Source organism: Paenibacillus sp. sgz302115, assembly GCF_056120445.1.
The window spans coordinates 287031-342034 of record NZ_JBVYOK010000005.1; the positions used below are offsets into that span (position 1 = coordinate 287031).

35 protein-coding genes (1 of these 35 only partly in view) are annotated in these 55004 nt (G+C 51.0%); 13 read left to right on the forward strand and 22 right to left on the reverse strand.

The genetic code is table 11. From position 1 onward, the window contains the following. Positions 1–441 carry the final stretch of an erythromycin esterase family protein gene (locus AC0LWN_RS13310; RefSeq protein WP_474665995.1) on the forward strand. It extends 927 nt beyond the left edge of the window, so only the last 441 of its 1368 coding nucleotides appear in the window; its start codon lies beyond the left edge, outside the window; the stop codon is at positions 439–441. Positions 442–534: 93 nt separating this feature from the next. Here AC0LWN_RS13310 and AC0LWN_RS13315 read toward each other — a convergent pair whose 3' ends face one another. From AC0LWN_RS13315 to hprK, 6 genes are all read right to left on the reverse strand, one after another. Continuing rightward, positions 535–10212, reverse strand: coding sequence for an S-layer homology domain-containing protein (locus tag AC0LWN_RS13315; protein ID WP_474665997.1), 9678 nt, complete (start codon positions 10210–10212; stop codon positions 535–537). Between the two features lie 46 nt (positions 10213–10258). After that, the gene (locus tag AC0LWN_RS13320) at positions 10259–17953 is read right to left on the reverse strand and encodes an S-layer homology domain-containing protein (RefSeq protein ID WP_474665999.1); all 7695 of its coding nucleotides are present in this window, start codon (positions 17951–17953) and stop codon (positions 10259–10261) included. A gap of 115 nt (positions 17954–18068) precedes the next feature. Beyond that, entirely contained in the window at positions 18069–23339 is a 5271-nt protein-coding gene (locus AC0LWN_RS13325) for a hypothetical protein (protein ID WP_474666001.1), read from the reverse strand. 105 nt (positions 23340–23444) lie between these two features. Then, positions 23445–24119 (reverse strand): S1 family peptidase, encoded by a 675-nt coding sequence (locus tag AC0LWN_RS13330; protein WP_474666003.1) that lies wholly within the window; start codon positions 24117–24119, stop codon positions 23445–23447. Positions 24120–24496: 377 nt separating this feature from the next. Then, complete coding sequence (locus AC0LWN_RS13335) at positions 24497–27829, reverse strand: glycosyl hydrolase 53 family protein (protein ID WP_474666005.1); 3333 nt, start codon at positions 27827–27829, stop codon at positions 24497–24499. A gap of 366 nt (positions 27830–28195) precedes the next feature. Next, positions 28196–29125, reverse strand: a complete 930-nt coding sequence (hprK, locus tag AC0LWN_RS13340; RefSeq protein ID WP_474666007.1) for an HPr(Ser) kinase/phosphatase — start codon at positions 29123–29125, stop codon at positions 28196–28198. Between the two features lie 257 nt (positions 29126–29382). Between hprK and AC0LWN_RS13345 the strand changes: the two genes are divergently transcribed. Continuing rightward, a complete protein-coding gene (locus tag AC0LWN_RS13345) occupies positions 29383–29880 on the forward strand; it encodes a DinB family protein (protein ID WP_474666009.1) in 498 nt (165 codons plus the stop codon). 39 nt (positions 29881–29919) lie between these two features. After that, entirely contained in the window at positions 29920–30288 is a 369-nt protein-coding gene (locus AC0LWN_RS13350; protein WP_474666011.1) for a DUF1304 domain-containing protein, read from the forward strand. Positions 30289–30467: 179 nt separating this feature from the next. Here the strand turns inward: AC0LWN_RS13350 and AC0LWN_RS13355 are convergent, their stop codons facing one another. The 4 genes from AC0LWN_RS13355 to AC0LWN_RS13370 form a co-directional block, all read right to left on the reverse strand. Next, a complete protein-coding gene (locus AC0LWN_RS13355) occupies positions 30468–30905 on the reverse strand; it encodes an SRPBCC family protein (RefSeq protein WP_474666013.1) in 438 nt (145 codons plus the stop codon). Between the two features lie 13 nt (positions 30906–30918). Beyond that, on the reverse strand, positions 30919–31350 hold the full coding sequence (locus AC0LWN_RS13360) for an SRPBCC family protein (RefSeq protein WP_474666015.1): 432 nt from the start codon (positions 31348–31350) through the stop codon (positions 30919–30921). Further along, positions 31347–31853 carry a MerR family transcriptional regulator gene (locus AC0LWN_RS13365; protein ID WP_474666017.1) on the reverse strand — a complete coding sequence of 169 codons (507 nt, stop codon included), beginning with the start codon at positions 31851–31853 and terminating at the stop codon, positions 31347–31349. The genes AC0LWN_RS13360 and AC0LWN_RS13365 overlap by 4 nt, the downstream gene beginning before the upstream one ends. A 110-nt stretch (positions 31854–31963) precedes the next feature. Continuing rightward, positions 31964–33721 (reverse strand): response regulator, encoded by a 1758-nt coding sequence (locus tag AC0LWN_RS13370; RefSeq protein WP_474666019.1) that lies wholly within the window; start codon positions 33719–33721, stop codon positions 31964–31966. Between the two features lie 194 nt (positions 33722–33915). Between AC0LWN_RS13370 and AC0LWN_RS13375 the strand changes: the two genes are divergently transcribed. From AC0LWN_RS13375 to AC0LWN_RS13390, 4 genes are all read left to right on the forward strand, one after another. Then, complete coding sequence (locus AC0LWN_RS13375) at positions 33916–34827, forward strand: ABC transporter ATP-binding protein (RefSeq protein ID WP_474666021.1); 912 nt, start codon at positions 33916–33918, stop codon at positions 34825–34827. After that, the gene (locus tag AC0LWN_RS13380) at positions 34824–35762 is read left to right on the forward strand and encodes an ABC transporter permease (protein WP_474666023.1); all 939 of its coding nucleotides are present in this window, start codon (positions 34824–34826) and stop codon (positions 35760–35762) included. Before AC0LWN_RS13375 ends, AC0LWN_RS13380 begins: the two co-directional genes overlap by 4 nt. A 34-nt stretch (positions 35763–35796) precedes the next feature. Continuing rightward, a complete protein-coding gene (locus AC0LWN_RS13385) occupies positions 35797–36396 on the forward strand; it encodes a DUF4097 family beta strand repeat-containing protein (RefSeq protein ID WP_474666025.1) in 600 nt (199 codons plus the stop codon). An 84-nt stretch (positions 36397–36480) separates the two neighbouring features. Continuing rightward, positions 36481–37200: a DUF4386 domain-containing protein gene (locus AC0LWN_RS13390; protein ID WP_474666027.1), complete on the forward strand. Its 720-nt coding sequence runs from the start codon at positions 36481–36483 to the stop codon at positions 37198–37200. Here AC0LWN_RS13390 and AC0LWN_RS13395 read toward each other — a convergent pair. The 5 genes from AC0LWN_RS13395 to AC0LWN_RS13415 all read right to left on the reverse strand — a co-directional run bounded on the left by AC0LWN_RS13395 (position 37181) and on the right by AC0LWN_RS13415 (position 42460). Next, the gene (locus tag AC0LWN_RS13395) at positions 37181–37765 is read right to left on the reverse strand and encodes a Crp/Fnr family transcriptional regulator (protein WP_474666029.1); all 585 of its coding nucleotides are present in this window, start codon (positions 37763–37765) and stop codon (positions 37181–37183) included. The genes AC0LWN_RS13390 and AC0LWN_RS13395 overlap by 20 nt on opposite strands. A gap of 391 nt (positions 37766–38156) precedes the next feature. After that, positions 38157–38810 carry a helix-turn-helix domain-containing protein gene (locus AC0LWN_RS13400; protein WP_474666031.1) on the reverse strand — a complete coding sequence of 218 codons (654 nt, stop codon included), beginning with the start codon at positions 38808–38810 and terminating at the stop codon, positions 38157–38159. Between the two features lie 180 nt (positions 38811–38990). Next, positions 38991–40520, reverse strand: a complete 1530-nt coding sequence (locus AC0LWN_RS13405; RefSeq protein WP_474666033.1) for a malate:quinone oxidoreductase — start codon at positions 40518–40520, stop codon at positions 38991–38993. 217 nt (positions 40521–40737) lie between these two features. After that, a complete protein-coding gene (locus AC0LWN_RS13410) occupies positions 40738–42129 on the reverse strand; it encodes an aldehyde dehydrogenase (RefSeq protein WP_474666035.1) in 1392 nt (463 codons plus the stop codon). 28 nt (positions 42130–42157) lie between these two features. Further along, positions 42158–42460 (reverse strand): ArsR/SmtB family transcription factor, encoded by a 303-nt coding sequence (locus AC0LWN_RS13415; protein WP_458964990.1) that lies wholly within the window; start codon positions 42458–42460, stop codon positions 42158–42160. 246 nt (positions 42461–42706) lie between these two features. Here AC0LWN_RS13415 and AC0LWN_RS13420 point away from each other — a divergent pair, with 246 nt between their 5' ends. Then, entirely contained in the window at positions 42707–43588 is an 882-nt protein-coding gene (locus AC0LWN_RS13420) for an alpha/beta fold hydrolase (protein ID WP_474666038.1), read from the forward strand. A gap of 73 nt (positions 43589–43661) precedes the next feature. Here the strand turns inward: AC0LWN_RS13420 and AC0LWN_RS13425 are convergent, their stop codons facing one another. Continuing rightward, positions 43662–44267: a TetR/AcrR family transcriptional regulator gene (locus AC0LWN_RS13425; RefSeq protein WP_474666040.1), complete on the reverse strand. Its 606-nt coding sequence runs from the start codon at positions 44265–44267 to the stop codon at positions 43662–43664. Positions 44268–44427: 160 nt separating this feature from the next. Between AC0LWN_RS13425 and AC0LWN_RS13430 the strand changes: the two genes are divergently transcribed. Beyond that, a complete protein-coding gene (locus tag AC0LWN_RS13430; protein WP_474666042.1) occupies positions 44428–44997 on the forward strand; it encodes a hypothetical protein in 570 nt (189 codons plus the stop codon). 59 nt (positions 44998–45056) lie between these two features. Then, complete coding sequence (locus AC0LWN_RS13435) at positions 45057–45623, forward strand: GNAT family N-acetyltransferase (RefSeq protein WP_474666044.1); 567 nt, start codon at positions 45057–45059, stop codon at positions 45621–45623. Between the two features lie 70 nt (positions 45624–45693). On the opposite strand, the gene AC0LWN_RS13440 is transcribed toward AC0LWN_RS13435, so the two are convergent. Further along, the gene (locus AC0LWN_RS13440; protein ID WP_474666046.1) at positions 45694–46452 is read right to left on the reverse strand and encodes a leucine-rich repeat domain-containing protein; all 759 of its coding nucleotides are present in this window, start codon (positions 46450–46452) and stop codon (positions 45694–45696) included. Between the two features lie 145 nt (positions 46453–46597). Here AC0LWN_RS13440 and AC0LWN_RS13445 point away from each other — a divergent pair, with 145 nt between their 5' ends. The 3 genes from AC0LWN_RS13445 to AC0LWN_RS13455 all read left to right on the forward strand — a co-directional run bounded on the left by AC0LWN_RS13445 (position 46598) and on the right by AC0LWN_RS13455 (position 49464). After that, positions 46598–46837 carry a hypothetical protein gene (locus AC0LWN_RS13445; protein WP_474666048.1) on the forward strand — a complete coding sequence of 80 codons (240 nt, stop codon included), beginning with the start codon at positions 46598–46600 and terminating at the stop codon, positions 46835–46837. 295 nt (positions 46838–47132) lie between these two features. Beyond that, on the forward strand, positions 47133–48563 hold the full coding sequence (locus AC0LWN_RS13450; protein WP_474666050.1) for an MDR family MFS transporter: 1431 nt from the start codon (positions 47133–47135) through the stop codon (positions 48561–48563). A 160-nt stretch (positions 48564–48723) separates the two neighbouring features. Further along, the gene (locus AC0LWN_RS13455) at positions 48724–49464 is read left to right on the forward strand and encodes a YwqG family protein (protein ID WP_474666052.1); all 741 of its coding nucleotides are present in this window, start codon (positions 48724–48726) and stop codon (positions 49462–49464) included. A gap of 152 nt (positions 49465–49616) precedes the next feature. On the opposite strand, the gene AC0LWN_RS13460 is transcribed toward AC0LWN_RS13455, so the two are convergent. From AC0LWN_RS13460 to AC0LWN_RS13480, 5 genes are all read right to left on the reverse strand, one after another. Next, positions 49617–49946, reverse strand: a complete 330-nt coding sequence (locus tag AC0LWN_RS13460; RefSeq protein ID WP_474666054.1) for a hypothetical protein — start codon at positions 49944–49946, stop codon at positions 49617–49619. 413 nt (positions 49947–50359) lie between these two features. Further along, positions 50360–51454, reverse strand: coding sequence for a phosphotransferase enzyme family protein (locus AC0LWN_RS13465; RefSeq protein ID WP_474666082.1), 1095 nt, complete (start codon positions 51452–51454; stop codon positions 50360–50362). A gap of 163 nt (positions 51455–51617) precedes the next feature. After that, positions 51618–52493 (reverse strand): SDR family oxidoreductase, encoded by an 876-nt coding sequence (locus tag AC0LWN_RS13470; RefSeq protein ID WP_474666056.1) that lies wholly within the window; start codon positions 52491–52493, stop codon positions 51618–51620. A 681-nt stretch (positions 52494–53174) separates the two neighbouring features. Beyond that, a complete protein-coding gene (locus tag AC0LWN_RS13475; RefSeq protein WP_474666058.1) occupies positions 53175–53732 on the reverse strand; it encodes a MarR family winged helix-turn-helix transcriptional regulator in 558 nt (185 codons plus the stop codon). Positions 53733–53949: 217 nt separating this feature from the next. After that, complete coding sequence (locus AC0LWN_RS13480; RefSeq protein WP_474666060.1) at positions 53950–54786, reverse strand: hypothetical protein; 837 nt, start codon at positions 54784–54786, stop codon at positions 53950–53952. Positions 54787–55004 lie beyond the last annotated feature (218 nt).

Sequence of the window (55004 nt, forward strand, 5' to 3'; positions counted from 1 at the left end):
TGGGCACATAACGATCACCTTGCCAAGAACACCTCGGACATCCGGGTGCTGGAGAACGGCAAATGGGTGGGCAGCTTCAAGAGCATGGGAGAGCTGCTGCACCAGAAGCTCAAGGATAAAATGTATGTCGTCGGCTTCTTTATGAACAGAGGCAAGACAATTTCGCTCACAAGCATGAAGCCATTTTCAATTAACCCGATGCCAAAGGGCAGCCTGGAGCAGACCGTTATGCAGTCCGGTTACAAAAATACGTTCGTCGATCTATCCGGCCACAATAAGGCAAAAGCGGCTAATAGCTGGATGTTCAAGCCGATCTATGCCGCTGAAGACGGGATGACCAGCGAGATCATTGCTCCGATGTCGATGAAGTTTGTCCCGAAGGAGCAGTTCGACGGCCTGATGGTTATCGACCGGATCAGCACTCCGACTCCTGCGTATTAGAAGCTGGAATGGATCATTAAAAATAACAGCCGCGCCATATACCCTACGGTACATGACGCGGCTGTTTTGTCTGCCTATGGCAGATGTCAGATGTTAGATCAAGCCTGCCTGCTTCAACAGCTTCTCTATAATTGAGGCTGCTTCAGCTCTGGTTGTAAGACCGGTTGGCGCGAGCAGCTTGGCGCTTCTTCCAGATATTAAGCCCGCGCTGATGCCTGCGGCAAAGCCGCTCTTGGCATATTCCGCAATGCTGCCGGTATCGGCAAAAGGCTTCAGCAGCCGCTGCTTCTCGGCTTCCGCCAGCTCAGTCTGCAAGCCTGCGAGCTTCATTGCTCTTGAGAGAATCGCCATCATCTGCTGGCGGCTGATCGGCTCCTGCGCTCCAAAGCTGCCATCCGGGTAACCGGACACCAGACCGTATGCAGATGCAGTCCGGACAGAAGAAGCATACCAGGCTCCGGTACTTACATCGCGGAAGGTGGTGCTCTCTGCCGCAGCAGTTCCTCCGAGACCAAGCGCCTTCACGATCATAGCCGAAAATTCCGCCCGGGTAACCTTGCGCTCCGGCTCAAAGCTGCCTTCACCATTGCCGCCCACAATCCACCGGCCTGCAAGGTCCGCGATGGCTTCCCGGGCCCAATGGGTCTGGACATCACGGAAAGAGGTTTCCGTCCGGGCCGCGACTACGGCGAACATGCCGTTGCCGGACAAGCTTTTGATCACTGCCGTCAAGCTGCCGGCGTTCTCGGCGATCCGGGTTGGCAGCGGGCTCACACTTCCGTCCGCCGCAACTCTGACGCCAATTGCACTCAAGCCATTGGCAGATTTAGGTAAAGTGATCGTCCGTTCCACATAAGCGTTAAAACGTTCGATCTCCTTCGTCTGGTCTCCAGCCGTGTACACGGCCCGGAATACAGACGGCTTCACCAGGAAGGAATACGGTCCCGCTGCCGCCGCTTGCTCCAGCAGCTTCGCCTTTGCCTCATCCGGCGATGCGATCTCAAGCTGCACCGCAGCCTGATCACCCGCCGGCACTTCCAGCAATGCGGCTGGAACGCGGAAGGCTTCGGCGCCGGTATCCACCCGGATCACAGCTTTGCGTTCAGCCATCAGCTTGACCAGCTTGCCGCTCAGCTCTACTTTATTCACATCGGTCTTTTTACTGAAGACGATGGAAATATCGGCTTGGCTGCCTGTGTCCTGCAGCAGCTTCATCAGAGCCGCTTCATCGACATGAATAGTGGTCGTTGCTCTGCCGCTCTCGGTTGTATTCTTCTCCTGCGCAACCGCCTGGGATTTGCCGTTCACCAGGATTTCGAACGCGGTATTCGCCGCTGGCAGAATACCGCCACCGCCGGCAGTTCCACCCGCTCCGCCACCCGGGCTTCCTCCACCGCCAGTGCCTCCGTTGCCTCCATTACCACCATTACCTCCATTGCCGTTCCCGCCGTTATCGCCAGGCTCCGGCAATTTCTTGAACTCTCCAGTGAACAGTTCACTGTCGTTCTTGCCGTCAACTACCGTCACCGCTTTGATTACAGCGGAATTGCTTAACGGAACAGGCTTGGTATACACCGGCGAGTCCTCGGAAGGAATCGAGCCATCGACCGTGTAGTGAATTACCCCGGCAGCTTCACTGCTCTTAAGCACCACTTCGGTTTTGTCCTTGAACTCAAGAGCGGTGGTGCTTGTAGGCGCAGCCGCAGTTTCATTGTAAGCGAACGGCTTTTTGTTGATCACGATCAGACGGCTCTGGCTGCTCTTCGATGCTGTCAAATAAATGAGGCCTGCTTCTGTCTTAACCTTCCAATCCATTGCTGCGTCAGGTGTAGGCGTATAGCCGCTTCTCACCTTGTAGGCCGTATCGCCATCCGCCAGCACAACCGCCACAGTGGACAGGTCACTGTCCAGCGATCCTGAGAAATGGGCAAGCTGCGGATAAAATCCCGGAACAGCCGTCCACTCGGAAGCCTTCAGCCCTTCAGGCAGCAAGCCCCCTGTTAGCCGTGTGGTTTTCAACCCTTCGGCTTGTCCTGCCGCTCCTTTGGTTTTGCTTCCCTGGAAGGTGTAGTACGCTACCGGGAACTGAAGCATCTGAACGTCAAAGAAGTTATTGGCCAGATCCGTGTCTTTGCCTGTCTGTCCGGCAATGCCGCCGGCAAAGGTTCTGTCTTTGACCAACTGTCCATTAACACTGGCTACAGCCTGTCCGCCGTTCACATTGGCAGAGAGTGTTCCCGCCGCAGCTGTACCTGCGATTCCGCCCGCCCAGGCATGCTCCTTGCCGACGGCCTCTATGCTTCCTGTGTTATAGCTGGCGGCAATGGTCCCCGTGCTTGTTCCGGCGATGCCGCCGGCACGTGAATCCTTAGCCGTCGCGGTAACATCGGAGTAAGAGAAGCTTCCGCTGATGGAGCCTTCATCTCCGTTCTGTCCGGCAATGCCGCCGGCTGCGCCGCTTCCGTCAGCAGTTGATGCCGTGACCACAGCTTTTGTGAAGGAGGTCTCAATGCTTCCTCCATTGAGCCCCGCAATACCTCCCGCCGTGGCCGGGGAACTGATGGTCAGACCCTTCACAGCGATTTTTTCCATCTGGCCGGTATTGCTGCCTGCTGCTCCCCCGGCAGTCTCTTTGCCGGCAAGCTTCAGGTTCTCTACAATAATCCCGCTCATCCGGCCCTGATTGTCACCGGCAACGCCGCCAGCCGTCGTGCCTGACACACTGCCGCTGCTCACGGTCACATTCTCGATAATCCCCTTAGAATGGTTCACCCCGGCAACCGCGCCGGTGTTAACTCCTCCGGGTACCATCGCATCTTGCAGCTTCACGTTGGTGATAGTACCGTTATTGTCGGCAATCAGTCCATACCGCTCAAATTGCTCATAAGGATGATTCAATCCCGAGATCATATGCTGTTTGCCATCCAGCACACCGTTGAAGCTTTGTACAGGTATCCAATTTTTGCCGGCCAGTGAAATATCGGCGGTCAGCACGATGCTGTCTATATTCAGTGGTGCAGTTGCAGCCGGATCGAACAATGCATGCACGGAAGCCCCGTTATCATTCAGGAGCGCCAGCCCTGCCAATTCTTCCCCGGTGCCTGCTGCAAACTCGGTCTGATTCTTGGCAGCCCGGGTAATGAAGCCCAGATCAGGCGAGAACCGCCAGTTAGATATGCCCACCAGCACCGGAGCGTAAGGCTGCTCTCCTGTGGCGAAGCTCCAGACCGGATTATCGCCCGAGAACTTCCAGCCGTCCGGCTTATTGTAGCCCGTAAGGGACAACTGCTTCAGATTGGCGCTTTGTCCGCTGCTGTTGATATCGTGCTTGATTGGCGTCAGATTTCCCTCATACAAGGAATTCTCTACCAGACCATTACGGAAGTTATACCCGATAAAATCGCCCATGTACGAGTTGGAGCCACCGGCCACAGCCGAAACCTCTGACACCCGCTCATAGACCCGGGACAGGCTGCCGTCATTGTATCCAGCGAAGCCGCCGGCATAAGAACGGGTTGCCCCGTTGCTTCCGGCAACCTTCACGTGTTCCTGGGCTGCATACGAATCTTCAATGGTGCTTCCTTGGTAGATGACCCCGGCGAAGCCGCCGCCTCTGGCATCAAAAGCCGTGTTGGACACGTTCCCCGATGCGTAAGCCTGCTCAATGTGATATTTGTTGACCGTACCAGCGAAGCCTCCGGTATAGACCCCCGCCGCGCCGCTGGCCGTAATCTGGCCTGCCGCATACGCCGCCGAGATTGTGCCGCTTTGGGCCTCTCCCAAGAGACCGGCGAAGCCGCCCGCATAGATGGTGAAATACGGATTGGCACTCTCTATCTGGATGGCTGGTGTGGCCGAGGAAGTATGAATATCAGTTCCGTCCGCCAGGCCAACGAACCCGCCAGCATGAGCGTAGGATGCCGTTCGGCCAGCGGCGACGCTCTCACCGATAACAATCGGCAGATTGTTCGCCGTTTGCGCCCGAGCGTAGGAGATGCTGCCGCCGGACGATTGCCCTACCAGACCGCCCACATTGTAGTTCGTGCTGGCTTCGGTCTGAATGCGGCTTGCTGCGTCGACTCCGACCATCCGGCTGTCTTTGGCATAGCCTGCTGCTCCCCCGGCCGTCGCTGTTTTCCCGCCGCTCAGCTCAAGTGAGACCGCTGAAGTGGAGTTATACAGAGAGACGGAATCCATCTTGCCGGCAATGCCTCCGGCGTACAGCTCCGCGGTTTGACCGGCAGCATTAATGGAGATAGATCCTGCCGGAAGCTTCGCTTCATACACGCCCGGGTATAGCGGAACGAGCAGTCCGAAGTCCAGCGGAGTGTCTCTCTTGGCAGATTTCAGCGTTCCGGCTACCCCGCCTGCCGTAAGCACGCCGGTTGACGCACTTACCTTAATCTGCGGAGAGGACTCCAGACTGTACAAAATGGAGTCCGTAGCCTGGCCGGCGATGCCGCCAACTGTGGCATTGCTGCCTGTTGCTGAAAGGCTGCCGCTGAATACAGCCTTCTTCAGTGCGGTATTGGTCAGCTTGCCGGCAATACCGCCCTGCAAAGCTCCATCGCCTGTTGCGGCAACAGTCACATCCCGGACCTCCACCGCTTCGATGTCAAATGCGCTGTTGCCAAGGCCGGCTTTGACACCGACAATGCCACCGATAGCCGCGCTGCCGGTGATCGTCGCAGCAGAGGTATGGTTCCCCAGCACCTTGGCGTTGCGGATAACCTGCCCTGCAGCCGAACGGCCGAACATCCCTCCGGCAACAGAGCCTGCGCCCGAGGCCTGTACGCCTCCCCCGGACAAGCTGACGCTGAGGCCATCGGCTGTTCCCGGCTCTGCCACACCGACCAGACCACCCGCTGCACTGTCCGCCCCTGCGGCAACAATCCCGCCGCCATCCTGAATAACAAGGGACGCTGCTGCGAGATTGCCATCCAGTCTTCCGGCCAGACCGCCCACAGCCGCATTGCTGCCTGTCGCTTCTACTGTTCCGGCTCCCACAGTCACGCTGCCTTCGTTAAGGCCGGATAAGCTGTCGCCGATCAGGCCGCCCACATACGCCCCGTCGGCGCTACTAGTTACTCCGCCTCCGCCACTGACAGACATGGACAGGCCGGACACCTGGCCTTCATTGCGGCCGATCAGACCGCCCACAGTCTTCCCGCCGGCAACCTTGGCGCTGCCGGACAAGCTGCCTGCTGCCTGCTCAACCTTGCCCAGATTCAATCCCGCCAAAGCTCCGGCATAGCTGCTGCCGGTTACCGCCAACGGCGCTACTGTAACTTGCTGGACAACAGCATCGCTTCCAAGGACGCCGAACAGCCCCGCATACTCAGCTTCATTTACTTTGAAATCGCTGATCAAATAATGATTGCCGATAAAGGTTCCTTCAAAAGCATGCGTCACATCCGCCCCGATAGGGGTCCACTGAGAAGCGCTCACACGGATTGGTCCTGTCAGCTCCACCGTTCTGCCGAGGAAGCTGAACGGTGCGACATCCGCCGCCGTACCGTTTACGATTGCCGCCAGACCTGTAAGCTCTTCTTCGGTCTTGATGGTAAAACGCAGCGCCTCCGGATTTCGTGTATACCAGTTCAAATTCAAGCTTGGCGTCTCGCCGCCCCCATCTCCGCCGTCAGCATTAAGGTTTAGCTCAGGGTACTTATATCCCGCACCATCCGAACTATACCGCCAAGGCGAGCCGCCAAATGCCCAGCCGGACAATGCCGGAAAAGCCTTGCGGTCAGCCAGGGCAGAGGAGAGGAGTGGACTCAGACGGGCGTAATTGTTCAGTTCATTATAGGTTCCCCCGCCAAAATCCAGGACTCCGCTGTTGATGCCGAGGCTCTCATCCTTGACATAATACGCATCATCAATGAGATTCTTGCTTGCGTTCGCATAGTACCCTGCGAAGCCGCCAGGATACGCGCCTTTATCTCCGGTGATCCGGCCGGCTGAATAGCTGCTTGCCACCGTCCCTGACGTTATCCGTCCGATCAGGCCGCCGCTGTACGAGCCCTTTCCGCTGGCCGATACATCCTTGCCTGCGTAAGAGTTGCTAATCGAACCGGAATGGTCGCCGACCAGACCGCCCACATACGTATAGGCTCCGCCCGCTGTTATTTTTGACAACGTGTAGCTCTTATCCACACTGCCGCTGTTTCTGCCGATCAGACCACCGAGAAGAGCATAGCTTCCCGCAGTACCCGAAAGGCTGCTCTTCAGATCGTTTTCAATATAGGAGGAGACTACCCGTCCGGTGTTCTCTCCTGCAAGTCCTCCGATGACCGAAGACACGCCGCCCGCAGTCAGGACCGCATTGGAATACATGTAGTACATCGTTCCCGTATTTCTGCCGATGAGACCGCCAACCAGACCCTTGTCGCCGTCAGACAGAACAGGCAGCGATTCGCTGATGTTGTTCTTGGCAACGACGCTCCGGTTCTCGCCGACGAGGCCGCCGGTTACCGCAGAAGCTCCGTGTACCGTAATGCTTCCGAGCATCTTGCTGCCCTGAATGGAGCTTATGGCTGAAGGAACCGCCACAGCAGGAGCTTCATCGCTTCTGGCATCATTCAGGCCGACCACGCCGCCGGTAATTGAAGCAGCAGCAGTTGCTGGCAAGAGAATCGTGAGAGATGCCATCACATTATCCTTCAGGACTCTTGAAGCAGCCGACTGTCCGTATCCGGCCACGCCACGGTTATAGCCAGCCACTCCGCCCACAGTAGCTCCGCTGCCCTTCAGCGTAAGCTTAACAGTAGAACCGGACATCTGCCCAATCGAGCTGTCCACGTTGTAGCCTACGATGCCGCCCGCATAAAGCCCGGCCGCCGATTCAGCGCCGGTAAGCAGCAAGTTCTCTACTCCAGGCTCAGCCGCGCCGCCGCCGGAGATGACTGCATTTTCCGTCCGCCCGGCCAAGCCTCCGGCTTTAACGCCGCTGCCGGACACATTCAGCATGGCATAGTCCGGGAGGACTCCTCTGACCACAGAGCGTTCTACGTCCGCGCCGATCATCTGGCCGGCCAGCCCGCCAATCATGCTGTCCGCACCTGCTGCGCTGAGCACCGGACTCTCCACAACCACACTCCGGATCGCAGAGGCGTTGCTGTCCCCCACAATGCCGCCGATTCGTGCGCCGCTTGCCGCTGCCGTAGAGGTTACCGTCAGCCCGGACACATTGCTGTCCGTTCCGTTGCCGCTCACAGCAGCTCCGGCACCGGCTCCTCCGGCCACGCCGCCCACAGCGATGTCCGGTCCTTCTGCGGCAAGCCGCAGCTTACCGTCTCCCGGAGCAACGACAGGGCTTGCGATGGCGCCTGTTGTAAATCCGGCTACCCCGCCCATTCGGCTGGCAGCCCCAGCGGCATTGATGGTTATATCCGTCGCTGTCAGTGCCGTCAACTGGCCGCTGTTTCTGCCTACGATTCCGCCCAGGTCAGAATGATCGCCCTTGGCGTCAATGGAAATCCCAGATACCGCAAGCAGGATTTCCGAATCAAGATCGAGGCTGTTGTCCCCGATTACACCCCCGGCTGCACTCTGGGCTGCCGCCGAAGCAATCGTTATATTCCGAATGTCGAAGGGTTTGCCCTGCACACTTGCCGCAGCGCCGGAAGCGAGCTTGCCCGCCAGACCGCCCAGACTGGAAGCAAGGGCTTGCGGTCCTGCCGACAGGCTGATTCTGTGGGCGGCAGCCGGTCCCAGCACCAGGGTGCTGCGCCCTTCGCCAACAACACCGCCCGCCGCCGAATCAGTTGCATCTGTGAAGATGCGCAGACTGTCGTTGCTGTCAGAGTCCGCATCGCCTATCACCGCATCCACGATGCGCCCGTTAGCCGTACCCGCGATACCGCCGGCCGACCCGCCGGTCCCCGAGGTGCGAATTTCTGTATATTTAACCGCAGCAGACTGAATGGTGCCGTCTGCATAACCCGCTACGCCGCCTGCATCCCCACTCGACTGAATGAGGGCTGGCTTCTCGGCTGTGCGGCCAATTATCGCATTAACAATGGTGCTGCCGCCCGTGATATAACCGGCCACGCCGCCCGTATGAACGCCGCTACCGCCGGATACCTTGATCTCCCCGTCAAAAACGGAATTTTCGATCACGCCGCCAATACCGTAATACCCTACGATACCGCCTGTATACACCTGGCTATCAGCGCCGGAAGCGGCGGAAGCCACCGTGATTTTGCCGCTGTAGGATTCCTCCGTTATCCCGGAATCGCCATCGGATACACGCCCGGCAAAACCGCCGGTATACAGTCTTTCAGCTCCCGTAACCGCAATATCCCCCTTGCTGGAGACATTGCCCGCCGCCTTGAGGTAGTTCCGATTGGAGATAATGCCGCCCGTATACACCTCGGAAGCCGTTCCGGATACGGTAATGCCGCCGGTATTGCCATACGCTTCAGGCGCATTGCTGTGAAGCAGCAGGCGCTGGCCCGTGAAGCCGACCAACCCTCCCGTATACACGCCAATACCCGAAGCGTCAACCTGGATCGCCGCCTGATTCTTCGCGGCTGCTTGGAACGCAGCCGTTCCCACAACCTTGCCGGCTACGCCCCCGGTGTACACCTCAGATGTACCGCCCGCCGTCAGAGGCGAGCTGTTGACCACACTCTGTCCCCAGGTGAAGTCGCCGTCCACGCTGCCGACGATGCTGCCGGTGTACGCCCCGGTGCCTGCCTTATTGACGATGGCAGGAGCGGTCTGCACAAAGGGAATGGATAAATTCAGCCCTCCGGTATTTTCATACGCGCCGACCAGACCGCCCGCAGATACGCCCGCAGTCGCGGTACCGGAATTTACAAGGATCTCCCCGGAGTTCGAGGTCTGGGCGGAGAAGGTGACATCGGTTTCCGCCGCCACCCGGCCCATGATCCCGCCGGCAGACCCGCTCCCTACGCTCAGGAGAGTAATCTTTCCGCTGTTGCGCATGAAGGTATCTTCATCCGCCATGAACAGCGGCGCGGAAGCCAGGCCGACAATGCCGCCCGCATCCGCCTTATAGACGCTGCCCGATACGCTTACCGAACCGGTATTCTCGTTCTTCTTCAGTGTCAGGACGCCATTGGTTGAAGCCACAACACCCCCGGCCATGCCCCAGTAAGAACCGCCAAGCGCGATACTGCCGTGATTGGCCACATTGGACAGCAGCCCCGAGCCGCTGCCGACGATCCCGCCGGCATACACATTGCCCGTAACTGTTCCTGTCACTTGAATGGATACCTCGCTGGTTACATCCAGGATGGTACTGTCTTCATCCATGTAACCCGCGATACCGCCTACAGCCGCATTTCCGGCAACAGTAGTCTGAATGCTGCCCGATAGCGTAAACCGGCCGACCGTGGCCCCGCTCATGCGGCCGATCAGCCCTCCGTATACGCTGTCCGTAACGCTCAGGCCGGTCAGCGCCGGGTTAAGCCCGGCCTGGCCGATAAGAATTCCCCTGAACGGATGCTCGCCGTTGCCAATGGGCACCCAATCATAGTCAGCCAATGACAGAGAACCTGAGGCTGCGATTTGAAGTGTTTTGCCGCTGAAATCGGTAGTGCCGTCATTGACCAGCTTGGCGACTCCCGCCAGCTTGGCCGCCGAATCAATGATATACGTAGAATAATTCGTATCATACCAGCTTGTATCCGCGTGATCCCCCCAGCTTCCGCCGCTGGCATCCGCCGGATTACCGGCGGGCAGCAGTGGAACCAGCAGCAGCACGCAGCATAGCAGCTTGATCCATTTTTTCGCAAATAGCATAGGTCACCTTCTCACTCTCTGAATAGATTTGCCGCTTCCGCGCTCCTTATGGATTGCCTGCGGGCACGAGATCACCCAATCTGATCGCAATGGCCGCAGCCTGGGCACGGGTAAGCGCACCGTCAAGGAGAAGGAAGCCGTCCTGGCCCGAAATCAGATTCTGCTTCACGCTCAGCACAACTGCATCTCTGGCCCACGCAGGGATGGTTTCCGCATCCTTGAACTTCGACAGAATGGCGTCCGCTTCGGCCTTGGTGACCGGCTTATCCACACCCAGCAGCTTCACCGCCCGGCCGGCCATTACCATCGCCGACAAGCGGGAAATCTCCTCATTCGGATGGAATGTGCCATCCTTGAAGCCGGTAACCAAACCGTTCTTGACGGCAATGGATAAGCTGCGGCTATACCAGCTATCCGCCTTCACATCGGCAAAAGCAACCTGCTCCTGCTGATTCATCAGTCCCAGTACCCGCAGCAGCACTGCCGGATACTCCGCCCGGGTGATCCGGCTGTTCGGATCGAACCGATTTTCGGAGCGGCCCTGCATGAACAGCTTGGATGCTGCCTCCTGAATCGTTGACTTGGCCCAGTGGGTGTCTTTCACATCTGCGAATGCCGCATTTTTGCTGATGAAGCCAATGCTTCCGTTCCCTGTCAGAGTCAGGTTGATGTACACCTTGTTGCTGACAACATCCAGGGACCAAGGCACGGTGGTCCAGTTGCCGCTGCTGTCCTGAAGCACGACTGCAGTAATGTCTTTTGCCGCAATGGTCTCCGGCAATGCCACCTTCGCCGCTACCGAACGGTTCTTGTAAATGCCGTTCTCCTGAATATCGAAGGTAACGCCCTCGCCGCCACCCAGCAGTGTAGAGCCCTGTGCTTTGGCGACTTTCGCCAGCTCTGCCTTCCGGCTGCTGCTGTTTTTGTCGATGGCGATCTGCAGATCCTCTCCGGTTGCCGCCGCCGCGCTGGCAGGGAAGGTTAGCTCTGCGAATGGCAGAACCATGCGGAGCCATTGCCCGCGATCCGCTGCCTGTGCCAGCATTTTGCGGTCAACCGCAAATGCATATCCGCTAACCGTCCCATCCTTGCCTTCAATCAGCAAGGTCTTGGAGGAATCGTCGCCCGCACCTGTGATTTTGGCCGTCAGACGGTCATCCTGCTTCTGCGCCTGAACAGGGGAGCCACCAACGAAAATACCGGAATCATTGCCGTTTTTCGTGCCGCCGCTGCCGGCACCACCGCCAATACCCGCACCGCCGCCAGCGCCGCCTGTGCCACCGCCGCTCGTGCCGCCACCTGTACCGCTACCGCCTGTGCCGCTCTCGCTCCACAGCACCACCGGCATAAGCACCGATACCGCCAGCGCCTGTTTACCGCCGTCCGGCCGCTTGGCTACAGCAATCCGGTCGCCACTGACGGCAGTAATAACGCCGCCATCCGGGAGAAGCGTCCAGCCGCTAACATCATCTTTATAGCGGGGCGCAGGTGAAACAGTATCCGCTGCAGGATACACCTTGTAGACCAGCTTGGCATTGCTTGTGTCGCCTGCCGACACTATGTTGACCTTCGTAGCCGCCGCATTGCCGGAGACAGCGGAGGTATAGGCCTTGATGTCGGTAACTACATTTACTGCCGTCATGCCCTGAAGTGTTGCACCGCCGGACAGCTTGTAGTCTGCGGACACAATCGCCGAGCCTTCGGCGAGGCCAGTCACCTTGCCGTCTTCGGATACTGCTGCAGCTTCACCCGCATACAAGGAATAGGTCAGCTTCTCCAGATCGCTGTCTGCAACCGGCACTTCCTTGTACTTGGCTTTGTCGTTGCCATCCTTGCCGTCAGGTACCCGCAGGAAGGCTTCGAGCTGCCGCTCGTCTTTCACACCGAGGTCGGTCACCTTGCGCAGAACCAGGCCAACCGGCACCTGGTAGCCGCCATTGGTCAGAACGACCGAGGCGCTGTTGCTGTTGCCGACACGGTCGACTGCCTCAAAGGCCAAATCCAGCGTTGGCTGGCTGCCGGTGACGGATACTTCGCCGTCAAAGCGGCCGTTTTTACCCACAGTAACAGGCTGGCCGTTAACCTTGAGAACAGCGTCATTGCTAGTCTGTCCGGATACCTTGATCTTGCCGCCGGCTGTCCGCGTGCCCGGAAGCGGAGTGTCAATGTACAGAACCGGCGCAATAGTATCCACAGTCAGATACAGCATAGTAATGGTGAAATCGCCGGTCGTCTTGTTTCTTGTCCGCAGTTCTATCGCATATGTGCCATCCACCGTGAAGGTGGAGAAATCCAGCGTTCCGGCGCTTCCAGACGCATTATCTGCAAGTCCCACTTTAGCGAGTGACTTGCCGTCGTAGATCGCCTCTACCTCTACATTTTTCTGATCGGATACTACCCGGACGCTCTGCTTCTTAGAGCTGCTTAGCGCCTCCGCGTAAGCGGAGGTTGCCGTCCCGATCCGGGTTGAATCCACGCCCTGTATACTCAGTACGGGCTTGGCCGGAGCCGGAAGCAGCGTATTTGCCGTATCCACCCGCTTGGAATAATGCAGATTCTCATTCTGGTCTGCAGTCTTATCAGGCTTCACCGCCGCAGATACGCCAATAACATACTTCTCTCCGACTTTCAGACCCTTATATTTGATCGAATCGCCGTCCACTGCCTTGCCGTCCAGGCTGGAATGGTCCACCTTGCTAGAATTCGAGGCCCCTGTCCAGCCGCCAAGACGAATGCCTTCATATTTGCCGCTCTGCTCATTCCAGTAAGGCTTCAATTCCTCTTCCGTGAACAGAAGGGAGCTGAAATTCTCATATTCCGCCAGCTTTCCGTCCTTCTGCTGAAGCGCTTCGATGCTGTAGCTGTGCTCGTAATTGGTCTGTCCCGGCTTTTTCGCCGCAGGCTTGAAGGACAGTTCGAAATACCCGTTGCCCGCAGGCTTGACCGCTACATCGCTAACCTCGGCAGGAGCAAGCGGGTCCACCAGCTTGAACTTGTCCGCGCTAGTCTTCGTTCCGAAGCTTGTGGAGGAGTGCAGCTCTGCCCGCAGATAATAATCTCCCTGAGCCATCAGGCCTCTGATGTCCTCCGTAGCCCCCAGCATTGAAACCTGGGTAGCATCAATCCGGGTGCTGCCCGATGTGATGCCGCCAGCCACTCCGCCGCCTTGATCTGCTTTCAGATCCTTCGCAATCAGTACACCCGCATCCCCGGGAGCTTGAATAGCTCCATTCGCAGAAGCGGGAAGCACTGCATCCTTTGTCAGATACAGGCTGATGGTATCATCCGGCTTGGCATTTGATACCTTCCAGGAAGCCGTGAACGCATTCGCGTCTGTGCTGATCTGATCCAGTCTGACCTCATCCAGCTTGGATACCTCAGGGATGTTGAACAGCCGTGTGTCCACGCTCTGATCTGCATACAGCTTCCAAGTGCCGCTGCCGGCCCGGCTGGCCGGAATAGCGATATATGCCTTGCGGATGGTTCCGTTCTTCCCAGAAATTTCCTGGGTAAAGGCATTGGCGTTCGGATCATTGATCTTGCGTTCATCTAATACAAGCTTGTAATCGCGGCCGTTATTGTCCTTCAGTGCAAGCTGCGGCATGGAATCTTCGTAATATTGCACTTCAAGCAAAGCGTTGCCGCTAACTGCCGACATTGGAATTTCATGAAGCTTGCCGTCGCCGGATACCTTGATGCCCCCGATGCCGACATCCAAGGAACCGTTATCCAGCAGGCTGACGCCGTCAGCGACGCTGTGGTACTCAATTTCATGCTGCGTTTCTTCCTTCGATACCCACGAAGTGGCTACCGCTTCCGCGCCTTCGCCGAATACAACCAGCTTAGGCCCGGTTTCCGGGTCCTGAACCTGCAGATACAGCAGTCCGTCCGGAAGCTTCTCGCCGGAAGTACCGAATTCAATATCTCCGTCAAAATAATAGGTAACGCCCAGACTGAGGAACAGAACAGCGAAGCTGCCCCACATCTTGTCGTTGTTGACGCCCAGCGATACACCCGCCAGCGGCATGCCGCCAACGACCGGCACATCGGAAGGAATCTGCAGCTTCGCACTCACGAAGCCTTCAAAATCAATCCGGTTCTTGATCAGATTTTCCCCCACGAACAGGGAAGCCTTGCCGACAATCACATCCCAGCCCAGAACGTCTACCGTTGCGGAGGCGCTGACGAACCACGGTGTCATCCATTGGGCCGCAATCTTGGCCTCGGTCAGCATAGCCAGCTTCTCCGACTCCGGCGAAGGGCTGTAATCCATTTTGCCGACCAGCTTGATTCCCGACTTCTTGAGCGTCATGTCGATGCTGCCATAGAACGTGGCCGGTTGTACGCCAAAGGTGATATCCGCACCGGCCTCAAGGGTCAGCGGCACATCGCCCTCCCCGGCAATCGTATCCGCCAGCTCGCGGATCGCTCCGCGGATGCCGGTCAAATAGGTCGCACCGGTAATGAGCACACCCGGATCGCCAAGCTCGGCTTCAAAGCCGATGGCATCAGGCAAAATGCGCTTGTCCGCAACCTGCTTGAACGCAATCTCCACGCCTACACCCACGCTGCTCACAGTCGCGTTGAATTTGAGGCCATAGGTATTGGACACATCCTCCACTTCCTGCACATAATGGACAATCGTGATCTCGCCGGACGGCTTATCGCCTTCTTCCGCATCACCCTCCTTGGGCTTCGAGATCAATCCAATCTCCTCATTCAGATCAAATTTGAGATTGGCGTCAATGCCCACAAACCCTTGATCATTGAAAATCACGTTTTTGATTTCCGAATTTACAATTTTCAGATTGATGCCGCCTGAGAATGAGATGCCTCCCGGGCGAAGAATATAGTCGTTAAATTTCATGCCAAAGCCTTTAACCGAAAAGCTTGGCGCGGCGAACAGGCTCTGCCGGTTGAAATACACGTCGGGAATCATGAGCTGCCGCAGTGGATTCAACCGCTCGCCCACAGCGCCCGCCGCCCAGGTCAGTGCTCCGTTGAGCGTATCATCCTCCGCGCCTCCGCCCTGGTCCTTCTTCTTCTGCTCCGCTTCCGGGTCCTTTTCTCCGCCATCCCCGCCGTCATCGCCTCCAGCATCCTCTTTATCCTGCTGGATTAACGATTTGCTGAAGCCGTTGAAGAAATCGAGCGTCCATTCGCCCTCGAAGAAGACAAAACCGCTGCCCGCCATGCTCAGCTCGCCGTCCCCTTTTACACTCAGGGTATCGAAGAGCGGCGTATCATCCGTATTAATAGCTTTTTTAATGCTCAATACATCCAGCTTGCCGCTGGCAAACACCATATCCTTGCCTTGATAAGCTACCGCGTTGTTGATGATAGCCGGCTCGCTTTTGGTATCCACCACATATTCAGCGTCGTCACCGCTGCCGATCTGGTTGATCATCCCGCGAATCTCCACCAGCACCTCGTCGCCGGGCGCTCCCTCTTCCTCATCGCTGCCTGTGCCGCTATCCTCTTCGGCCAGGCTCTTCTTGAAGGCCTCCAGCTCCTCCTCGCTCTCGAAGGCCTGGAGATGGTAGGCTGGAACCTCCTCCGCCTGCTGCAGATATTCCCCGCCGAATTCGGGGTCCGTTACTTTGGCGCTCAAGACCATCGCATTCATGGCCGTAGTAAAAGCTGTCTTCATCCCGGCATATTCAGCCTGTCCGGGGAAGGTGTAACCGGGGAACGCGTCTTCATACGCTTCCTTCAGTTCTTCCTTGTTGGTATTGTCATATGGAGTCGTCATGTCAAAACTTCTCTTGACGACCGCCAGAATACCCGCCTTCTTAATCCGCGCCTTCTCATTATCACTGACCACAAACCGCTGGGAGGTAGTCAGATCGTAGAGACCGCCAGTATCGCCAGAGTCTTTATAGTCAATCTCCACCTGATATTCGCCCAAAGGCAGGTCCGGCCCCAGGTCCTTAAGCTCCTTGCCGTCACCATCCTTCAGGATATTGCCGGCTTTATCCACCAGATCCCCGGTGCGATAGGTGATCCGCATATCTCCCACCTGCCCGTCATTGGCGGGCTGGAGAAGAACCGAGTTCTTCACCGGCACCTTATACCGGTTGCCGGTGGCGACTTCTTTTAGATAAAGGTCGAAATTGGGGTCCGTTGTAGCGTTCCCGGTGTTGTACGCCTCAATGTTGGACAGGTTGAGGGTAATATACTTCACATCCGAGCGGTACACTTCTTCCGGCGACATTGCGTATACATAAGTCCGGGTGGCCGTGCCGACAGGCGGCAGCAGCACGAAATTGGCCTTGCTCGACTTGTACTGCGCCTTGACCGTTTCATCCTGAATGCTCTCCAGCTTGGCCTCCGTCTCCGGGCTGCTGACGCTCAGCAAATATTCCGGCGTTGTCGGCCACGCCCTGCCAGTAGCCATAACCTTGAAGGAAGCCGTAACGGTCTCGCCGGGCTTGAACTTCGGCTGTATGCCCTGTTCCGCCTGCTCCGGGGTCGCTTCCTTGCGGAAGATGGCGGTCTGTGAATTGCCGGTCCGGGTCAGAATCTTCCCGTTCGCATCCCGCTTGATCTTTCCGTTTGTATCCACATCAACGAATTTGAGCGCATTATCCAGCTGCAGACTGACATTGATGCTGGACTGCTCCGTGTTGAAGGCCTCCAGATTTTCCACCTCTGCGGTAATATCAAAAACGCCCTCGTTCTCATAGCCGCTGTTATCATCCAGAGTCGCCAACTGGTTCACCGGATCAATATAGCGGATGGAGAACGCCTTGTCCGGCTGCACAATTTCCCCCAGCCCATAGACTGTCTCATAGCTGTGCACAGCACCTGCAGGAATAGCATCAGGGTTCCAGTACAACGCAACCGCTGAATCCGCCGTGCCATAATCGTTGGTATCCGTAGTGAAATCCAGGTTGGGATTCACTTCATAGTCCCATTTGGTGTTAGCCATTTTGCTCCAGTGGCCCACGACCATTTCATCCACAATATTAATGTCATTCTCGGAAAAATTGTTGAAGCCATACGCCACAGCGTTGGTAGCCAGAGGGTCTGTGCTGTCATACTTGTCTTTCATGACCCAATAGGCTGGCAGCGTATAAAGCGCCTTTTCATCTTCACCGATGCCGGGAGGAAGCTTGTCCTCGTCCACCAGTCTCCGCTCCACTTGCAGGGGAGTCTTGTAGACCTTGCCTACTTGAAAAGCCGGTCCGTCGTTGCTGCCTACCATCGTATCCAGCAAAATCCGCGAGCCCACCTGTACCGTAGACTTCGTATTGTTGTTAACCAGATAGCTTACGTTCACATTGCCGGCATTTATTTTGTCAGAGGTATTCATATACAGCTTGATGATCTGCTTGATCTGGATGCCCTTGATCGTCCAGACCGTTTCAATCTGCTTCGTTCCGTCCGTATTTTGTACAATCTGGGGAGTGGTGATCTCGGAAAACAGCTCCGCACCGAACTTGTACGGATTGCCGAAGATATAGTCCGTTCCGTCAATACGGAAGGTCGTAAAGGAGGTCTCCGGGTCATCCCCCTTGAACATCATGTCAATATTCTGATCCTTCTTGCGGATCGGCTGACCTTCGACGGTACGGATAGCGAAGCGACCCGTAGCATTGTTGATCGTAATTTTGACAAGACCGTTGCTCAGAACCGTTGTATCCGCCTTGCCGGCCTCTTCGGCCAACACCGAGACAGGGGTAGCAAAGGCGAGGAGCATTACCAGTAGAACCGTAATCGTCTGCTTAATTCCTCTCATCAATTCTGACTCCTTCATTCTTGAAATTTGGAAGAAAGCCGGCAAGCGTCAGAGGCCTTCCCGCCTCTGTCATTTGCCCGGCTTTCTCCTTCGGCATTGCCGCTTGCTGAACTGCTTATGATTCCATGCCGCCGATAAAGAAGGAGACGATCTCCCGCTCTCTTTCCTGCGTTCTGATAATAAGGGTGTACCAGCCTGTCTTAGGGAAGACGACCTGGTACTTATTCACCGTCAGCTCCTTGAACGATATTTCCTCAGCGATGTATTTCATCTGGCCTTCCCGGTATAGCCCGGAGTGATAGAGAAGGGTGTACGTCGCCTTTTCATTGACGAGTTCCTTCCCGTTCACATTCATCTTGTCGTAGCCAAGCACGCTGAAGGTGATCTTGTTCGTATCGAACAGCACAGTCTCTGATAGGCTGGAGGACAGCACCTGTCCGTTGCCGATAATCAGCAGCCCCGTGTCTTTCATGACTACAACCTCTTGCTTCGCACTTGCGGTGTTGCCCACCTGGTCCGTTACAGTGTAGGTGACCGTCTGCTTGCCGGTCTTGCTCAGATCCAGACTGCTGACCGTGACCTTCAGCTTATCTGCGTCAGACACATTATCCGTGACGACATAGCCGCCAAGATCACGCAGAGCGTCAAAATCCTTCTGTCCCCGGATAACCGCAGTCACAGGACGCTTCAGCTTGATCTCCGGTGCCGTATTATCCAGGCCATCTACTTGGATGGCGGAAACGATGGTCCGGCCCAGAAGATCGCTGAGTACCAAACGGGTATTGCCGTTCGCCTTATAGGTGGCAGAATGCGCGTAGCTGCCGTCTGCGCCGCTGATCTTATTGGCATAGCCAGTCCCCTGAGTTACGGGCGCAGCGCCCGCGAACATTTGGTTAGGGGCATCAATCTGGCCGCTCAAGGTAACTTTCACCGCGCCTTTGGCGTAGGTTTTGCCATTGATGGTGACAAGCTTGCTTGGAGAGAGCGCATGCCCGTCGCCATCTACAAATTCGTAGCTAATCTTAGGCTGCTCCAGCGCGGGAGCAATGCTCTCGATGTTCTCCTCCAGAGCCGCGGTATTTCCCTGCGGGTCCTGTACGATGATGCGGACCGGATTGTTCTGAAGAAGAACGGTCGGATTCTTGCCCTGCACCACCAGGAAATTCTCGCTTCCAGGGAAGCTTTTTTCAGCCGTCAGCACAACTCCTGTAGCCAGCAGCACATTGCCCTGAGCGTCCAATAGAGTCTTAAAGGACTTGGAGCCGCCCGTTCCATAATTGTAGGTTTTGACCAGAGATACCTCTGGAGGCGTTCTGTCAATATTGGCTGCCTTTGCGATTGCCGAGCCCGTATTCCCCGCCTCATCCTCGAACTCGAACGTAAACGATCCATTTTCTTTGAAAATATAGCTGTCTCTTCCGCCATTGTTCAGGATGCGAACCGGCTCGGAGGCGATCAGCTTGGCGGTAACATTCCCCCGGGTTGGACCGGTGATATTGTATTCAATGACGCCCTCCGGCGGAGTCATGTCGATGTTGCTTACGACCGCCAGCAGCGTAGCCTTGCGCTCCGAATCTGTCAGGTCGACCAGATCAAAGGTGTACAGGCCATTCTGCGAAATCTTGAAGCTGTTCCCCTTGACCCGCTCTGGAGGAGACGGGTTATCCGCCGAAGGAGTCACCTTGGTCCCCGTCGGCACGGTGATGCTCAGTGTAACGCCACCGCTCTTTGTAGGCCGAAGTGTGCTGTAAGACACCAGCCCGTGCAGCGGATCGGCCGCCGCATCGAATTGGCTCGTATCAATAGACAAGGGAGTGCTCACCACCCCTGAAGGGGAGCGGAATTTGGCCATCAGCTTGAGCTGATCGGGAGAAGTCTGCGTCACGCCGACCTGCACAAAGTTCGTGTACGGTCTCCACACACTCCATGTAACGCCGTTGTCCCGGGAGATGGAGTAGTCAAAACCATCCTTGGAGATGCTCTTCAGCTCCAGTTGCAGTGTCGCTTTGTTCCCTTCTTCCGTCCCGCGCTCAAAGGCAATCAGATCGGATTGCAGCACTTCCACCGGGGAATTATCCGCCCGGAACAATTGGAATGTTCCAGTACGTGTAACGGCGCCATTGCCCAGTCCGTCCTTGGCGTACACATACAGGACATAACCTGCGGATGTGCCTGGAGCCAGCAGCTCGCTGTCAATGACCGCCTTGCCATCATCCGGTAACGGCAGCCAGCCGGCAGAGGAGGCATCCGGCGGAGCGGCCTTCTCCGGCAGCCACTGGTACTGGACCGAGGTTCCGTCCGGGTTGTACAGATCCGTTGCCGTCACAAGCACTTTATAGGAAGTACGCGGATAGCTTACGCCGTTCAGGCTGAACGTTACGACCGGAGCGGCATTGTCGAACCGGTACAGCGAGCTGTAATCATAGTAGCGGTCAGCATCGTCTCCTTTGACCCGCACATGCAGGTACTGCTCTCCATTCAGGCCGTACACGGCTGCAACAACGCTGCTATAGACTGATTTCGTCACGCTCTCGCCTTCGTAGACATTCTTCACCACCGTTGACTTGTAGAGATTGTCCGCTGGCCGGGCGGCTGATGGACTGAAAGCGTACAGCAGCTCCTGCACCCCTGTTCCGCTAACGGTTACCCCAATGTCATGGCTTTGAACATAACCTTCCGATGCTTCCGGCGTGAAGGCGATGCTGATCTTGTTCGTGGAGTCAACCACGACAGTCTCACCCATCTGATACCCCGTTGTATTTCCCGCCTTGTCGGAAGTTCGTAAATAGAGAAGGTACTCTCCATCTTCAATCACATGATTCAGGGTCGTCACGGTCCGGTCTGCAGGCACAACCTGCCAGTCCAGATCACTTGGCGACTCGCCCCTCTTGACCCATTGGAATTGCAAGGAGCTCGGATCAATCCCGCTATGCTCATCCGATGCCTCGACGGTTGCCTTAACTACCGCCGTATGGTTGACACCGGAGACAGAGGCGCTAAGAACAGGCGCCTTGTTGTCCAGCAGCATAGCGGTCTTGCCATAAATCCAGTTGGAATCGTCATGCTTGAAATCCGCCTCCGTCCACAGCGACAGATCGCTGTAGTCACCTACAGCCTGGAGGGCTTTGCCGTTTGCATAGGTTTCCGCATCCGCATCGGATGCGCCCGCGTGGCTAGCCTTATACTCATTAATCCATCCATTATAGGTGGCAGAATTGCCGGTCTTGTAGGCTTTCATTTTGTCGTACTGCATCAGTTCGCGGGCCGTATCCCAGGTCATATCCGCTGTCCAGGTATGAAGATACCAGGTTCCGCTGCCCTGAACAGTCTGCGCCTGAGCAGGCGGCGACAAAAGATTGGTGCTGTTGTTGGCCACCATCAGATTGAAGTCCGCCAGCTTGCCGGGATACAGGCCCTCGCGGGGCTGCTGCCCTGTAAGCGAATAGCGCTTGACCGCCGCGAACTCGTCAGCTTCCAGCCCTTCCAGCGGATCTTTCGGACTCTGGCTCCAGTAATAGTAGACCAGGCCGAGGCCCGGCGAATCCCCTGAACCGCCCGTCATATTGAGCGGCCGATAGATGCCGCGGCTTGGCCGCGTCTGTCCGGCCTCGTCCGGGTCGAGTGCAGGAGCGACAACTCCGGGATCAAGGGCATCAATGGTGACCTTGCCCGCTTTGCCCCACACATTACCAGTTGCACCTGTCTGGTCATAGATGAACTTAAAGCCCGGGTCCGTGTTGTCGATCGACAGCTTCGCCCAGTCGATCTTGGTGTTCGGAACCTGCTTGGACGGATCAGGGTTAGCCGACTTGCTGGTATTGACCGGGTCCATCAGCAGATTGCCGGCGTAATCCTGAATTACGCCCTTGTCCGCGTAGGCGGGAATGCTGCCGGACCTGGAGGAATGAGTCAGGGCAATAACCTTGAGCAGCGCCACATCCAGATCATCCTCGGTCACGGTCGCCCGGAAGGTCCACAGCGAAGTGTTTTCCCCTCCCACGTAGTAAGCCTTCATACCGTTGTTGAAGTAGAGGAACAGACCGTCAGCCGACAAGCCTTTCTTGGCGATCACGTCCTCTGTTAGCCTGACCTTGAAATCCAGGGTATCCCCCTTATTCAGCGTGCTTCCTGTTACAATGTCCGGCTGAATGCCGTTGGCCGCGAAGCTGTATTTGGGCGGCACCGCGTCAACAATTACCCGGAAGCCGTCGCTGGCACTGCCCGCATCAACCGTTGTGTCAAACGGATTGATCGCTTTGCCGCGAATGAACGGGTCCCCTGCATCTGCGGCAGCCTTCTGGCCGAAATTACTGACAACCAGCGGATTGCCGGCAGCATCGTGGAAATCGGCGTCGATAAGCTTCTGCTTCAGGGATTTCTCGTTCAAATTGATCCCGGACGGAAGACTGCTCAGCTCACCGCCATTCGCAATCGGCAGATTTCCGCTATGCTGGTAATTAGCCGCTTCATAGGTGTAGCTCAGCTTGTCAGTGTATTTGCTCCAATCCGTTGCAGCCGGTAGCTGCATTCCCTGGTTCTCGCCGGCAGCGGGCAGGCCCGTTCCGGCAGGGTTGGTGAACAGACTGTGCTTGTTAAGATCCGCCACTTCCCCGGAACCGGCCTTTACCGGCTCGCTGAACGGATAGGTCAGATCCACCTTGTCGCCCCATTTAAGCAGCAGTTCCTTCTCATCAATGGTGGTATTGTCGCGCTGGGTACCCGTGGTATCAAAGATGTAGTCCTTGACGGTGGGAGCAACGATATCCCGGAAGTTCAAGTGAATGCCGGTGACTGTACCCGAACCCCAGCTCTCCAGATGAATAGTGATCACATCATCGGGCTCCAGATTAATCCAGCCAGTGGTTTGATCATCGCGGTTCGGTCCGGCTCCCACATAATCCTCGCGGTACCAGGTCCCCAGATTTTTACTCTTAACCTCCACCTCTGCTCTATCATCATCCGATTCATAGAGACTTCGTACATAGAAGCGGAACTGCCCCTCTCCTTCAGCCAACTGCTTAAGTTGAGGATTGTCCGCAACCCGGATAGTCGCATCGAGCACATCCGCATCCCCCAGATGCGGCCCTCCGTCCAGATCGCCGTCAACATTATCAATCGTAACCCCTGGAACTTTGTTGCCATTCTGCACCTTGGCGAACCATCCAAAAGCGTTGACAAGCAAAGCATCTGAATCTGTGTCAGCATCATAATCGGCTGTTGTTACCGGATACCAGTCGCCAATATGCAGCAGCTTCGTTCCATATACATATACATCCTGATATTCGCCTGCCGCCTGCGCCCGATCTCCGCCCAGCCACGGCATCCCTGCCGTCAGCAGCGCTGTAGCCAATGTGACGGACAGGCATTTTTTTGCCCACTTCCTCATGTATGCACCCTCCCTAGCGGATTTTGACTGCAAATCTTTTCTATGTAAAAACGCTGCCGGAGCCGCCTGCTGCTACACAGGCAAACCCGGGTCGCGGCCTTCCCTCTAATTGCCTGCCTTCGCGATCACCCGCTTGACCGACTCTGCATCCACCGCCAGATGAATGCCATTCATGGTGCGCAGAGAGCCGGACAGCAGTCCCGCCGCATATCCATACTGATCCACCAGCGGCCCTCCCGACATGCCGTTGACCAGCGCCGCCGACATCAAGATCCGTTCCCTCCCGTTAATTGGAGCGCCGGGCGCATTCACAATGCCTTCGGTGATGATCTTCGTCTCTTTCATGGGATACCCGATGGCGAACACCTTCTCGCCATGCTTAACCGGGCTTGTCCGCAAGGGTAAATATGGGTAAGACATGTTCTTATCCAGGGACGGAAACTTCAGCACGGCTGTATCCACCGCCTCGTCCTGAGCCACAATCCGGCAAGCCGCCGCAGCGCCATCATCGCGCACACAGCTCAGCCGCGCCGCTCCTTCCACCACATGATAGGCCGTCAACGCCGTACCGTCGGGCTGAATCAGGAACCCGCTGCCCACATCCTTTAACGTGCCGTCTGCGCGAAACGCCCGTACATAAAACACCGCTTCCTCCGTATGGGCATACACACCTTCGGCATCATATTCCACCAGCGTCTCTGCCCGGGAGACGGACCTGCCATCCTGTAACAGCAGCAAAGCAAAAACCGCTAGAATGACCGCTCCTATCTTGCCACGCATTGGGCCACCATCCTTTCCTTCGTGACTTTAGTCACACGTTACCAACCATTATAAAAAGGCATTCTCTCAAATTTCTCTCAAAAGCGAGCCGGACTGTCGAAAAATATCAAAACGTGTGGATCTCTCTTTAGTCAAAAAAAACGCCACCCGGGATAACTTCCCTGGTGACGCCTTTCCTAAATATTACTTCTGTCGTCGACTCTTACGTCCAGCCAATTTTTGAGTTGTAATTTTTTTAGTCCGTAGCCATATCATAAAGAAAAAATCCAAAATCAAGTCTAGCCATGAAGAAAACCCAATTGAATTGTTATGATTTTTTCTGCAAAGAAAAAACCCTCATTCTCAGAGGGTTTAGAGTAGTCATGGGAGTTCTTTGATTATTCAATAGATTCTAATAGTGTTTTAATTTCCAAGTTCGTTTGAAGTGCATGTAAAACAATTGTTAAAGCTTCTGCACGAGAAGAGGATCTGTTTGGCGAAAATTCTCCATTGCCTTCTCCGCTAATTATGCCAATCTTTGCAGCCTTCTCAATTTGATCCTTGTTCCATGCACCATCAATATCTGAGAACGCAGATGCTGCAGCAACCTTTACATTATTAAGGTTAACAATTTTAGAGATGATAGAAATAATTTCAGCACGACTGATTTCTTTATTTGGATTAAATGTACCATCTGGATATCCTGAAACAATTCCATTCTCAGTCAAAGCATCAATTGAGCCTTCCGCCCAATGACCGGAGATATCAGATAATGTATTCCCAGTACCCGTACTAGAAATATCAAATACTTTTGCAATAATCGTAGCAAACTCGGCACGAGTAATTTTTGCGTTAGGATGGAAGGTACCATCTGCATATCCATTAATAACTCCCAATCTAACGAAGATGTTAACTGTTGCACCGGCCCAGTGAGAGGCAGTGTCCTTAAATTGAACCTTAGTAAGATTAGCGTTGGTTTCCTCTAACTTCTTATTAAGGCTGGATAATACTTTTTCAGCATTGACAACCTTGTCATCAAACGTCACTTCCGGTGCTGGTGCAGGTTTTGGTTCCGGCTTCACTTCTGGCGTTGCTGTTGGTGTTGCTGCCGGAATTGATACTGTCGGTACTGGTGTTGGTACTGGTGTTGGTGTTGATGGAGTCTCAGGGGTTCCTGGTGTTCCTGGTGTTCCTGGTGTTCCTGGCGTTTCAGGCGTTCCTGGCGTTTCAGGCGTTCCCGGTGTCCCCGGATTTTCCGTTCCCGGGTCAGGCTTCGGCCCCTCGGCATCTTTTACAAAGCTTAAGTAGAAATCATCAATAGTTCCCCATGCGCCGCCGGACGCTTTGATATTCGCTCCAATCGTAAGAGTTCCATTGGTAACGAGAATATTCTGGATTTCAGGATTATTCCACTGCACCCACCCGTTAACGCCGGTGCTCACTTTCACTTCCTTACCGTCTGTTACGGCAAAGAGATTCATATCAGAGCTGGCAGCATCTCCACCCTGGATAAACATGGAGAGATTATAATAACCCGGCTTCAGCCCGTAGACATTCTGCGCTACAGTGAAATCGACTCCTTTTGCAGAGTAGAAGTGCAGCGAATAATTTCCGGTCTTGGCATCCGACACCTTGTTCTGATAGCCCGTATGCGGTTCGCTTCCGTCACCATAGGTGATCTCCCACATTTTTCTGTCGCTATTCTCAAAGCTTCCGTTCAAGATGAAATTCTCTTTCTTAATGACCAAAGCCGCTTTTGCCGTATGACCGCCTTCCACAGCTCCTTGGATTACATAATTGCCGGCCCCCTGGCTAATGGCTTGGTCAAGCGCGGCTTGATCCCATACGACCGGTATAATTCCGGCGCTGCCATCATTGTAAGTGACATTAACGACACTCGGTAAAACGATCTTCTCCCCGGCAATCGCAGTCACCGAGACATCCTTGATTTCATCAATGGCAAGAGGAGCAACGGCCCCTGTATTCACATATTTGAACACGTTCAGCGAGGCAAGCGGATGGCCGCTGAAATCAAACAAAGCCTGGTTGTCAACGGCACTGCCGCCATACCATACCCCTGCATCCTTAGGGTCATATTCCTTCGCGTAGCTGGATGCCCAGCCTGAACCGTATTTTTCCCAAATGCTTTTATTCTGCTCCAGGTTCTCTTTCGGACCTACCGGAAGCCACGCAGGCTCCCAATAAAATACGCCGATCCCCGCCGCACCCACATTCGCAACCGCCTCAATTACGTTTCTGACCGAATTCGCCTGACCTTGAACGCTAACAGGGTAGTCGAGCGTTTGGCCGGAGCTCTGCGGAGCGGTATTTCCGTGTCCATCGCCGTCTTCAGCCGTGTACGTATAAGAGGTTTCGGCCACCATTACTTTTTTGCCATAGGTGTCGGCCACCTGCTTCAGAACTGCCGTTAAATTGCTTAATGTGCCGTGCCAGAATGGATAATATGAACTCGCGAACACATCATAATCTACATTATTATCCTGCAATTTCCCCGCATAGGAAGTATATCTGCCTGCCGACTCCGGGTTCGTAAAATGCAGCGCGACCAGAATATTCGGATTGATCTCTCTAATCGCCTTGCTTCCTGCATTAAATAACGCGCTCATCTTCGACCAGTCGGATTCCCCGACAAATTGTCCGTTGGTTTCATTGCCTACCTGAACCATACCAATATCAATACCTTGATCAATCATGGCCTGCAGGCTTTCCTTGGTATAGTTGTACAGTGCAGTCTTCTTGTCTTCAAAGCTCAGATTGGCCCAGGCCTTTGGCGTATGCTGCTTGCCTGGATCTGCCCAGAAATCGGAATAATGGAAGTCCACCAGCAGCTTCATTCCGTTAGCAGTTGCTCTTTTGCCAATTTGAATTGCAGTAGCCAGATCATTATTGCCACCGCCATAACCATTACCTGCTGTATCAAACGGATCATTCCATATACGCACCCGAATATAGTTCACACCGGCTTCATGTACAGTTGTAAATATATCCTGCACTTCTCCGGCCTCATTATAGAACTTAACTCCGCTATTCTCTAAAGAAATGATACTGGAGATATCCACGCCCTTAATAAAATCAGACCGCAGCCCTTCAACCTTCTTCACAAAAATATCTGCAGCTACCGGCTGATTCGTATCCGTGCTCACCTGCTTCAGCTCATAGCCGTCCAAGTATCCCCATGCGGCCGGAGCGCCGTTTATGTTCGCCCCGATGACAAGGCTAGAAGTTGCTTCCTTTAAGACAAATTTGAGGCTGACCGTCCCCCAAGCATTGTAGCCCGTGGTTGCCACAATATCGCTCTTTTCTGCCCCTGCGAATAATTCTATATTGCCAGCTTCTTTTCCGTCTCCGCCCATCGAATGAACCGACAGCTCATAGCTTCCCGCAGGGAGAGCCGGAATCGTCTGCTTCACCGTAACCGCCTGGTTTCCGGCAGCCGTGTTCTTGATCCAATACTTGAAGGCGTGAGTCCCTTCATTTGGAGTGATCCAGGTATCATTCGCGTATGCAAATTGCTGAATATCCACCTGATCCCAGTTTGCCGTCTCCACACTCCATGAATGATCCGTCCAGAAATCGGTTTCAAAACCGCCATTCACAACATACTTACTGTTCACATCTGTAGCCAAAGCAGTCCCCATGTTAAATGAAAATGAACTTAACGCAAGTAACATTGCTGCAAACACAGCGATAACCTTTTTTGCAATTCTCATGTTCTGATCACCTTTCTACCATAATCTCATCTCAATATATCAATAGATAAAATATTAGGTAACGTATGAAAGGAAACATTTTGTATGCTTAAGCAAGCATTTTCGCTTCTGCACCCTTGCCGGGCATTACTGACAAAAAAGCCGTTCCCCGGTTTTAACAGGAAACGGCTTATATATATTTCATATGTGGGCCTAGTCGTAACTGCGGGGAATGTTTGGATTTCCGGCCGCTGTTATGTTTGGATTTCCTGATTCAAACTGCTGGTCGCAGTAGAAATCCAAACATAAAGGCGGACGCATTCGCTCCTCCAATTCCAAACTTCCCCTCCGTCACTTCTGCCCTTTTGGGGCGGCTGTATCTTTCCCTCAGCAATCCCCTTGGGACTGCATACCGTCTTCGATCCGCTTCATGAAGTCTTCGGCGGCGCTGTAGCCAAGCTGCTTGAGATACCAGTTGTTGGCGGCTGCCTCGATCAGACCAGCTACATCTCGTCCCGGCTGGAGCTGGACCTCAATATGGGGAATTTGGACGCCTAAGTAATTCGTGAACTGGGGCACCAGCTCCAGCTCATTGTTCAGCGAATTCTCCTGCCACGGAGCCAGTTCAATATCGAGCACGATCCGCGTCTCGTCCTGAAAGGCCCTGCGCCCGTATTGGCGTACAACATTGATAAGGCCGATACTGCGCAGCGCAAGGAACTCGCGTGTGGTCTCGTTATGGGTTCCGAGCAGCGTCGCCGGCCCCAGCTTCTTGAGCACCACCACATCGTCCGCCACGAACCGGTGGCCTCTGCGGATGAGCGTGTGCGCAGTTTCGCTTTTGCCAATCCCGGACTTGCCCCTGAGCAGGATGCCAATACCGGATACATTCACGCACACCCCATGAATCGATAGCTCCGGCGCCAGTGTCTTCACCAGGAAGCTGTCCAGCTTGGCAATGAACTCCGTTGTCGTCTCCGCCGTCCGCAGCAGCGGGATGCCCTCCTGATCACAGAACAAGGTCAGGTAAGGAATCTCCTGCTGACCTGAGGTTACAATAAAACATGGCGGATGATATTTAACGATATTTCCGATATGCAATTTGCGCTCTTCTACGCTCAGCGTCAATAAATAGTTGATCTCCTTGCGGCCAAGCACCTGTACCCGTTCCATCGGAAAAAAATCAAAATAACCGACGAACTCCAGCCCCGGTCTGTGCGTCCGTGGACGGGTAATCACGCGGTCCATGCGGCCCCCTCCCGCAAGTACTTCCAGGTGGAACGTTTTCGTAAGACTTAGAACGGTGATGGATTTCATGTTGTTCTCCTCCTGCAGCTAAGGCATATCCTGAATACGCCTCTATTTCGGATAGTATGCTTTCGGATATATTCAACGATACAAAAGAATATTCCTGCAATTTCCTCCGATTTACAAGTACTATACATCCAATCTGCGCAAGGAATGGTATGATTGACAAAAAAGCTGAATTCAGGTATATTTGGTTTTGTGAAATTCAATTTTGTAAAATATAATTTTGTTAACTAATACATAAAATGAAGAGGAGGAGCTTACGAATGTCTGAATCCAATCATGCTTTTGGTCAAGCTCTTGTGAAATCGTTAGTTGGAGAACGCGGGCATATTCCGATTGCCAGAGCCTTGCCCGATATTACACTGGAGCTTGCCGGACAACGCACGGAAGGGGTCCCGTATACGATTTACCAATTGGTGAAGCATATGGGCTATTGGCAGGATTTCATGCTGACTCACCTGGAGGGCGGCAAGCCGCAAATGCCTGGAAGTGTACAGGAAAGCTGGCCTGATGAGGACGCCCCGGCGGATGAGACGCAATTGAAAGATGCCATTGAACATCTGCTGCAAGGAGTTGAGAAGGCCGTCGCCATTGCTCAGACCGCCCAGCTCGACGAGCCGCTCGCTTATTTTCCGGGAGAGACCAAGGGAGGAATTCTACGTAATATCGCCTCACACAACTCCTACCATTTAGGAGAAATTGTGCTGCTGCGCCGTCTGCATGGAGCCTGGCCACCGCCTGGAGGAGGCTACCCGGCTTAAGCATCCGAAATTACATTTTGAGTGAAAGAGGGGATTGCGATGATGATTTTGAGTACGATACTCGTGGCGCTTGTTGCGCTGGAGCATCTCTATATTTTAGCGTTGGAAATGTTTATGTGGACTACCCCAAGAGCGCAGAAGGCGTTCGGGACGACCAAGCAGTTTGCACAGGAAACCAAATCGCTTGCAGCCAACCAGGGGTTATATAATGGCTTCCTGGCCGCCGGTCTAATCTGGGGCTTGTTCCATCCGAATGACACGTTCGCGTTTCAGCTTCAGTTGTTTTTCCTGATCTGTGTCGCAGTTGCCGCGATCTACGGCAGCCTCACTGCCAAGAAATCCATTCTAATCGTTCAGGGCTTACCGGCCTTTGTAGCTATTCTCGCGGTAGTTCTGGCGAACCTGTAAGTTTACTGCTACCCAGCCTTCAACAATGCAAACTGGCCCCGCAGCTTCACGCGGGGTCAGTTTTTTTGATGGTTTAGCGTATTCATTATGGAACGTTCAAGGGCTTGTAGCACAAGTTTAAAGGGATACCAGTTGGTACCCCTTTGTCATGTCTATCCATTCACTTCATACTATGATGATCATTCGGCAAGGAGCCCATGCAACCTGTCGAAGTTCTGTTCGTTGCCCTCGATGCAGTACTTTTTGGCTTGCTCGAACTCTTCCGCTTTCTCAAATCGTTGCCGGAATGTCAGTTTAGTGCGCCCGTCCTTCTCCTCGAAGGTGGCCGTCACCTGAAACCCGGGGTTGGACAGATGCTTGAGTACGATCCGCTCATCCGGCACGATCTCAACAAATTCGCTATGATTGGGATAGTCCACCCCATTCGGCCCGTGCATAATAAATCGCCAGGTACCGCCCGGACGCAAGTCGAATTCTTGAAACGTATTGGTGAAGCCCTTCGGTCCCCACCAGCGAACTAACTGCTCGGGGTTGGTCCAAGCTTGAAAGACCACCTTCTTCGGAAAGTCAAACTCCCGCCAGGAAATAACTTCATTCTCGCCTAAGATAGCTGTCATGGTGATCCCCCCATTAGAGTGTCTTGCCAAGTGCACTGAGCATTTCATTCGTGCCATGCTCGCGTACTTCCGGCGTGTCATGCCCGTCAAAAAACGCCCCTTGCTCGGTAAAGATCAATTTTGTGCCGCCTTCGACCGGGATAAGCTCGACCGTTGTAATCGAAACGGATATGCGCGTATCTCCTGAATCCAAAGAGTACGTGTAGACGATACGCTGTTCCGGAACAATCTCTTGGTAGCAGGCTTCGAAGGTAAAGACCGGTCCCTCGGGCGGACCTCCGCTGCTGTATTCGCGTCCTCCAACACGGAAATCGAAGATATCGGCCTTGGAGAACCATTTTGCTTTGGCAGCCGGGTCTGCCCAGGCGTTGTAGACCCTAGCAGGCGGTGCGGAATAGGTACGCTCCACGACGAAGGTGGCGTGTCTGACGAATCGTTCGGTCACGGTTTATCCTCCTTTGAATTCGTTCGTTCATTATCTTCGGCAAGAAAATCACCCAGCAGATCCAAACGGTGCTCCCAGCTCATCCGCCGCTCGATGACCAGCTTCTCGTGGCTCTTTTTCATCGCTTGCAAGAGTCGCGTGAAGTCTTCAACGGTTAACGGCGCCTTCCATTGCATCAGCTTAGATACATGCTGGAGCTGCTCAAGAAGCTTTTGCTGCAGCTTGATCTGCTCCTTGATCCGGTCTATTTGCAGGCCCACAATCTCATGTGGGCTGATCTGCTCGCTGGCCAGGACGGACTTGACCTCGTCAAGAGATAAGCCCATCTCCTTAAGCGATACAATCTGCTGCAAACGCGACAGGTCGGATTCATTGTACAGCCTGTGACCTGAATCCGTCTGGCCGGATGGCGAGAACAAGCCGATTTGATCGTAAAATCGCAAGGTTCGTACAGTGAGTCCCGTTAATTTGGCTAGGTCCCCGACCTTCCAATGTCGTTCCATAGCAACTCCCTCGTTAGCGCTAACTGATTACCGGTATCTATACTATAAAACATGACGTTACGTAAGGTGCAAGCCAAATATCTCTTGATTCAAAAATTCCCCTGTCTGGTTCAGGTTAGACACTCCACCCTGGCCTTCTCAACAGCTTCTTCACGGGTATTCACTTGTAGTTTCAGGTAAATAGAGGAGATATAATTTCGTATCGTTCCTTCCGACAGATGCAGCTTCTGTGCAATCTCCTTATTGCGAAGCCCTTCCGACAGACACCGTAGCACATCGCTTTCCCGCTCGGTCAGTTCATAGTGATTCGGTACCTTATCCTCTATCCGCTGTTGGAACAACTGATGCGCTACATCCTGGGAGATCATTGTTCCCCCGCTATAGATGAGCCGAATGGTTGCAGCCAATTCCTTAGGGTGTATCGACTTAAGCATATAGCCTTCTGCTCCGATACGAAGTGCCTCAGCCGCCAAAGAGACATCCTCAATAGTCGTGATCATAATGATCCGAATGTGCGGCCACTCCTCTTTAATGATCTTTGTAGCCGCGATACCATCCATCTCCGGCATGTTAATGTCCATCAATACAATGTCGGGACGCTCCTTCCTGCATGCTTCGACGGCTTGCTCACCATCTCTAACCACGCTTACTTCAAAATCCTGTTCTTCCCCTAACAGCAATCGCAGGCTCTCACGAACCAAAGGCTGATCATCTGCCAGCAAAATGTTGATTTTCTCTCCACCTTCATGGGAGGAATTCGGGATTGTGCAGGTTACCATCGTGCCGGCATCCATCTGTGAATGAATATAGAGCTTGCCTTGCAATTGGGCCAGACGCTCCTTCATACCTGTCAAACCGAAGCCATAATGCAGGTTATCCTTGCCCATGCCATTATCCTGTACCTGCAGCATCACCTGGGTATGATCATATTGCAAAAGAACTTGAATGCTGCTAGCCTGCCCATGACGGCTGGCGTTGGTTAACGTCTCTTGCAGACAACGATATAGGGTAAGCTTAGCCTGCTTCATGACAGGGTAAGGCTCACCCATCGTACGAAATACAATCCGAATCCCGGTATTCTCCTTGAATTCATCGCTAATCTGCAGCAGCGTCCGGTCAAGCGGCAAAGCCTCCTCAGCAGGGTCCATCTGATGCACCTGGCGGCGGATATCGTCCAGGCCCGTTCTTGCCAGCTTGAGCATTCCCTGCAGCTTAGCTTCCCCCTCATCCGTCTGAATATGAGATTTCAGTGTCTCCATCCCCAGAATCATGGAAGTAAAGGTATGGCCGATAGTATCATGCAGCTCACGCGCCATACGGTAACGTTCCTCTAGCAGCGTCATTCTTTCAATCTGCGAAGAATACTGCTCCAGAATTCTATACTGCTCCTTAATCATCGCGAGTTTCTGCTTGATGGAATCAATCGCCAAGGCACCTTTTTGCAGTGCGTAGCTTGCCGCGTACAAGATAAGTGCATCGCTTAAGCTTTGACTAACGGAATTCCCTGCACTCCACACGAACAACGCCACTGCGATAGGCAACGAACACCAATGAGCCCGGCCCCGGCTATAGAAGGCAATCGTAAAAAGAGCAGGCAGAAATAGTCTGACCAAGCCAAGATCAAAAGCAAGAAATAACGATACTCCCCCAGCAAATACGCACTCCGCGGACAAATACAGATAATAGCGGCTTTTCACAAATAAGAAGGGCACCAGATTACATAACAACAGAGGAACAAACACCGGCCAGAAAGGAAAAACCGGCTGATCCTGATACATCAGAACGATAACGGCAACGACCCATAGAATACGAATCCCAAGCAGGGTCCAGTCCTGCCATGACCACTGATTGCGGGTGACAACTCGCATAGTCTTACAACTCCATTCAACCTTATTGAAGTAAGCACAAACAACCTGAACAATTTCCTTGTCATATCAAGGTTATGACGGTTTGTCACTCGGCTTTATGACAACTGCTCTGATAGTGTGAGGAGGGCTGAGATGAATCCGCCGCAGTAAGGAGTACCCATCTCATTCCAACTACCGATAAAGGAGTGGTTGCATTGTCGCTGCTGCAAATACGTGACCTTACCAAAAAAATAGGAAACAAGGTCATTGTTGATCAGGTAACGCTGAATATGGAAAAAGGAGAAATACTGGGCCTCCTCGGTCCGAACGGAGCAGGAAAAACAACAACGATTCGGATGATCGTCGGCCTGATGTCCAAATCGGGGGGGCAAGTACTGATTAACGGTACAGATACTCAGGTGAACTTTGAACAAGCCATGAAGCAGGTCGGCGTAATCGTGGAGAATCCTGACCTCTACAAATATTTATCCGGCTATGACAATCTGATTCACTTCTCCCGAATGACACCGGGCGTGACAGAAGCAAGAATCCGGGAAGTCGTTGCTCTTGTTGGCTTGGAGCATAACATCAATGATAAAGTAGCCACTTACTCCCTGGGTATGCGGCAGCGCTTAGGACTTGCAGTCGTTCTCGTCCATAAGCCTCCCCTGCTGGTACTCGATGAACCAACCAACGGGCTTGATCCGGCCGGTATTCGCGAGCTGAGAGGCCATTTGAAGCGTCTGGCTGAGCAAGAGGGCGTAGGCATTTTGATTTCCAGCCACCTCATGTCCGAGATGGAAATGATGTGCGACCGCGTCGCAATTCTGCAAAAAGGAAAGCTGGTTGGCGTCCACAAGATTTCGGATATGGCGGATGACGAACGATGCAAGGTCTCCTTCGAAGTTGACCGGCTGGATCTGGCTATACAAATTCTGCAAACGATCATGTCAGGCGATGAAATCACGACCGATCACCGCCATATACAAATTCACGTCACCAAGGATCAAATTCCGGAAATTACCCGAATGCTAATGGCTGCCGGAATTAACATCTTTGGAGTCCATACGTTCAAGAAGACCCTGGAAGATAAGTTCATAGAGATAACAGGAGGAGAATACCATTGATTCCATTCATTCGCAATGAAAACATGAAAATCTATAAACGGACACGCACCTGGGTGATGGCCGCTGTTGTACTGCTGTATGTGCTGCTCCAGATTATAAATATTAGAACGGCCGGAGGTGACACCGCAAACGACAATTGGAGAGCGCAGCTAGAACAGGAAAATGCACAATTTCAAATGGAGGCCGCGAAGCCCGATGCGCTGAACATTGAAATCAGACAGGCAGAGAAGCACATGATACTGAACCAATACTATTTAGACAACAACACCCCGCCGCCCGGCACGAATACATGGAATTTTGCTGTGGGCCAAGTGCGGAATATTATTTTTGCAGCATCGCTGATTTCCATCATCATCGCTGGTGAGATCGTTGCTGCCGAGTTTGCAACCGGTACGATAAAACTGCTGTTGACCCGTTCGGCCAGCCGTACCAAAATTTATTTTTCCAAGTACATCGCTGCTATTCTTTTCGGTCTTCTGCTGTCCGCAGCAGCTATACTAACAGCTCTCTTGCTGGGGGGCCTTATTTTTGGGTTCGGCGGATTAGGGGACAGCTACTTATTTGTAAAAGATCACGCCATAGGAGAAGCCTCGATAGCGCAGGCTCTAGTGGCCGAATATGCGCTCAATATTCCGTTTCTGCTCATCTCGATTACGCTGGCCTTTATGATTTCAGCCGCCTTTCGGAGTACAACCTTCTCCATCGTGATTTCCCTGCTCGTAACGTTGGCCGGGTTCGTTATTGCAATCGCCATGGATGGCTGGGCCTGGACCAAATACTTCGTCTTCTCACATACGGACCTTACGCAGTACCTATACGGAAATCCTTCTGTTGAAGGAGTGACGATAGGCTTTTCCCTCGTATTCATTGGTCTCCATCTCATGATCATGCATCTGATATCGTATCCCATGTTTGTCAAACGTGATGTGGTCTGAGCCGTAAAAATCCGGAGTTAGCGAGGAGTACAACATGAAACTAATGAAGATCATGCAGTCGGCTATGCTGATAGTATTATTGTTCTTGATTACAGCCTGCGGGGGGAAGGAAGAATCAGCGGCCAAAGAACTTGAATTGCCCGCGGCCGACCTGACGAAACTTGTGATTGAACATCGGAATGGAGAAATAAAGGTCACAGGCAGCCCTGATTCGGATAAGATTGAAGTTATTGCTTCGGCCAAGGCCCGCGGGATAAGTATGGATAAATTGGAGCTAAAGCTGGAAGCACAGAAGGATACTGCTTATTTAGAGGCACAGTTCCAGGCGCAATTCCTTGCCCTGGGCGCAGGGACCGTCGATCTGGAAGTTAAAGTTCCCAAGCAGGTCAGTCTGCATATTTCTTCACACCGGGACGGTAATATCGACGTTCGCAACATCGGTTCCGATGTCGTTATTAACAATATCAATGGACATATCACCGTCGATCAGGTAGGTGGATCAGCCGAGATCCATGTAGGGGATGGCAGTCTGGATATCAACCACGTGGCAAAAGATGCAACGATCAGCCAGACAGGTCATGGAGACATCAAAATCGGTGAGGTCAAAGGAAATATCCTGCAGAATAAGAACTAGACCTATCTTAACTTAAATCAATGCCCCGTCGTCAGCCTCCTTATATAATGAGCATCAACAACGTTATATAGGGGGTTACATCTTATGGCTACAGCAGCACAAGAACTATCATATCAGCGAAAATCAGCTTTAAGCGCAGGCATTTCACTTCTCATCATGACGCTTGCCTCATTTTTTTCTTATGGCTTTGTTCATGGAAGCCTTGTTGTGCAGGGGGATGCCGGCGCCACATATAACAACATCATGTCGTCCACTAACCTTTTCAAAGGTGAAATTCTGGGCTGGGTTATCATCATGATTACCGATGTTCTCGTTGCCTGGGCGTTCTATGTGTTCCTTCAGCCGCTAAATAAAGGCCTGTCACTACTTGGCGCCTGGCTTCGTCTTACTTACACTGCAATATTAGGGATTGCCATACTGGACCTGATCCTTGTGCTGCTGCTCTCAACACATTCAGAGTACTTATCCTCATTTACAGTTGAACAAATCCAGGCGCTTATGATGTTATTCCTGAACGCATTCGAATCCATCTGGTCTGTTGGTTTGATTGTTTTTGGGGGGCATCTGTTAATTGTGGGTTATGTGGCGATTAAGTCGGACAGCATTCCTAAGATCATCGGTATTTTACTGCTGCTTGCTTCTATAGGCTATATGATCATTCACTTATGCAAAATATTTCTTCCGCAATATGACGGGCTCATTTCGATAATTAATGTTGTGTTCATTGTCCCAATGATTGCAGGGGAGCTGGGCTTTGGAATCTGGCTGCTGTTCAGAGGCGGGACTAAACATCATTTGAACTGATCCGCTTCTTAATTCTGCTTAACGACTCCGGGGTCATACCAAGATAACTCGCCAACTGATGCTGAGGCACGCGATTAACCAGATCAGGTCTCTTGCGCAGCAATATTTTGTAGCGTTCTTCAGGGGAAGAAGCAATAAATGAAGACCACTCCTCCTGCACCTCACCCAGGTTGGCTTCCACCATCCTGCGTGTCATGGTTTCCAGTTGTGAGTATTTGTGGAACATATCCTTTTCGGCATCAAGATCACCAACAACCAGCACACAGTCTTCCAGACAAGTTAAGGTGTACGCAGACGACCTGTTTTGTTTATGATAATTGAAGATCGAAACGGCTTGCTCTTCTGTGTAAAAGTTGGATGTGACTTCTTTTCCCGTTTCATCTATGGAATACTGCCTGACGCATCCCTTCAATACAAAATAACATTTAGCGGGAACATCTCCTTGCCTAAGGAGCACTGTTCCTTTTTGATATTCCTCCACCAGTATATCTTCAACAACCGCCTGCTGCTCCGTTTCGCTAAGTGTTGTGTACCTGGCTAAATACTTTAATAGTATGCTTTTCATTTTGTGTTCCTTTCGAGAATATTTGGACTTCTTAATTGTAACCATCATAATGATGAAAAGTGATTTTCGCGTTCACTTCTCTTCCTTTTTTGTGGTCTATATAAGTTGAACTTTAGATTTTCATATTAGGGTACTGGTCGTAACTGCGGGGAATGTTTGGACTTCCGGCCGCTGTTGTCTGCAGATTTCTTGATTTATACCGCTCTTCGCGGTTGAAATCCGCAGACAAAGGCGGACGCTTTCGCTCCTCCAGTTCCAAACTTCCCCTCCGCACTCCTACCTTTTTTATGATTTTTTTAAGTTCAACTTATATAGTTCGTCTTTCCGTGTTTCGGAGAATCTTGCTTCGAGTATTTCGCCGTAGACGTATTCAAGGTTAGAAAACGTTGTTTTACTTATGCCTAGAAACTTTTGCACTAGCTAACCTCGCTTTATAAGACCACCAAACCGAAGCGTCTGTATCTTCCTCCGTCAATTCCATGATAGTCTTATCGCCAAAAACTTCTTCGAATGGTCTGCCGTATTTTTCTTCAAGTTCTTTTATAGAATGCTCCAGATAAGTTATTTCATCTACTTCTGGCTCTTGGTTTTCAGCTTCCCAGTTAGCTTTTAAAGTGGCAATTGAAACTTGCTTACCACCCGCAAAAACAACCACAGCATCCTCCGGAATTTTTGACCACTTTTTCCCTTCTTTTTCAACGCCAATAATTTTGCCTTCCCGTAACCAAGTATTAATGGTCTGAGGCGATACACCAATGTATTTAGCCACTTCGGTAGTAGAGAATGTTGGGGTGTTATCCCGTGCCGCCTCCTCAGAAATGTGCTGTAACAGCTTGAAGGCATACTCAACGAGCATTTCTTTATTGAAGAAGTCCTCTTCCTTCCATATTCTACTATACTGTTCAGCGCCCTTAACTGTAGACAACAAGTTCTTAACAAGTGCAGCAGTAACGAGCTGATCCATCTCGACTATCTTCTTCAAATATTCGTGAGCAGCAGGTCCGGTTAAAATATTTCTTTCAATCGCTGTTGGACGCATAATCATCCCACCTCTCACCTCCATTATATGGACCCCATTTCAATTCTTCAATAAATAGAAAGAAAACTGAAAGTAAATTTAAATATTATTATTGGTTCTGTTATATAAAATATACATCTTCCCAAAAAAAGAACCTTCCTCAATAGGAAAGTTCTCACCTGTTCTATGCCTTGCTCCTGATTATATTTATGAATTAATTGCAGCCGTCTGCTGCCCATGCTTATGGTCCCCTACTCCATTAGTCAGACCGAGCGACTTCGCTGCTGAAGTGTGGATTTCGTTCAAAAGCTCTGTGTTTGCCGATAGGGACAAGCCGTAGGAAGGAATCATTTCTTTGATTTTCGGCTCCCAGGCTTTGAGATGCTGCGGGAAGCATTTGCTGATAACCTCCAGCATGACGGAAACGGCGGTAGAAGCCCCCGGAGAAGCGCCAAGCAATGCGGCTATCGAGCCATCAGCGCTGCTGATCACCTCCGTGCCAAATTGCAGTGTACCTTTGCCCGCAGCCGTATCTTTTATAATCTGCACACGCTGGCCCGCCACCACCAGCTCCCAGTCCTCGCTTTTGGCGTTCGGGACAAACTCCCGCAGTGCTTCCATGCGCTGTTCCTTCGACAGCATGACTTGCCCGATCAAATATTTGGTCAGTTGAAAGTTTTTTGCGCCTGCCGCGAGCATCGTGACGAGATTATCCGGTTTGACGGAGGTTATCAAATCGAACATGGAGCCGAATTTCAGAAACTTTGGCGAGAAGCCGGCAAACGGTCCAAAGAACAGCGATTCTTTCTTGTCGATAACTCTTGTGTCCAGATGCGGAACAGACATTGGAGGCGCACCAACCGCAGCCTTGCCGTATACTTTGGCATGATGCTGCGCCACGATATCCGGCTTCTGACACACCATAAATAGTCCGCTTACCGGAAACCCGCCAATTCCTCTGCCCTCCGGAATACCGGATTTCTGCAGCAAATGCAGGCTTCCTCCCCCGCCCCCGATGAAGACGAATTTGGCCGTATGACGCTCAGCAGCGCCGCTATCGACATTTCGCACCTGCAGCTCCCACGAGCCGTCCTTAGTACGTCTAAGATCCTCAACCTGATGCTTGAACCTAATATCGACGTTGTTGCTCTTTAAGTGGTTGAACAGTATGCGTGTTAAAGCGCCAAAATTAACATCCGTTCCCGATTCGATTTTTGTTGCCGCTATCGGCTGGGTCAATGTCCGGTTCTTCATCATCAGCGGAATCCATTCTTTCAGTTGCCCGGGATCATCGGAAAATTCCATGCCTTGAAACAGCGGATTTTTTGAAAGCGCTTCAAATCTTTTTTGTAAAAACATAACGTCTTTTTGCCCCTGCACAAAGCTCATATGCGGTACGGGTACAATAAATTCCTGCGGATCTTGTATTCGTTTGCTGTTTACCAGATAAGACCAGAATTGCTTGGAGAACTGATACTCCTCATTCACTTTTATAGCCTTGCTAATGTCGATAGATCCATCCGGCCCCTCAGTGGTATAGTTAAGCTCGCATAATGAAGAATGCCCCGTTCCCGCATTGTTCCATTCGTTAGAGCTTTCCTCCCCTGCGCCCGCGCGCCGTTCAAACACGGTTATTTCCCAGTCAGGCACTAATTCCTTCAGCAGAGAACCGAGCGTTGCACTCATGATTCCAGCACCAATTAAAATAACGTCTGATTTTGTTTGTTGGTTGCTCATTTTTTACCGTCCTTCTACCCTACGATTTGCAGGAAGGATGCAGGCGCTCCTGCTTAGGCGCCACAGCAAGCCAGCGCGCGACCTAGTCACACACCTATTTTGGATCAATCCTGATCCTAGTGTATCACTATTGGATATAAATTTTAAGATTTATCTAATTTTTTTATAAAAACAAAAGAGCAGCTTCACAAGCTGCCCTTAAGTAAGCTATCCAGCATCAACGCAGAACTTTTCTAATCCACTTTACCTTGTCACCGTAAGGCGGAAACAGGAGCTTCACGTCCAGCCTTGTGCCTTTTGTCATTACGCTTTTGGCATGGGAGAATAGATCAAAGCTGTATTTCCCGTGATATGCCCCGATCCCGGCGTTCCCCACTCCTCCGAATGGCAGATGGTGATTAGCCACATGGGTAATGGTATCATTAATGCAGCCGCCGCCGAAGGATACACGGGTAAGCACTTCATTTTCAACCTGATGCTGTTCGGTAAATAAATATAGGGCGAGCGGCTTGGGACGGCTGTTAATCATCTGTATCGCGTCCTCCAATTGCTGAAAGCCCATAATCGGTAAAATCGGGCCGAAGATTTCATCCAGCATAGCAGCATCCGACCAGGAAGCCGAAGCAAGAAGGGTTGGCTCGATATACAGCTCCTCCCTGGAGGTCTTCCCGCCAAACAGCACATTCGCCTGATCCTCTTCCAGAATGGCGGCTAGCCGGTCGAACTGGCGTTCATTGACAATTCGGCCATAATCGCTGCTGTGTCTGGCATCCGGTCCGTAAAAGCTTGCAAGGACTTCCTTCATCTTAGCAATCAGTTCCTCTTTAATATCCTCATGGGCAAGCACATAATCCGGGGCAATACACGTCTGGCCTGTGTTCATCATCTTTCCCCAAATAATCCGCTTGGCCGCAATATCAATATTCGCTGTCCGGTCTACAATGACAGGGCTTTTGCCTCCAAGCTCAAGCGTGACGGGAACGAGATTTTTAGCCGCAGCCTCCATAACAATTCTGCCGACAGGTACGCTGCCTGTAAAAAAAATATAGTCAAAAGGAGCGTGAATCAGCGCCGAGGTTGTCTCCTTCTCGCCTTCAATCACACGGATGTAGTTCTCGTCGAAGGTTTCCTGAATCAGCTTCTTGACGGCAGCAGCAACGGTAGGTGTATTCTCTGAAGGCTTCAAAACAACGCTATTCCCCGCTGCAATCGCGCCGATTAGCGGTTCAATCAACAATTGAAACGGATAATTAAACGGTCCAACGATCAGAACGGTGCCATAGGGCTCCTTATAAATGTAGCTTTTTGATGAAACATGATAGAACGGTGTTTTTACCTTTTTCGGTTCCGCCCATCGCTTCAAGTGTTTTCTCATGTATCGGATACTGTCCAGCGTATAGCCAATCTCGGTCGCGTAGGCTTCAAATTCGTTCTTACGCAGATCCTGATATAGTGCTGACAAAAGACTTTGCTCATTTCGTTTGATCGCATCCGCCAGCTTCTTAAGCTGCTCCAGACGGAAATCCACACTTCGCGTATAACCACTGTGGAATTTCTTGCGGTGCTCCTGCAGGATCTGATCGACCTGCTCCGATGTCAAATGATTCATATATGTCCCCCCCTAAAATGAGATCGGCTTAGAGACAATCCCGCTCCAGCGCGACCAACAGTTTTTTTAACAATTGTATGGATTCCTGCATGGATAAGTAATAATACCGCTGAGTGCCGGATTGTTCGACTTTGACGACGCCCGCATTTTTCAGCAGCTTCAGATGATGGGAGACGGCTGGACGTGACAATGACAACCCATCCGTGATTTCATTTACCGTCATCTTGCCGTTCTCCGATAGCAACAGCAGAATATCCTGACGGTGCACTTCGCTTAAGGTTTGAAGAATCGGGAGGCTTTCCCGAAAAATCTCCAGCGCCTGCTTGCCCATTCTGGTAACCACCTTCTCCGTGGGATTAAATGTTTAAACATTTAAACCAATACTCTTACATGTATCCTACACGACTTCTAACGGACAATCAAGTACGCCACCTCCTAATCTTAAACTATAACCTTAAAGTGCTTCGTTAACATAAAAAACTCTAATCTATAGTACTTACGATGGTTCGTAGTGAAAAACCGAAATATTGCATGAATGTTGTATGTTATTAGTATATCAAGGTTGGGAGTGATCACATTGAAGCGAATCGTAACACTGCATGATGGTTCAAAATTGGAGGCAGGATTAACTGGAGATCCCGCTGCCAAGGTAGTTATGTTGCCAATTGCTAAAAAGTCTGTTTTTGGTCAAGAAGCTGAAAATTTAAAATTGTGGGGAGTAGATCCTGAGCTGGGAAGAAAATTTGTGGAAGGACTTTCCGATACATTTCAGGTTTTGTATTTTGATTATGAGGGCCATCTTTTTGCCAATCCTCAGCCGGATCTTCTTACACCAGACAACATTTCGAACGATTTATTGCGGATAGCTGATGAAATGGGGGTTAAGACTTTTAGTTATTATGGCTACTCCTGGCTGGCTCTAGTTGGCTTGCAATTGGCGATCAGAACCGACCGCTTGGAAAGCTTGATTATGGGAGGATTCCCGCCATACGAGGGACCCTATAAAGAAATGATGGCAGTAACCGCAAAGACCTACGAGCAAGCATTGCATCAGCAAAATAGTGCTAATAATCAATTCCAAAACAATATCAGCCCTGAAGAATGGGATTGGGATAACCTGCAGGTAACCATAGATCCGGATCAAACCAAGCAATTTTTCACCATGTATCAGAACTTAATGGATTTTGATGATACTAACATTCAAGATAGACTAGACTTTCCTAAGCTTACGTTCGCAGGAGAAAAAGATACCATTGTCTATGGCGAGAGCTTTGGGAATGTAACTGTCGATATCATCGGTTTATTGCAAAAGAATGAAGAGGTTTTAAAACACTTTGGCTGGGATGTTACTATTGTGGGCGGCGAAAACATGGATCATACAAAAGCAATGCAGCCTCAAATTGTCTTGCCTTTGATTAAGATTTGGTTCATTGACAATCTGTTGACCCGCGTTGAGTGAGTTCAGTCTACGCTTGACACCTTGAGAAAGGAATAAGCCCCTCCTCAAGATTTCTTCGAGAAGGGGCTGGAAATCATTCCGGTTGCAGCATCCCGCTCCCGCCTAGCCCATAGAAAAACAACTTCAGCCATTGATCCATATTTATTGTTGTTCCTTCTTCGCTCGCTGCCGCCCAATGCCGGCCCAGCTCATTCTTGTACATCGTGAAGTACATGATCATCATCTCATCTGTTTGCTCCGGCTGAATATACCCCTCTTGCTTTCCAAGCGCGACAAATTTCATGAAAAAATGCATGACCTTTCCCTCGGTGTACTGCTCCATCCTTCTCGCCAATCCAACCTGCTCTGAGGACGGAGCCTTCAGAAACTCATCCGATATCATTTTTAAGTTTTTGACCTCCAGCAGCATAATTTCCTTGGTTTTCTCAGGAAAAGAGAGGCTGGAATCCAAAATATGCTCATACTGCTCGAGCTGCTTGTCCATCCAATTCATGAGCATATCAGCATAGAGCTGCTCTTTGGTTCCAAAATAATTATAAATGGTAGCCGGAGAAACCCTCGCCTCTTGCGCGATCTCGTTGACGCTGACCTTCTGAAAGCCGTATTTGGAAAATAATTTAAATGCGACGCTGTATATTTGCTCCATCTTCTTCTGCTTCCGTCGTTCGTAACCATTCATCTTCTCCACCTCATAGGTAGTGTAACTGAAGTTTTAGAGTGATTCAACAAACTCAGTATAAATCTTTATTGAAATCTGGATTTCGCGCATTTATAATAGTTTTATATTAAATAACTACATTGAGTACAAAACTATTAATCAATGATGGGAGCGTAATGAAATGAAATCAATTCGGATACCTTCGTTTTTGCATGATGTTTTTGGTGAAAAGCAGTCCACTATATCTATTGCAGCTATACTGCTATTCGGCGCATCGCTGACTGCCGCATTATATTTGGTATTCCCTGAGATGACTGCCAATTTGCCAGTGTGGCGCAGCATTTTGGCATTGGTGCTGCTGTTCGATATATTTTCCGGCTGCATTGCCAACTTTACGGCTTCAACCAGCAATTTCTATGCGTTGCGGAGAACAAATCGTATCGTATTCATCGCAATTCATTTTCATATCGTGCTTGTAGCCATTTTGTTGAATACGAATATTTGGCATTCAATAGCGGTGTGGGCATATACCATCGTGGGAGCATTTATCGTGAATGCTGTTATCGGGAGACCTTCGCAAGTATTTATTGCAGGCCTGCTCTTGTCCTTAGGTATGGGCTGCTTGCCTATGCTGCCAGATATCCAGCCCTATATGCTGACCGCCTGCTTATTATTTATGCTGAAAGTATTATTTAGCTTCTCAGTTGATCATTATCGCACAGCAATCAGCAACGCCGGTGAACAATCATGAGCTCCTCGTATCGGATATCCAAACTGACAAAGTCAGACAGACCTTTATTCGCAGCTCTCATGAGCAGCGCATTTGCCCGGGATCCCTTATTCCTGCATTTATTTGGCGATTCAGAGCTCGACAGCAAAGCAAGAAGCCGCATGACCGCATTTGCTAACTTTATGTTTGACAAAAGCTTCATACTCCATGAAGAGGTGTGGGGCTATTTTGAAGATGAACGGTTGCTTGGCGCTTATGTTGTTGAGAAGCCGCACGCAGGTTTACTTCAGAGGATGAAAGGAGTGGTGCTGCTGGGGAGGCTGATTCCTTTGTTATTTCAGGTTTCCGGAAAAACCTTACATCTTCTAAATTCCTATATGAGAGTCACAAGAGCCGCCGCTCCTCCATTTCCGCATCATTATCTCATCATGATTGGAGTACAGCCGGAAGAGCAGGGCAAGGGAATCGGAACAGCGCTGCTGGATCACCTTTTGGAGACAGTAAATACGGACACACAATCACAGGGACTCGCCCTGGATACGGAAAATAAAAGAAATATAGAACTGTATCAAAATTTCGGATTTACTTTAAGCAAAGACACCCAAGTCGGCCAGCTTCCTGTGTATTGTATGTTGTATCGAAAATAGTACGGTTTCCGCGCGCTGACTGAACAGCAATATTTAAGGCCATCCCCTGCGGGATGGCCATCTCTGCGCATCAATTGTTCTCATCAGCACTACTTTCCAAATTCACAGTGATGCCGTTATTCTCTAGTTCCTCGACAACCTGCTTCGCCTGCTCATTCAGCGGGTTGTTTGCCAAGGATACCTCTTTTAGATTCGGTATCGTCGTGAGCACTTCAATATCCCGGATGAGATTATCGTCCAAATAAAGATTTTCTAAAGTTGGATGATTTTTTAACGGCGTCAAATCTTGAATTTTATTTCCGCTCAGCAGGAGCCATTTTAACTTTAGTTTCTGAATGGGACGCAGATCTGCCACCTGATTGTTGCTGGCAAGAAGATCAGTCAGCTTATGTAAATTTTCCAGCGGAGATAGGCTTGTTATCTTGTTACTATCAATAACCAGATTCTGTAGATTACTTAACCCGGAAAGGGGTGTAAGGTCTGTAATCTGATTCCCGTCAACAGCTAAAAACGTCAGTTTTTTCAACTTGCTGAGCGGTGTAATATTCTTTATATTTTGACCGGGCAGAAATAAGCTCTGCATGTTAACGGCAAATTCAAGTCCTTGCAAGCTTCTAATCTTATTCTTTGATTCCATAGGATATAATGATTCCAGCTTCTTCAAATCACCCGTCTTAACCTCTTTATTGGCCGGTAGCTTTAATTCCTGTCGAATGGCTTTCGCCAGAACCGGATCTGTAATAACAGATGCAGCCCAAATAGATGTTGCCGGCAAGAGTAGGAAAACCAAACAAAACACGATGATATTTTTTACTAATTTAGCAGGCATATACACTCTCCTTTTAAGGAACTCGAATTGGTGTCATTCTTACTTCTATCGGATTTATTTCCAAAACTGTTCACTTTGTTGACATTTTGTGGAGGATGCTGTATAACTTCAAAGCTAATACGAAAGACAGCAAAGGAGGGACAACATGCACAGAGTAATTAAAATCAGATTTACGCTCTTCAACGGTGAAGCGCCTGAAGCAAATTGTTACGGGTACATGGAGTTGAATGAGGATGGCAATATGATCGCGCTCTACAATAGGTACGGTGAGGAAATAAACATGTATGGCGGACATGAATTTATCAAGGTACGGACGCTTGGCAAATTTGATAACGAAGACCGTGATAATTTCTACTCCTTGCTGGAAACTGATGGTGTAGGATAATCTGCACGACAGGCTGACAATTCCGGTGCCAAGGCACTGCGAAAAGTCGGCCTTTTCGGATGTATTTTCCTTGTAGAGTTGACCGGCACGTTATATTAATCCCCAAATCCCATCTTGTCAAGAGATAATGGGCGAATGAGCGACATAGTGGGGGAGCCCCCCTTAGACTTCCGAAATATGAATGAATTTCCGAATAAGAAGCGCGATTCCGCTTTTTCCAATTCAGCCGGGTTCACGTAAAATGTTCTTCAGGTTGATAATGAATGGAACGCAATGAATATTCGGGAGGTAGAAGATGAACACTCAGGTTCAAGCTGCAAGTGGAATAAAAAGAGGGGCGATGTTAACCGCGCTACTTGTCGGTGCATTTGTTGCGTTTCTTAACGAAAATCTGCTTACCAATGCGCTCCCCGGATTAATGAGGGAATTCAATGTTACTGCTACGACCATACAATGGCTTTCGACGGGTTACATGCTCGTGATCGGCGTACTGGTACCAGTAACCGCATTACTGCAGCAATGGTTCACGACCCGCCAAATGTTTATGTCTGCGATGGTGTTATTTTTGGCGGGTACCTGCTTGTGTGCAGTATCCCCGGGATTCGAAGTTTTGCTGATGGGCAGGGTTGTTCAGGCTTGCGGTACAGGATTATTGATCCCATTGATGATGAGCACGATTCTCGCCCTCTATCCTCCAGAACGCCGGGGTGCCGCCATGGGTCTCATGGGACTGGTCATCATGGTCGCCCCTGTTATCGGGCCAGCTCTGTCGGGTCTGATCATCGATACCTTTCACTGGCGGTGGCTGTTCTATATGGTGATTCCTGTCGCACTGTTTGCGATTGCTTATGCATTCATATACTTAAGGAATGTGACTGAACTGACCAAGCCAAGGGTCGATCTTGTATCTATTGTGATGTCAACCGCCGGTTTCGGCGGCCTCACTTACGGCTTCAGCCAAACCAATGTCTGGGCCCAGCCTGAGGGTTACGCGTCGGTTGCCATAGGTGTCCTCTTCTTGTTCTTGCTTGTATGGCGGCAGCTCACCATCAAAGAGCCCTTGATCGACCTGTCCGTATTCCGGCATCCCACTTTTTCTCTGGTTGCGGTATTGATTATAATCCTAATGATGGTTCTTTTCGCCACAACGACACTGCTGCCGATCTACATGCAGGATGTAATGCAATTGACGGCATTCGCGACAGGCTTGCTCTTGATGCCAGGCTGCATTCTGAATGGGATAATGATGCCGGTGTCAGGGAAATTATTCGATAAATTCGGGCCGAGATTCGTAATTGTGCCCGGGCTGTTATTGATTACCATAGCATTGTGGCTGTTTACCGGCATCGACAGTGATACTACGCGAGGTTCCGTTCTGTTCAACCATATCCTCTTATTCTTAGGCATGTCGTTCGTCGTCATGCCGGCTCAGACAGCAGGATTGAATCAACTTCCACGTCACCTGGTCCCTCATGGCACAGCCATATACAATACGCTCCAGCAGATCGCAGGGGGAATTGGCATCGCATTGTTCGTCGGCGTCATGTCCTCTCGCGCCAATCGTTATCTTCACCATTCGCCCGATCCCACTGGGATGCATGAGAAGACACAAAGCATGGTTGCCGGTCTGCAGACGGTTTTTTGGATTGAATGTATTCTTGCAATACTTTTATTGGTGCTGGGCTGGTTTATAAAAAAAAGGCCTGAACATAATTACCTAGCTTAATGGTTCGCCGTAAAATACATGAAAATGAAGATGTTTTGAGTCTTGGTGGACGGATTACTGCTGATAAGGTACTTATAAGCTTTTGTTCCAAAAAACTTGCCGTTGCAGACAGTGCGGAGGAGTTGTACCATAGGATGAAATCATACACAAGGAGATTAAAATGAATAAGAACCATTTTTCAAAGAAAATTGAACAATCAGATATTGCTGGCTATAAAGAGTATCTGCTTCAAGTTTCGAGACCGGCAATTGATATACTTAAAAATAGCGATGTTGAACCACGATTGGGCTGTAGTCGTTTTGGAGGAGCGCCTGATTTACCCGTTGGTAGCGAATGGCCTGCATATGAGATGAGGCCTTATCGCTTCCTTGCCCAAATTAATTTTGCAGAAATCCCATCAATTGAAGCAGATTTGCCATCGAAAGGACTTCTAAGTCTTTTTGTAGCAGATCATAATCCTGATGGCGACTATTATCTGGAGGCTTTTGAGGACGGTTTTATTCATGCAATATATATTCCTGAACCTACGAATCTGGAGACTATATCCCCTCCACAATCTGATACTGACACGACTACTGTGATTGAGTTTTTCCCAACGGTTGATGTCCCTTATGACGAATACCAGGTAAAGGATTGGCCTTTCGACGAAGAAGAGCACGACATATACACTGAAGTACGAGATTCTTTACATAAAAGCTCGGACTACCTTCTAGGCTACCCTTCTCATCGTTCACTAGCATATGATCCAACGCCTGAAGCAGGATGGATTTCTCTGTTAACCATCGATTCAGATGACGATCTTGAATGGTATTGGCATGACGGCGACAAGTTGATGATATTTATCGAAAGAGAACGCCTAAAGAAATTAGATTTTAGTATGCTAAAATCTGATGCAGGCTAAGGAGCAATAATTATACCGATATTCTGCCGCCGCTTTCTCCTCTATCTCATCTACACAAAAAGTAGGGCGTCTGCTGGTTATAAGCAGCCATCCTTTTGGTATAGGTCCCCACGTTGAGTAAAGCGGAAAGTTTCTGGGCCAACCCTTACTATCTACGGATGGATAACTTCAGTCTGTTCATCAAAATATCCACCTTCAGATAAGATGATCTCACTCAGATCATATTTCACAAATATCCGTAAACTCCTGGAAATATGATCACCATAATTCTGACCAAAGTAGACACTGTAATAATCCCTTTTATCTACCTCATTACTCGTACTGTCTGGTCTTTCTTCAACCAAAACAAAATTAACAGGATCTCTCAACTGATCTTGATCTTCATCAGTATCAGGCCAATCCGTTAGTTTTACTGTAGATTCGTTTAAATTGCTATATTTAAGAACAAAAGACAGTATTTCATCATCTGAATAATTTTTCACGTTGGTGGAACCGGAACCTTTGGGAAGCTCTGTGGGTAAAGTTGTTGGCGTAGATGTAGCTGCTATGCGACGGTTGTTGGTTGCTTGGATGAACTACTGTCATTGCAGCCAGCAATGAAAAGAAAAGTGATTATGAAAAAGAAACGGATATATTTCATTAATTTAGAGCCCCTCCCAATGAAAAAACAGCTTAGAAACAGTGTTCGTTTCACATACACTCATTTGCACTTGAAACTTGTTGCTTCGGCCTGAAATATTTGCCGCTATTTATACGGTTCTCCGCGCTGTCTGTATCGGCAAGTTTAAAGGCCATCCGTATGTGGGATGGCCCTTTCTTTGATATCGCTTTCAAACGTCGTAATCCGTTAATTCAGTGCAGGCTGCCATTTCCCCTTACGAGATTTTGCAAAACATCATTTGGTCAAATCCCGTTGCTCATATTCAAAGGGTTCTTCACACGAGTAGATATCATGGAAAAATCCCATATACGGGATATCGTCTTCTAGACATTTAATGCGATATGACAGCTCCTCATCAGACTCCAGCTCTTCGCCGCTATTCTGCATAACCTCGAATGCATCCACAATACCTTCCATGAGGTTCAGTTGAATAAATAGTGGTAATTTATCCAATATCGAATCCTCGATCCGGGTCTCGGATCTGTACCCCTCGAGGGCTTGTGCATAATAATCATCCATGAATTTCTTGCGTTTGCCCGCGTCTGGTTCAAATTGTATCCAGCCCATTCCGTTAGTCCAGAGACTCGCCAAGTCAAACATATACCAACAGAAACATGAATTATCGAAGTCGTATACAGTGATTTGCCCGTTTTTTAAATCTATCGAATAATTCCCATCGTTATAATCAAAATGGACCATACCGAAAGTCTCTTGGTTCATGTCCAGTTCTGTTAATGTACTAAGGAGCTCTACCATCTTCTCCTTAAGCAGAAAAAAGGAACCGGGGATCAGTGTATCAATATATTCGGCATTGTATTTGTCAAAAAAACTATACCGGGGATGGACAGGAGTGTACCCTTTCGATATCTGGTGCAGTTTCCCCAGGACTTTACCGCAATTATAATAATATTCGGTAATTGGAGCCCCTTCACGGTACTGATAATTATTTTCTGCAAGCATTTTTCCCTTGGCCTTTTTAAATAAGCAGATAAAAAAGGTGTGATTATTATGAGTGACCTCTTCCAGTAGATTGCCCTTCCTGGAGCTTACTACATCCGAGACACTTCCTCCATGCTCGAATAAATACCTGACATACTCAAGTTCCCCCAGGAAATCCTCCCGGCTCCTGTCATTTAAGAAGGCGATTCTTAGTATTGTTGCTTCGGCGCCCGCTTTCTCACAGGTATAAACCACATTACGCCCTCCGTCATGTGCCTTAACCGGTTTGATTTCATAGCCCTCTAATCCGTACAACGCTGATATTAATGGAAGTAAATGGGCGTCACCGATTTTAACAACCTCGTTATGATTTATAATATCTCCTCCAATAAACTAAAAAATGGATGCACTATATTATATCTAAAAATTCCTTTTAAACTCTAGGGAGACTTTCTGTATAATTAAACTCGCCTTTAAGTCTACCTTGGTCCAAAAGATTAGATAAAGCGTAGAACCCCCTAACCTAGTTAAGGGGTTCTTGTGTATGGGCGTGTTATCGTCTTGGTTGAAAATGGACGGCATGTTCCTTAAGAAAAGCTTCTAGCGTCCGCGGCGCTCGACCTAATATACGTTCAACAGTATCTGTCGGCTGCTCTCTGATCACGGTCGACATCGTTTGAATTTCCACGACATGGTCCGCAAGCCAAGATGGGATATGCCCGTGTTCGATTAAATCAAAGCGCAGTTGTTCAGGCGGTAAATGAATGAATCGAATCGGGCGCCCGAGCAGAGACGATATTTGTTCGGCAATCTCAGGATAGGTGAACGTCCGAGCGCCGGTCAATGTATAGATACGGCCGGCCATTTCGGGATTCGTCAGTGCGGCGGCCGCGACATCGGCGATATCGCGGCAGTCGACGAAGTTGCAGGGTGCGTCGCCTATGCAGCCGAAGAACAGATCTTGGGCAGAAATCGCCGGTGTTAGGCGCAGCAGATTCTGCATGAATGCATAAGGCCGCAGGACGGTATAGGTCATACCGGACTCCGCTAGCGCAAGCTCGATTTCGCCATGCCAACTGGCAACCGCGACAGGCGAGCGAGGGTCATAGACGGGACTTGAGATTTTGACGATATGCTCGATGCCTGCTTGTACGGCGGTTCGGATGATAGAAGTCTCGAGAGCAACTTGGTTCGGGCTATTGGACAACGCGAGGAATAGCTGCTTGGCACCCTGCAAGGCGCTAAGCATAGATGCCGAGTCGTTCGCATCTGCAGTGCGGATCTCGATGCTGGTCAAATCCAGGTCCGAGAGTCGTTCCCGAAGCTTGCCGGGCTCCCGGCTTAATGCCCGGACGGGCAGTCCAAGGGCTGAAAGCCGTCTTACAAGTGCGTTCCCAATCGTTCCTGTTGCTCCTAAAATTGCGATCATATGATATTCGCTCCTTTTCAATGTGTGAATGAATTATTTCATTTCGAGAGGGTACCTCGCCACCGCCACGACATCGTCGTACAAGCGATTGCGCTGGATATTGGGAAATCAAACCCGATGTGGCCGAGCCAGAGGTAGGGGCTGTTCGGTAGAAGGGAGGGCAGCAAGGTTGTAATTGCCCAAGCCGCCAGCAGTCCGAACAGAGCGCCGCCGAGAGCAAACGCCAAGGTAACGAGCAGGCGCGGTGCACGCACGAACCATTGATTACGGGGACGGCGGGTGCGAAGCCAGAGACCCATGCAGAATGCAATTAGCAACGATGATCCTCCAATTGTTGTGAGTGCCCGGATCTGCAGCACTTTATCAGCGGTGATGATCCCTCCAATTCCAGCCATGATGGCAGGGGCGAGATAAGCAGGAATCAATTCGCGCCATAGGACGAAGGATTGCTTCCTCGACCTACTGGACTGAGCACCATATATTTCCCCTGACGGGGTAGGGTTATTTCTGTTGTACATACGCAACACCTTTCTTTCTCAAGACGCATCGTAGAAATATATAATTAGCCACCTAACTATCAGGTAAAAAAACAACCCGACAGCAAATGGTTAGGTGCCTAATTATAAGATGGAATAAATGGGCTAGCCGCACTAGCCCGTTCTCCTTTTCTGCGATGCGCGTTTATGGTTTGGATTTTGTTGATGCCAAGGATTCGTCTGTTAGCGCCGAGATGCCTTGGGTTACACGTCCCAACAAATTGAGGAACAAGGTGCGCTCCTCAATGCTCAGCGAGCCGACCATCGCTTCGAGTCTGGCATAGTGCTCCGAAGCCATGTCGCGCAGCTTCTTCGCACCGAGCTCTGTTAAGAGGACCGACTTCTGACGGCCATCAAGGGAGCTGGGTCGTCGAGATACAAGCTTATCTCGCTCTAGTATGTCAATTAATCCTGTGACAGTGGCGCGTGTTACGCCGAGATTCTCCGCAAGCTGCGAGGGCAGCTCTTCACCTTCATTATCTTCGAGGTCTGCTAGCAGTCGATATCGTCCTGTCGATAATCCGAATCGGGCGAAGTGGATGTCCGCGGCATGTCCTAGCTTGGCGCCTGCGGTCATCAATCTTGCGGCAACGAGCACAGCTTGCGCGTCAACGTCGAGTCCGTAACGGTCAACCTGACGCTTCGTCTGTGCAAAAGTAGGGATAAGTTGCATGTCAGCTGATTCATGAAATGGATTGGCCATGAATATAGTATGGTGCCTAACTATATATTTGTCAACTCTATTTCTTTTACGAAAGTGCGGTGAATGAATTGTCTGAGAAGTATCCAGAACCGCGTCGGGCCAAAATTCGTGCATGGGTTAAAGAAGGACGGGCTACCGCAGGTCCTATTCGCCGTGATCGTGGCGTTTTGAACTCGCCGTTAGTTATGCTACGGTTCACAGCGATTGTGGAGCATCCTTATCTTTTTTGCAAAAAGATCCACCATTGTCGGTCAAAACCGGGAATAAAAATCTCTTCGCAACCTTGAATCCCGTTCAACCAGCGTCTGGTCAGGGGGATGATATTCTCAAACAAATCTGCCGGGTAACCCCAGTCAAGGTCCAATTGGAACATATAATGATTCATAGCGATAATGCCATCTGTCCGCAGGGATTTCAATAAAGTGTGTATCAAGGTGATAAAAGGCTGCATGGCATGAACTTCGAGTGTACCTGAGGCAACCTCCTGCTGAAGAAGTTTGATCATGGCCGGCAAAGTTTCCATCCAATCCGTATGAATGGTGTCGATTCCAGCCTGTCCGCACAAAATCGCCTGGATGATATCATTGACCGCATGCTGAAAAACGATAATATCCACTGACCCGGAAGGCAGATGTTTTTCGAGATAAGCCGCATCTTCCTCTATGATTTTCATATGCAGGGGAAGACCCAGCGTTTTCTGCTGCAAACTGGTGGTGAGGCTTTTATTCATATTGGCCGTTATGTATGTACTGTTCGGATGGGTTCGTGCCATGACCTGGGGAACCATATCTGCATCGCCTGAAGCCACCTCCAATAGTGTCAGGTCATCTCCTAACTGCAGCGCTTCAAAAACCTCTGCCCAACGCGCTCTGAAGTAGACTTCATTTACAACGGTAAAGTGGGCAATCGGACTTTCCAGCAACAGCTTAAGCTGGTGTTCAACCTCGTTTTGTGGGAGGGAGCGATATTGCTTCAGTTCTTGCTCGCTCAAAAAACGTTGTGCACGCTCATTTATTAATGGGTAGCATTTGTCTACGTCGTCTAATGGAATCATACTAAGCTTCCCCTCCTGGCTATAACTATATTTGTTACTATTATATTTATTAATAGATTTTCTAACAATCTGTATTAGTGAATACTCCCACCGCCTATAGAGGCGGGGGCTTCTTGTTTCGACGATCGCTGCCTTTTTGTAGAAAGGTCTTACATGATCTCCACAAGCGTTCGATGCAGTATGCATCCCGTTCGGGGCAAACCCTCCCTACGGCGATC

Bases quoted from the DNA above. Each gene is read 5' to 3' on its own strand.
- AC0LWN_RS13315 (WP_474665997.1), bottom strand. From the start codon at position 10,212: ATGCTATTTGCGAAAAAATGGATCAAGCTGCTATGCTGCGTGCTGCTG.
- AC0LWN_RS13320 (WP_474665999.1), bottom strand. From the start codon at position 17,953: ATGAGAGGAATTAAGCAGACGATTACGGTTCTACTGGTAATGCTCCTC.
- AC0LWN_RS13325 (WP_474666001.1), bottom strand. From the start codon at position 23,339: ATGAGGAAGTGGGCAAAAAAATGCCTGTCCGTCACATTGGCTACAGCG.
- AC0LWN_RS13330 (WP_474666003.1), bottom strand. From the start codon at position 24,119: ATGCGTGGCAAGATAGGAGCGGTCATTCTAGCGGTTTTTGCTTTGCTG.
- AC0LWN_RS13335 (WP_474666005.1), bottom strand. From the start codon at position 27,829: ATGAGAATTGCAAAAAAGGTTATCGCTGTGTTTGCAGCAATGTTACTT.
- hprK (WP_474666007.1), bottom strand. From the start codon at position 29,125: ATGAAATCCATCACCGTTCTAAGTCTTACGAAAACGTTCCACCTGGAA.
- AC0LWN_RS13345 (WP_474666009.1), top strand. From the start codon at position 29,383: ATGTCTGAATCCAATCATGCTTTTGGTCAAGCTCTTGTGAAATCGTTA.
- AC0LWN_RS13350 (WP_474666011.1), top strand. From the start codon at position 29,920: ATGATGATTTTGAGTACGATACTCGTGGCGCTTGTTGCGCTGGAGCAT.
- AC0LWN_RS13355 (WP_474666013.1), bottom strand. From the start codon at position 30,905: ATGACAGCTATCTTAGGCGAGAATGAAGTTATTTCCTGGCGGGAGTTT.
- AC0LWN_RS13365 (WP_474666017.1), bottom strand. From the start codon at position 31,853: ATGGAACGACATTGGAAGGTCGGGGACCTAGCCAAATTAACGGGACTC.
- AC0LWN_RS13370 (WP_474666019.1), bottom strand. From the start codon at position 33,721: ATGCGAGTTGTCACCCGCAATCAGTGGTCATGGCAGGACTGGACCCTG.
- AC0LWN_RS13385 (WP_474666025.1), top strand. From the start codon at position 35,797: ATGAAACTAATGAAGATCATGCAGTCGGCTATGCTGATAGTATTATTG.
- AC0LWN_RS13390 (WP_474666027.1), top strand. From the start codon at position 36,481: ATGGCTACAGCAGCACAAGAACTATCATATCAGCGAAAATCAGCTTTA.
- AC0LWN_RS13395 (WP_474666029.1), bottom strand. From the start codon at position 37,765: ATGAAAAGCATACTATTAAAGTATTTAGCCAGGTACACAACACTTAGC.
- AC0LWN_RS13400 (WP_474666031.1), bottom strand. From the start codon at position 38,810: ATGATTATGCGTCCAACAGCGATTGAAAGAAATATTTTAACCGGACCT.
- AC0LWN_RS13405 (WP_474666033.1), bottom strand. From the start codon at position 40,520: ATGAGCAACCAACAAACAAAATCAGACGTTATTTTAATTGGTGCTGGA.
- AC0LWN_RS13410 (WP_474666035.1), bottom strand. From the start codon at position 42,129: ATGAATCATTTGACATCGGAGCAGGTCGATCAGATCCTGCAGGAGCAC.
- AC0LWN_RS13415 (WP_458964990.1), bottom strand. From the start codon at position 42,460: ATGGGCAAGCAGGCGCTGGAGATTTTTCGGGAAAGCCTCCCGATTCTT.
- AC0LWN_RS13425 (WP_474666040.1), bottom strand. From the start codon at position 44,267: ATGAATGGTTACGAACGACGGAAGCAGAAGAAGATGGAGCAAATATAC.
- AC0LWN_RS13430 (WP_474666042.1), top strand. From the start codon at position 44,428: ATGAAATCAATTCGGATACCTTCGTTTTTGCATGATGTTTTTGGTGAA.
- AC0LWN_RS13435 (WP_474666044.1), top strand. From the start codon at position 45,057: ATGAGCAGCGCATTTGCCCGGGATCCCTTATTCCTGCATTTATTTGGC.
- AC0LWN_RS13440 (WP_474666046.1), bottom strand. From the start codon at position 46,452: ATGCCTGCTAAATTAGTAAAAAATATCATCGTGTTTTGTTTGGTTTTC.
- AC0LWN_RS13445 (WP_474666048.1), top strand. From the start codon at position 46,598: ATGCACAGAGTAATTAAAATCAGATTTACGCTCTTCAACGGTGAAGCG.
- AC0LWN_RS13450 (WP_474666050.1), top strand. From the start codon at position 47,133: ATGAACACTCAGGTTCAAGCTGCAAGTGGAATAAAAAGAGGGGCGATG.
- AC0LWN_RS13455 (WP_474666052.1), top strand. From the start codon at position 48,724: ATGAATAAGAACCATTTTTCAAAGAAAATTGAACAATCAGATATTGCT.
- AC0LWN_RS13470 (WP_474666056.1), bottom strand. From the start codon at position 52,493: ATGATCGCAATTTTAGGAGCAACAGGAACGATTGGGAACGCACTTGTA.
- AC0LWN_RS13475 (WP_474666058.1), bottom strand. From the start codon at position 53,732: ATGGCCAATCCATTTCATGAATCAGCTGACATGCAACTTATCCCTACT.
- AC0LWN_RS13480 (WP_474666060.1), bottom strand. From the start codon at position 54,786: ATGATTCCATTAGACGACGTAGACAAATGCTACCCATTAATAAATGAG.